We start from the raw sequence: 47,289 nt of genomic DNA, 5'->3' as shown, positions 1-47,289 counted from the left end.
CCGTCCCCCCGCGACACCCGGTGGCGCCGGGTCGCCGTCAGGTCCTGACCATCAGGCCTTGAGGATCTTGTCGCCGTCGACCGTGATCGCGACGGTGGCCAGCGCGGCCGTCGCCGGCCCCTGGGCCACCTCGCCGGTCGCGGCGTCGTACTCGCTGCCGTGGTTGGCGCAGACGATGGTGCCGTCCTCGACCGACGTCACGAGCAGCTGCTGGTGCGTGCACACGGCCGTGTAGGCGCGGTACTCGCCCTCGGTCGGCTGCGTGACCACGACCCGCTGGTCGGTCAGCACGATCCCGCCGCCGACGGGCACCTGGTCGGTGGTGGTCAGCTCGGCGCCCGACTCGACCTCGTCGGCGTCGCTGCCTTCGTCACCACCACCGGCACAGCCGGCGAGAGCGACCGCGACCCCGAGAGCGCCCAGACCGTTGAAGACGATCCGGCGGGACGCCCGGACCTCCCCGAGCCCGCTCATGCGAGCGTGATCCGGTCGCCGGTGACCTCGAAGTCCGCTTCCGCGAGCGGCGACGGAGCAGGTCCGCCCACCACCGAGCCGTCCTCGATGGAGAAGCGGCTGCTGTGGCAGTCGCACTCGATCTCGGTCGACACCCGCGCGACCAGGCAGCCGGCATGGGTGCAGACTGCGGTGAAGGCGCGGAAGTCACCCGCGGTCGGCTGGGTGATCACGACCTGCTCGTCGCTGAGCACCAGGCCGCCGCCGACCGGTACCTCCGACGTCGCGATGCCCTCACCGGCCGGGGCCGACGAGGCCGCGGACGACTCGGGCTCCGCCGCACCGGACGTCCTCGGAGCGCTGGACGGGGTGCTCGACGACGTTGCGGACTCCGTGGGGTCGGTCCCGGTGGCGGCGGTGTCGTCGTCACCACACGCGGCGAGCAGGGGGACGCCGATCCCGACCGCCGCCGCGCCCGACAGCGCCCGACGCCGACTGAGGATGGTTGATCTTTTGACCGTCATACCCGGAGAACGTACCGGGCGGCCGTCTGGTTCAGCGCGCCGCGGATTCTTGGGTTTTGTTCAGCGTCGCGCCGTGCTCCGCGCCTTCGTGGGGCGGGCGGCTGCCGCCGCGGCCGCACGCTTGCGCTTCGGCTGAGCGGCCTCGCGGCCGTCGAGCAACGGCTTGAGGAACTCCCCGGTGAAGCTGCCCGGCGTCGCGGCGATCTGCTCCGGGGTGCCCTCGGCGACGACGGTGCCACCGCGCGAACCGCCCTCGGGGCCCATGTCGATGATCCAGTCGGCGGTCTTGACGACGTCGAGGTTGTGCTCGATCACGAGCACGGTGTTGCCCTTGTCGACGAGCGACGACAGCACGCCCAGCAGCTTGCGGATGTCCTCGAAGTGGAGGCCCGTGGTGGGCTCGTCGAGGACGTAGACGGTGCGGCCGGTGGACCGCTTCTGGAGCTCGGTCGAGAGCTTCACCCGCTGGGCCTCGCCGCCGGACAGCGTGGTCGCGGGCTGGCCGAGCCGGACGTAGCCGAGGCCGACCTCGACCAGGGTCTTCATGTGGCGCGCGATCGCGGGCACCGCGCCGAAGAACTCGAGCGCCTCCTCGATCGGCATGTCGAGGACCTCGGCGATGGTCTTGCCCTTGTAGTGGACCTCGAGCGTCTCGCGGTTGTAGCGGGCGCCGTGGCAGACCTCGCACGGGACGTAGACGTCGGGCAGGAAGTTCATCTCGATCTTGATCGTGCCGTCGCCGGCGCAGGCCTCGCAGCGCCCGCCCTTGACGTTGAACGAGAACCGCCCCTGCTGGTAGCCGCGGATCTTCGCCTCGGGGGTGGACGCGAACAGCTTGCGGATGTGGTCGAACACTCCGGTGTACGTCGCCGGGTTGGACCGCGGCGTCCGGCCGATCGGGCCCTGGTCGACGTGGATCACCTTGTCGACGTCGTCGATGCCGGTGATCTTCTGGTGGCGCCCCGGGATGGTGCGGGCGCGGTGGAGCTCCTTGGCCAGGGAGGTGTAGAGGATGTCGTTGACGAGGGTGGACTTGCCCGAGCCGGACACTCCGGTGACCGCGACGAACAGGCCGAGCGGGAAGCTGACGTCGATGTTGGCGAGGTTGTGCTCGCGGGCGCCGTGGACCCGGAGCTCGCGTCCGACGGTGCGCGGGCGACGGATCGAGGGCACCGGGATCTCGCGGCGACCGGAGAGGTACTCACCCGTCATCGAGTCGGGGTGCTCGAGCAGCCCCTTGACCGTGCCGGAGTGGACGACCTGTCCACCGTGCTCGCCGGCACCCGGACCGATGTCGACCACCCAGTCGGCGACCCGGATGGTCTCCTCGTCGTGCTCGACGACGATCAGGGTGTTGCCGAGGTCCTTGAGCCGCAGCAGGGTCTCGATCAGCTTCTGGTTGTCGCGCTGGTGCAGCCCGATCGACGGCTCGTCGAGGACGTAGAGCACGCCCACGAGCCCGGCGCCGATCTGGGTCGCGAGCCGGATCCGCTGTGCCTCGCCGCCGGAGAGCGAGCCGGAGGGTCGGTCGAGACTGAGGTAGTCGAGGCCGACGTCGAGCAGGAACTGCAGCCGCTCCTCGATCTCCTTGAGCACCCGCTCACCGATCTGGCGCTCGCGGGTGGAGAGGTCGAGGTTGCGGAGGTAGTCGGCGGCCTCGTTGATCGGGAGCTCGCAGACCTGCGCGATGTTCTTGCCGCCCGCGGCCCGCGACCCGAGCGTCACCGACATCGACACCGGCTTGAGCCGCGAGCCCTCGCACACCGGGCACGGGACCTCGCGCATGAAGCCCTCGAACCGCTCGCGGCTGACGTCGCTCTCGGCCTCGCGGTGGCGACGCTCGACGTAGGACCGGACGCCCTCGAACTCGGCGTAGTAGGAGCGCTCGCGCCCGTAGCGGTTGCGGGTGACGACGTGGACCTTGGTCGGGTGGCCGTCGAGGATCGACTTCTGGGCCTTCGCCGGGAGCTGCTCCCACGGCGTGTCCATGTCGAACCCGAGCTCCTGGCCCAGCGCCTGCACCAGCTTGCCGAAGTAGTCGGCGACGTGGGCGTGGCTCCACGGCTGGAGCGCGTTCTCGGCCAGGGTCGCGGTCGGGTCGGGGACGACCAGCTCGGGGTCGACCTCCATCCGGGTGCCGAGCCCCGTGCAGGACGGGCACGCCCCGAAGGGCGAGTTGAACGAGAACGACCGCGGCTCGAGCTCGTCGGTGTCGATCGGGTGCTCGTTGGGGCACGCCATCTTCTCGCTGAACCGCATCTCGCGGTGCGGGTCGCCGTCGGGCAGGTCGACGAAGTCGAGGACGACGAGGCCGCTCGCGAGGCTGAGCGCGGTCTCGACGGAGTCGGTGAGCCGGCGCTTGGCCGACGCCTTGACCGCCAGCCGGTCGACGACGACCTCGATCGTGTGCTTGATCTTCTTGTCGAGCTTGGGCGGGGTGTCGAGGGTGTGGATCGTCCCGTCGACCCGGGCCCGGCTGAAGCCCTGGGTCTGCAGCTGCCGGAAGAGGTCGACGTACTCCCCCTTGCGGCCGCGGATCACCGGGGCGAGCACCTGGAACCGGCGGCCCTCCTCGAGGGCGAGCACCCGGTCGACGATCTGCTGGGGCGTCTGGCGCTCGATCGGAGCGCCGCAGGTCGGGCAGTGCGGGCGGCCGGCGCGTGCGTAGAGCAGGCGGAGGTAGTCGTAGACCTCGGTGATCGTGCCGACGGTCGAGCGCGGGTTCTTCGACGTGGACTTCTGGTCGATGGAGACCGCCGGCGACAACCCCTCGATGAAGTCGACGTCGGGCTTGTCCATCTGACCGAGGAACTGACGGGCGTAGGCCGACAACGACTCGACGTAGCGACGCTGGCCCTCGGCGAAGATCGTGTCGAACGCCAGGCTCGACTTCCCGGAGCCCGAGAGCCCGGTGAAGACGATGAGGGAGTCGCGGGGCAGGTCGAGCGAGACGTCCTTGAGGTTGTGCTCGCGGGCACCGCGAATGATCAGCTGGTCGGCCACGTCGCCAGACTCTCACGCGCCGCCGACAGCGGAAATTTCTCGGGGGATGATGGGGGTGTGACCGACCTCATCTCGCTCGCCACCGACCGGCTCCTGACCACCGTCGACGGCCTCCCCGACAGCGACTGGGGTGCTCCCAGCGTCTGCGTCGGGTGGAGCCGGGCCCACGTGATCGCGCACCTCGCGCTCAACGCGGAGGGGCTCGGCGGCGCCGTACGCGGACTGCTCGAGGGTCGCCCCACCCCCATGTACGCCTCGAACGAGAGCCGCGACGCCGACATCGCCGCGCTCGCGGCCAGGCCCCCGGCCGAGGTCCGCGAGCGGCTGCGGTCCGCGGCCGACTTCTTCGCCGACGTCGTCGGGGGCGTGCCCGACCTCCCTCCCGACGCGACCTTCGACCGCACCCCCGGCGGGATCGTGATGCCGGCCGCGCTGGTCCCGACGCTGCGCCTGCGCGAGGTCGAGATCCACCACGCCGACCTCGACGCCGGCTACGGCTACGCGTCCTGGCCCACGGAGACCGCCGCGGCGTTCCTCGACCGCGACGCCCCGAGGTACGACGGCGCCGGCTTCACCGCACACGCCACCGACCTCGACCGCGACTGGGCCTTCGGCTCCCCCACCGGCGACGCGCCGGTCGTGTCCGGGCCCGCCTCGGCACTTGCCTGGTGGGCATCGGGCCGCGACCCTGGCGACCACCTGACCAGCTCGACCGGCACACTGCCCACCATGGAGGGACGATGACCTACACCGGAGCCGTGACACCCGGCGGCGCCCCCGACGTCCGGACGCTCGAGAGCCTCACCATCACCAAGGTGGCGGTCGACGAGCAGATGTCCAACAACGCCTACCTCCTCCGCTGCGCCGAGACCGGCGCCCAGGTGCTGATCGACGCTGCCGCGGAGCCCGACACGCTGCTCCCCCTCATCGGCGACGCCGGCCTCACCACGGTCGTGACGACCCACCAGCACTGGGACCACCACCGCGCGCTGGCCGACGTCGTCGCCGCGACCGGAGCCGACGTCGTCGCCGGTGAGCCCGATGCCGACGCGATCACCGAGCAGACCGGGGTGGAGGTCTCCCGGCGGGTGACCGACGGGGACACGGTCGCCGTCGGCTCGTGCGAGCTGGAGGTCATCCGGATCACCGGCCACACCCCCGGCTCGATCTGCCTGCTCTACCGCGACCCGGCGGGCCACCCCCACCTCTTCACCGGCGACTCCCTCTTCCCGGGAGGCGTGGGCAACACCTTCGGCGACTCGGCCGCCTTCGCCACCCTCATCGACGACGTCGAGACCAAGCTGTTCGGCACCCTCCCCGACGACACCTGGTTCTACCCCGGCCACGGCAACGACTCGACCCTCGGCGCCGAGCGCCCGAGCCTCGCGGAGTGGCGGGAGCGGGGTTGGTGAGCGACGGTACTGCGGAAGACGAACAGAGATGGAGCCCCGGAACGATCATCGCCCGAGGATTGCTCTACGTCGTACTGGGAGGCGCCATCGCCTGGTGGGCCTGGCCCGAGCCAACCGACAGCGCCGCGATGGCGCTCTTCGTGTACGCCGGGCTCCTCATGGCGCTGGGAGGTCTCGTCATGTCCGTCTACGGGGTTGTCCGAGGGCTGACTCGCGTCCGCGAACAATAGGGGCCGCACCTGCGAACCGCGTGCGGCGGACATCCCACCTTCGAGGCACCTGATGAGCGGCTGGCGAGCGGTCGGAGCGGTCCCCGAGTTCGACCCGATCGACGTCGGGGGCATCAATCCCTGGGACCACTACTTCGACTGGACGCGGGTCGGGCAGATCACCATCCAGGACCCGCTCTACGCCTGGCAGCAGGACCAGCTGACGGTGTGGGAGATCCCGACCGCCGACGGTCCGCGACGGTTCGCCGCCGACGAGGTCTCGAACGGGATCTGGCTCTTCGCGGTCGAGGACCTGTGAGCACGCGACCTGTGGAAAAAGACGAACGGCCCCACCCGAGGGTGGGGCCGTGCGTTTGCGTGGATCGCTCAGATCGCGCGGACGTTCTCCGCCTGCAGGCCCTTCGGGCCACGGGTCACGTCGAACTCGACCTTCTGGTCCTCGGCGAGGGTCTTGAAGCCCGTGCCGCTGATGCCGGTGTGGTGGACGAACACGTCGCCGTCACCGCCGTCCTGCGCAATGAAGCCGAAGCCCTTGGTCTCGTTGAACCACTTGACGGTTCCGGTTGCCATTGTTTTCTCCTTGATGGTTACTGCTGTCGAGACGCGCAGACGGTGGTGCCTGCCGCGCGGATGAACACACCTGCACTGACCTCGACGGCAGCCCATGAGAGAAGGCCGCAAGGAACAAAGTAGATGAACCGACGCCCTGCAGTCCGGCGCCGGGGGGGCCAGTGCGTGACTGGCTCCTTCAACTGAGCACCAATCTACCAGTGCGACGGCAAGTTGCCCTCTTCCTCGCACCGCGATTCCGACTAGCCTCACCGCATGACGTTCAGCGCCCGCGAGCGCGAGGCGATGCGCCTCATCTGCGACACCTTCGCTCCGGCTGCTGCCGGCGTCCCGTCCGCGAGCGAGGTGGGGGCCGTCGACCTCGCCCTCGAGATCGCCGCCGCCAACCCCCGGGCGGCCGAGGTCACCCAGCTGCGGGTGCTGCTGCGCGGCTGGAACACCCGGGCGGTCGGGTTGGCGCTGACCGGTCGGGCCCAGCGCTTCTCGCAGCTCGACCAGGCCGGACGCGAACGGTTCCTCCTGGCGATGTCCGACTCGCCTGCCGCGCCGAAGCGAGCCCTCTTCGCGGCGCTCAAGGGGGCGGCGCTCCTCCCCTACTACGCGAAGGGCGGGCCGGCGGTCTGGGACGCGATGGGCTACTCGGGGCCGCTCGGCCACCGCGCCGACGTACCTCCCCCGGCGCTNCCGCTGCGTGCGACGCCCGACTCCGACCTGACCTGCGACGTGGTCGTGGTCGGCTCCGGCGCCGGCGGCGGCACCGCGGCCGGCGTGCTCGCGGCCGCCGGGCTCGACGTCATCGTGCTCGAGGCGGGAGACCACCACGACGAGCGCGACTTCGACGGCGGCGAGGAGTCCGGCTTCGTCAACCTTTACGCGCTCGCTCCGCAGACCACGGCCGAGGGGCGGATCGGCCTGCTCGCCGGGCGCGGCCTCGGCGGCGGCACCGTCGTGAACTACACGACGTCGTTCCGCACGCCCGAGCACGTGCGGCAGGAGTGGGCCGACCTCGGCGCGAAGCAGTTCGTGACCGAGGAGTACGACGACGCGCTCGACGCCGTCTGCACCCGCCTCGGCGTCAACACCGACCACGACCGGGCCGCGCCGCGGGACGCGGTCCTCGAGCGGGGCGCCACCGCCCTCGGCTGGAACGCCGCGGCGATGCCGCGCAACGTGATCGGCTGCGACCAGGGCGTCGGGTGCGGCCGCTGCGGCATGGGCTGCCGGATCGGCGCCAAGCAGTCGGTGACGAAGACCTGGCTGGAGGACGCCGCGGCTGCCGGCGCCCGGATCTACACCGGCGTCACCGCACGCCGGGTGTCGCAGGCGGGCGGCCGGGCGACCGGTGTCGAGGCGGTCTCGGCGGACGGGCACCGGGTCACGGTCCGCGCCCGCGCGGTCGTCGCGGCTGCCGGGGCGATCCAGACGCCGGCGCTCCTCCAGCGCAGCGGGCTGGGCAACCCGAACGTCGGTCGACACCTCCGCCTCCATCCGGCGACGGCCATCTGGGGCCTGATGGACGAGCCGGTCGAGCCGTGGGTCGGCGCGATGCAGAGCAGGTACGTCGACGCGCTGACCGATCTCGACGGCGACGGCTACGGCGTGCTCTACGAGACCGCTCCGATCACTCCCGGGTTCGGCACCGGGTTCATCGGCTGGCGCGGCGCCGTCGACTTCCGGCAGCGGATGATCGAGCTCCGGCAGAGCCTCGCGGTGGCGTTGATCGTGCGCGACCGGGACTCGGTCGGCACCGTCCGCGCCCGCGGCCGCGCCGGCGAGCCGGTCGTGCGCTACGAGCTCTCGGCCCACGACACGGAGCACCTCGTCCAGGGGATCGTCGGCGGCGCCCGGATCGCCGAGGCTGCGGGAGCGCGACGGGTCAGCACGACCCACCACCGCCCGGTCTCCTACGAGCCGGGCGTGCGCGGCTCGCTCGCCACCTTCGAGGCCGACCTGCGGGCCGAGGGCACCGACCCCGGACGGCTCGCCCTGGCGGCCCTGCACATCATGGGATCGGCCCGGATGGGCGGTTCCCCCGCCACGTCGGCCACCGACCCCGACGGCCAGGCCTGGGACCTGCCCGGCCTGTTCGTCGCGGACGCGTCCTGCTTCCCGACCTCGTCCGGCGTCAACCCGATGATCTCGATCGAGTCGATCGCCTACATGAACGCGACCCGGCTCGCCGCCAGCCTCTCCTCCTGACCTCCGCTCCACCGAAGGGACATCGATCCACATGAACATCGACGGCCAGGTCATCCTCGTCACCGGCGGCGCGCGCGGTATCGGCGCCGAGACCGCCAAGGCGCTCGCCTCGAAGGGGGCCCGGCTGGTGCTGATCGACCTCGACCAGGCTGCCCTGGACGAGACCGCGGCCGCGATCGGCGACGACGCGTGCCTGGCGGTCGCCGCCGACGTCTGCGACCTGGCGTCGATGGAGGCCGCTGCGACCGCGGCCGTCGAGCGGTTCGGCCGCCTCGACGTCGCCATCGCGAACGCCGGCATCGCGTCGTACGGCTCGGTCATGAACACCGACCCGGCCGCGTTCAAGCGGGTGCTCGACATCAACGTCCTGGGCGTCTTCCACACCGCCCGGGCGACGCTGCCGGCGCTGGTCGACTCGAAGGGCTACTTCCTCGTGGTCTCCTCGCTGGCGGCGTTCGCGGCCGCGCCCGGACTGGCGGCCTACAACGCCAGCAAGGCGGGCGCCGAGCACTTCGCCAACGCGCTGCGGTTGGAGGTTCACCACCAGGGCGTGCGGGTCGGCTGCGCGCACATGTCGTGGATCGACACCCCGCTCGTGCAGGACGCGAAGCGGGACCTAGTGGCGTTCAACGACCTGCTGGCGAAGCTGCCCTACCCGCTCAGCAGGACCACCTCGGTCGATGCGTGCGTCAAGGCGTTCGTCAAGGGCGTCGAGAAGCGGTCCCGCCACGTCTACTGCCCCGGCTGGGTCCGCGGCGTGGGCCTCAACCGCAACGTGGTGAACTCCGCCGCCGGCTCCCGGGCGCTGCTCCCCCACATCCCCGACCTGCTGCCGCGGATGGACGCCGAGGTCGCCGCGCTCGGCCGCTCGACCAGCGCCCGCAACATCGCCAACGCCGAGAGCCCGGCCGCGGCCGTCGACCCCCACGAGTGACGGTGGCGGCCGCTCGACCGGTCAGCTGTAGGTGACCCGCACCGTGTCCGTCATCGGGAGCGACTGGCAGCCGAGGCGGATGCCGTCGGCGAGGTCCTCGGAGTCCAGCACGTCGTTGTGGAGCATCCGGACCTCGCCCTCGAGCAGCCGGATGGCGCACGCCGAGCACTCGCCCTCGCGGCAGGAGTACGGCGCCTTCACGCCCTTGCTCTCCAGGAAGTCGAGCAGCTTGACCTTCGGGTCCCAGTCGTCGAACGTGTGCTCGTCCCCGTCGAGCTCGACCTCGACCTTCACCGGACCCGCCGGCCCGGCAGGCACGTCGGCGGCGCCGTCGGCCTCGTCGGACTCGGCCTCCGCGATCTCGCGCTCGGCCTCCTGCATCTCCTCGATGTCGCCGAACGGGTTGCCGCCGAGCGAGACGAACTTCTCCTGGTGGCGGCGGTCGCGCGGGAACTCGAGCTCACGCAGCACGGTGGTGACCATCTTCATGTACGGCGCGGGGCCGCAGACGAACGCGTCGTACGACAGGTACGGCGCGACGAACGCCTTGATCTGCTCCGGCGACGGGATGCCCTGGACCGACTCGAGCCAGTGGATGACCTGCAGCCGGTCGGGGTTCTCGGACGCGAGCCGGGTGAACTCCTCGGCGAAGATCACCGAGCTCTCGTCGCGGTTGGCGTAGAAGACGACGATCCTGCCGCTGCCCTGGTCGAGGGCGGTGCGGGTGATCGACATGATCGGGGTGACGCCGCTGCCGCCGGCGAAGAGCAGCAGGTCGGCGTCGAGCGATGCCGGGGTGAAGATGCCCGAGGGCGGGAGCGCCCGCATCGTGTCGCCGACCTTGAGGTTGTCGCAGATCCAGTTCGAGGCGTAGCCGTCGACCGTCCGCTTCACCGTGACGGTCAGCGGGCCGCCGTCGTGCGGGCTGCTCGACAGCGAGTAGCAGCGGGCCGCGATGCCGGTCTGGTCGCTCGGCACGGCGACGGTGAGGAACTGACCCGGCTTGTAGACGAACTTCTCCGGCGCCTCGGCCGGCACCGCGAAGCTGATCGAGCGCGCGTCGGCGGTCTCGTCGACGACGTCGACGACCTGGAGCAGGAAGGACTCGATGTCCACGAAGGGGGTTCTCGCTTCGCTGGGAGGGAAGGTTCGGGTGCCGGCGGGAGCGTCGTTGCTCAGTAGCCGTCTTCGGCGCCGACCGGGAGGTTTCCGTCCCGAACGGCCGCATCGATGCTAGCCAGCAGCCGCGGGCAGCCCCGGTGGCCGTCCCGACTGTCGGATGACCCGTCGCGCCGACCCAGCTCGGGGCAGGCGGCGACCGCGTCGGCGTTCCACTGGATCGACGTGTGGTGCTCGCTGTTCTTCTTCGCCCGGACGCGGGCGAGGCAGTCGAGGCACTGCACGTCGACCATGCGCGCGCTCGTGTAGAGCCGCTGCTCCTCGAGCGTGTCGGCGCTGGTCGGGACGAAGGAGGCCATCAGTGGCTCACGGACTCCTCGGCCGCGCGCTTGGCCAGGTTCTCGGCGACCTCGGCGTGCCAGTACTCGTTGGCCTTGGTCGTGTCGACCTCGAACTCGAAGCGGTCGGTCATCTCCGGCTTGACCTCGGCGGCGTCGGTGTAGAACTGCTCGTACCAACGGCGCAGCTGGTAGACCGGTCCGTCCTCCTCGCAGAGCAGCGGGTTCTGGACCGCGACCTTGTTCTCCCAGATGTGCACGTCCTGGAGGAACCCGTCGCCGAACGACTCCGTGTAGCGCTCGGCGATGTAGTCGACGGTCTTCTGGTCGAGGCCCTCGGGCTTCTGGACGCTGATGCCGTACTGGAGCGTGAACGAGTTCGGGCCCGTCGGGATGTGGCAGTTGATGAGGATGACCTCGGTGACGAATCCCTTGTAGTCCACCGTCAGCCAGTTGATCATGTACGCCGGTCCGTAGTACGTGGCCTCCGACTTTAGCGTCGAGCTGGCGTCGCTGTAGCCGCCGCTCTTGTCGGGACGCCCGGTCGACTCCATGAACTGGGTCGCGGTGTGCCCCTCGAAGATGTTGCGGAAGCTCGTCGGGAACGCGAAGTGCACGTAGTAGAAGTGCGCCATGTCGGCGACGTTGTCGATCAGCTCACGACAGTGCGAGCCGTTGATCTCCCTGGTGTGCCACGACCACGGGGTGTACTTGTCGGTGAGCACGTCGGGCAGCTCCGGCGGCAGGATGTCGCGGTCCGCGGCGGACCCCTCCGGGTCGTTCCAGATCATCAGCTGACCGTTGACGATCGCCGTCTCGTAGCGCTGCGTGCGGGCGCGCAGCGGCACCCGCCGGGCGTAGGGGATCTCCTTGCACTTGCCGTCGCCGCCCCAGCGCCAGTCGTGGAACGGGCAGGCGATGTGGTCGCCCTTGACCTCGCCCTGGGTGAGGTCGCCGCCCATGTGCCGGCAGAAGCCGTCGAGGACGTTCAGCTCTCCCTTGGAGTCCTGCCAGACCACGAGCTTGGTGCCGAACCCGTGGATCGCGTGCGGCTTGCCGTCCGCGAACGTCGAGGCGAGTCCGAGGCAGTGCCAACCGCGGGCGAAGCGGATCGGTGTCGTCCCCTGGTCGAGCATGCGGGTGTCACTCATGTAGAACACGTTACAGTTTTGCGGGTAGTCTGACAACGAACCCCCCTGTTGGGACCGTCACTTTGGAGGCCGCGTGCACGTCGAACTGGAACCGCAGCAGGTCGCGCTGCGCGAGGAGCTGCGCGAGTACTTCGCCAACCTGGTGACCCCCGAGATCCGCGCTGGCCTGTCCGCGGCCACCAACGAGTTCGGCTCGGGCGGGGAGTTCGGCGACGCCACCGTCTACAAGAGCGTCATCCAGCAGATCGGCAAGGACGGCTGGCTCGGCATCGGCTGGCCGAAGGAGTACGGCGGCCAGGACCGCTCGATGATCGAGCAGCTGATCTTCACCGACGTCGCAGCCGTCGCCGGCGTACCGATCCCCTACCTGACGCTCAACACCGTCGGGCCGACGATCATGCGCTACGGCACGGACGAGCAGAAGGAGTACTTCCTCCCGAAGATCCTCGCCGGCGAGCTCCACTTCTCCATCGGCTACTCCGAGCCGGGGTCGGGCACCGACCTCGCGTCGCTGCAGACCAAGGCCGTGCTCGAGGGCGACGAGTGGGTGATCAACGGCCAGAAGATGTGGACCTCGCTGATCCAGTACGCCGACTGGATCTGGCTGGCGTGCCGCACCGAACCCGACCAGCCGCGCCACAAGGGCCTGTCGATGATCCTGGTGCCCGCGAACGCCGACGGCGTCACCTACACCCCGGTGCACACCGTCGCCGGCGTCGGCACGAGCGCCACCTACTACTCCGACGTCCGGGTGCCGGCGAGCAACCTGATCAGCGAGCGCGGCGGCGGCTGGGCGCTGATGACCAACCAGCTCAACCACGAGCGGGTGGCCCTCACCTCGGCCGCGCCGCTCGTCCACTCGCTGCAGGTCGTCCGCCAGTGGGCGGTCGAGACGATCAACCCCGACGGCCGTCGCGTGATCGACTCCGAGCTGGTCCAGGCCGCGCTCGGCCGGGCGCACGCGCGGGTCGAGGCGCTCTCGCTGATCAACTGGAAGCTCGCGGCCGACGCGGACCACGGCGTCGCGCTGTCGCCCGCCGAGGCGTCCGCCACGAAGGTCTACGGCTCCGAACTCGCCACCGAGGTCTACCGGACCCTGATGGAGATCGTCGGCCCGCACGCCGGAGTCACCGCGGACTCCCCCGGGGCCGCGGTCGCCGGCCGGCTCGAGCGGTTCTACCGCTCGTCACTGGTGATGACCTTCGGCGGCGGCACCAACGAGATCCAGCGCGACATCATCGGCTACGTGGGCCTCGGCCTGCCCGCGGCGAAGAGGTAAGGGAACCGACATGGACTTTCTGTTCACCCCCGAGCAGGACGAAGCGGCCGACCTCGCCGCCCGGATCATCGGCGACCTCGCGACCAACGAGCGCCTCAAGACGATCGAGCGCGGCGACGGCGACCGGTTCGACGCCGAGCTGTGGCAGGAGCTGGCCTCCGCCGGCCTGCTGTCACTCGCGGTGCCGGAGGAGTACGGCGGCGCCGGGCTCGGGCTGGTCGAGCTCGCCCGGATCCTGGTCGAGATCGGCCGGAAGGTCGCCGCCGTCCCGCTGGCGGTGCACGGAGCGGCCGCCGTCCTGATCGCCGACGCCGGCACCGAGGCGCAGCGGAAGGCCTGGCTCCCGGCTGCCGCGTCGGGCGAGAAGCTGCTCACCGCCGCGGTCGCGGAGGAGCGCTCCCACCTCCCTGCGCTCCCGACCGTCGCCGCATCCGAGACCGGGGCCGGTTGGAGCCTCAGCGGCACCAAGACCCTGGTCCGCGCCGGCCTGCGCGCCGACGCGCTGCTCGTCACCGCGACAACCCCCGACGGAGTCGGGGTCTTCCTCGTGGACCCGACCGAGCGCGGTGTCGACCGGGCGGCGCAGCGCACCAGCGACGCCGACCAGGCCGCGCTGATCACGTTCGTGGCCGCTCCGGCCGAGCTGGTCGGATCGGCCGACGGCAGCACCGCCGCCCATCTCGCCGACCTGCTCGTGGCGTGCGCCGCTGCCGAGCAGCTCGGCGTTACGGAGGGGGCGCTCGCGCTGACCGCGGCGTACGCCAAGACCCGTGAGCAGTTCGGCCGCCCGATCGGCACCTTCCAGGCGGTGTCGCAACGGCTCGCCGACGGGTTCATCGACGTCCTCAGCCAGCGGCTCACGCTGTGGCAGGCGGTCTGGCGCCTCCAGGAGGGTCTCGAGGCGCGCACCGAGGTCGCCGTCGCGAAGCTGTGGGCGGCCGACTCCGGCCACCGGATCGCGCACACCACGGTCCACGTGCACGGCGGGGTCGGCATCGACCTCGACGGCGACGCGCACCGCTACTTCACGGCGGCCAAGCGCTTCGAGTTCCTCTTCGGCGGCGCCAACGACCAGTCACTGGCGATCGGTCGCTCCTTCGCCGGCTGACCACCACGATCGGTCCGGCTACCGCAGCAGCCGACCGACGCCGTTGGTCAGGCGCACCGCGTAGAAGCCGGTGTGCACGTCGGTGTACCAGACCTGCCGGTTCTCGACGTCCCAGGTCGGTCGTGACATCGCGTAGGAGCCGACCTCCGGCGTGAGCGCCAGGCCGGGAAGCTTCGGCCGGTTGAAGTAGGCGACCTCGCGCGGGTGCTCGGGGTCCCGGATGTCGAACACCCGGAGCCCGGACAGGATCATCGAGCAGGCAGCCAGGCCCGGGTCCCGGCGGCGCGGCACGGAGCAGTAGTGCGCGGCGTATCCCTGTGCGGGTGACACGTTGCCCGGGTCGTCGAGGACCTCGTCGGTCCGCCGCGCCGGCTGGTGCACCTGGAGCCGGATGTCCGACACGATCTCGGGGTTCCGCGGGTCGTCGACGTCGATGATCCGGGCGGCACCCACCGGCGCGGTCCGGAACCGTCCCAGCGACTCGAACGTGAAGAGGTCGATGAACTCGTCGACCTCGAGGACGTACTGGTGCCCGTCGACGGTGAACGGCTCCGCCGACTGCGGGATCGACACCTCGGGCCAGGTGAGCTCGGACAGCTTCCGCACCTTCGGTTCGGGCGCGCGCTCATGGACCTCGGACACGTCGTAGATGTGGAGCCCGCCGCCGCTCAGGATCCCCTCCGCGCCGGGGGTGCCGATGTTCGCGACGTACATCGTGCGGCCGTCGGCGGAGAACCGCAGGCCGTGGTAGACGACGCCGGTCTTGTTGAAGACGATCCGGGGCCGTCGCGGGTCGGAGATGTCGAGGGCGGTGAGGTTGCCCCCGGCCGCGCCCGCCGCCCAGAACGTCCGGCCGTCCGGCGACAGCCCGCTCTCGTGCCCGAACAGCACGGAGGGGAACGTCGACAGCAGCTTCGGGTGGCGGCAGTCGTCCTTGACGTCGTAGACGTCGACGAAGCCGGGGGCGGTGGCGGCCGTGCCCATCACGGCCACCAGGAGGCCGCGCCGCTGGTGGACCAGGAGCGACTCGTGCGGTGCGATCATCGCCGGCGTCATCAGGTTGGCCGTGCGACGCGGTCGCGACGGGTCGCTCATGTCGAGGGCGACGACGCCGAGCCCGTCCGCGAGCACGCCGCCGAGGATGTCGTGCGGGGCGATCGGGTCGGAGTCGTAGTAGGCGCAGACCCGCCCCTGCCGGTCGACGTATCGCAGCGTCTTGAAGCCACCGGACTTCCCGTAGTGGCCCACCTGCCGGGTGTTGCAGAGGTAGCCCCGCGCGGCGCGACCGGACCGGTAGTCGGCCTTCGGCACCCGTCCCTGGATGTCGGTCTCGGGACGCGATCCCGGTCCGCACTGCGCCTCCGGGACCGGCCGGGCCGTGCGGGACTCCTCGTCGAGCGCTGCAGCCGCGAAGGCGCCCGCGCAGACGAGGCTCGCGACGATGAGTCCGAGCGTCAGCCGCCGCCAGGCGCCTCCCAGGTCCGAGTTCGGTGGTGGCGTCACCCGGGCATCAGACCAGATGTCGGGACCGCGGTCGAGGCCTTCCTACGGAGCGAGCAGCCCGCGGGCCGCCGCCCGCAGCCGTACGACGTAGAACCCGCTGCTGGCGTCGGTGAACCAGACCGATCGGTTGGCCACGTCCCAGGCGGGCTGGGAGAGCGCGTTGCTGCCGTTCGGGCCGGGCTTGTTGAAGTAGCCGACCTCGCGCGGGTGCTCGAGGTCGCTGATGTCGAACAGCCGGAGCCCGGAGGCGATCATCGAGCAGCCGACGATCCGCGGGTTCACGCGCGTGGGCACCGAGCAGTAGTGCGCTGAGTAGCCGCCGACCGGACTGCTGGCGCCGGGGTCGTCGAAGAGCTCGTCGTCGCGGAACTCGGGCTGGTGGACCTGGAGCCTCAGCCCGGAGACGACGAACGGGTTGCGCGGGTCGTCGACGTTGATGATCCGCGCCGCGCCGACCGGGCCGTCGGTGCGGAAGCCGGGGATCCCGTCACCGAACAGGTCGCTGAACTCGTCGACCTCGAGCACGTAGCGGTGGCCGTCGCGGACGAACGGCTCCGCGGCCTGCGGGATCGAGGCCTCGGGCCACAGCAGCTCGCTCAGCAGGTGGATCTTCGGGTTCGGTTCGCGGTCCTGGACCTCCGACACGTCGTAGATCCGCAGACCTGGCTCGTCGAGGACGCTGTTCTGGTTGAAGGTCCCCATGTTCGCGACGTACATGGTGTCGCCGTCGGAAGAGAACCGGAGGCCGTGGTAGATCACGCCGGACTTGCTGAACGCGATCCGCGGCGCGCGGGGGTTGGTGAGGTCGACGGCCGTCAGCGTGAACCCGGCGGCTCCGGCCGACCAGAACGTCCGGCCGTCCGGCGAGAAGCCGCTCTCGTGGCCGAGCAGGCCGGACGGCGTCGAGGACAACAGCCTCGGGTGCCGGCAGTCCTGGCTGATGTCGTAGACGTCGAGGATCCCGGGCGCGGTCGCGAGGTTGCCCATGACCGCGGCCAGCAGGCCGCGGCGGGGGTTGACCAGGAGCGACTCATGGGGACTCAGCATCGCCGGGGTGACGAGGTTGGCGGTCTTGCGCGGCTTCGCCGGGTCGGTCATGTCGAGCACGACGACGCCGAGGCCGGTGCCGTTCAGCAGGTTGGTCACGAGGTCGAGCGGGAACATCCGCGTCGAGTCGTAGTAGGCGCAGGTGTGGCCCTGGGCGTCGGTGTAGCGCAACGCCTTGAAGCCACCCGTCCGGCCGTGGTGGCCGACCTGCCGGGTGTTGCAGGTGTAGCCCTGGGCGGCCCGACCCGACTCGTGGTCGGACGCCGGCACCCGGCCCTGGATCGAGGTCTCCGGCAGCGACCCGGCGTCGCACCGGGCGGCAGGAGCCGCCGGAGCGAGCTCCTCCCCGTCGCCGACGGCCGCGACGACACCGCCGCCGATGACGGCGACCGACGCAACGGCCGCGATCGCGACCTGCCGCCAGCGGGCGGCCGAGGACCGGACCACGTCAGATCTGGGCGATGCCGTCGAGCTTCTTGACCGTTGCCTCGAACTCCGCAACCAGGTCGGCCATCACCTCGGCCACCGGGCGGACCTCGTTCATCCGGCCGACGATCTGGCCGATCGGCATCGAGATCACGTCGGGGTCGCCGGAGGCGTTGATCCGGTTGTGCGCGTCGGCGACGAGCAGGTTCTGCAGCGGCATCGGCAGCGGCGCGGGCGCGTCCTCCTCCGCCCAGGCCTCGGTCCACTTGGTCTTGAGCAGCCGGGCCGGCTTGCCGGTGTAGATCCGGGTGCGCACGGTGTCGGACGACGTGGCCCGCAGGAACGCGGTCTCCCAGCCCTTGTTGCCGGCGAGGTTGCGGTACTCCTCGGTGCCGAGCCAGATCGAGCCGGTCCAGACGCCCTGGGCGCCGAGCGCGAGCGAGGCCGCGATCTGCCGGCCCGAGCCGATGCCACCGGCGCCGAGCACGGGCACGTCGGGTCCGACCGCGTCGACGATGTCCGGCGTGAGCACCATCGAGGCGATCTCGCCGGTGTGGCCGCCTGCCTCGTAGCCCTGGGCGACGATGATGTCGACCCCGTTGGCGACGTGGCTCACGGCGTGCTTCGGCGCTCCGGCCAGTGCGGCGACCTTGAGGCCGGCCGCGTGGCACTGCTCGATCACGTCGTTCGGCGGGGTGCCGAGCGCGTTGGCGATCAGCACCGGCCGGTGCTGCAGCGCGACGTCGACGTGCGATCGCGCCATCGAGTGCAGCCAGCCGAGGACTCCCTCCCGGCCCTCGCCCTCCGGCAACGGCGGCACGCCGAGCTTGAGCAGGGTCTCGTCGACCCACTTCTTGTGCTCACCGGGGATGTACGTCGACAGGTCGGTCGAGGTGCCTTCGGTGGGGATCTTCATCGGCATGACCACGTCGACGCCGTACGGCTTGCCGTCGGTGTTCTCGTCCATCCACGTCAGCGTCTTCTCGAGCTCGTCCACGTCGTTGAAGCGGACGCACCCGAGGACGCCGAGCCCGCCGGCGCGGGACACCGCGGCGGCGACGTGCTCGGACGGGGTGAAGGCGAAGATGGGGTACTCGATGCCGAAGGCATCGCACAGGGCGGTGTGCATCAGGCGTTTGCTCCGTTGCTCGCGGTTTGGGCGGTGCCGGCGGACTGGGCGCTGATCGCCATCTCCTTGGCAGCGGGGTACTGCGCCTTGCCGGTGGCGTTGCGCGGGATCTCGTCGACGAGGGTGAGGACGCGCGGCAGCTTGTAGCCGGACAGGTGCGCCCGGAGGAAGGTCCGCAGGTCCTCGAGCTCGACCTTCTGGCCCTCCCGGGGCTGGACGACGGCGGCCACGGTCTGGCCGTACTTCTCGTCCGGCAGACCGACGACCAGGACGTCGTAGACGGCCGGGTGTCCCTTGATGGCCATCTCGACCTCCTCGGGGTAGACCTTCTCGCCACCGGTGTTGACGCAGTTCGAGCCGCGGCCGAGCAGCGTGATCCGGTTGCCCTCCTCGATCCGGGCGAAGTCGCCCGGCACCGAGTAGCGCACGCCGTCGATCTCGTAGAACGTCTTCGCCGACTTCTCGGGGTCCTTGTAGTAGCCGACCGGGACGTTGCCCGAGCGCGCCGTGCGTCCCACCTTGCCGACGTCGGCCACCGGGTCGAGGACGTGGCCCTCGTCGGAGATGACCGCGGTGTTCGGTCCGATCGACACGACCGGGCCGTCGGTGGACAGGGCGCTCGCGTCCTGCATGCCGGTGCCCTGGAAGCCGGTCTCGGAGGAGCCGACCGAGTCGGTGAAGATCGCGTTGGGGAACTGCGCCATCCAGCGCTCCTTGACCGCCTTGCTGAAGACGGCGGCGCTGCTGGCGATCGCGAAGAGGGACTGTCCGCTGAAGCTGTGCTCGGTTCCTTGGCTGGCCTCGTAGGCCTCGATCAGCGGCCGCGCCATCGCGTCGCCGGTCATGAACATCATGTGCGCCTGCTCGCGATCGACGATCTCCCAGGTCCGCACCGGGTCGAACTTCGGCTCGAGGATGGTGAGCTGGCCGGCGAAGAGGTGCATCAGGAGGCTGGCCTGCGCTCCGCCGTGCATGAGCGGGCTGAGCGGGAAGGTGATCAGTCCCGGCTCGGCGGCCTTCTTGGACTGGTCGAACTCGGTGAGCGGCTCGCCGGTGGTGAAGTCGATCCCGCCGCCCAGCACCCGCCAGAAGTCCTCGTGCCGCCACATGACGCCCTTCGGGTAGCCGGTGGTGCCCCCGGTGTAGATGATGTGGATGTCGTCCGCGCTGCGCTCACCGAAGTCACGGGCGTCGCTCTGGCCGGCGATCGCGTCGTCGAGCAGCACGCCGCCGTACGACGAGAAGTCGCTCGCGTCGTCGGGCTCGATCGGGTCCGGCAGCACCACGAAGGTCGTCAGCAGCTCGTGCTTCGGAGCCACCTCGGCCACGAGGTCGCTGTAGACCCGGTCGTGCACCAGACCCTTGAGGTCGGCGTTGTCGAAGATGTAGTCGAGCTCGCCGGCGACGTAGCGGTAGTTCACGTTGATCGCTACTGCCCGCACCTTGAGGATCGCCAGCAGGGCGATCACGTGCTCGATGCTGTTCTTGGCGTAGAGACCGACGTGGTCACCCGTGCCGATCCCGCGCGAGGCAAGGAAGTGCGCGAGCTTGTTGCTCTCGGATTCCAGCTCTGCGTAGGTGATCGTGCGCTCACCCACCTTGACGGCGGGTCGGTCCGAGGGGGCGACGTCGACGGCGTGTTCGAAGAGGTCGGCGATGTTCAAGGCCACAACCCCGAGACTAGAACACGTTTCACTTTTTCGCTAGCGTGGTTCGTATGACGACCACCGATTCCCCGGCAACCGACACCGCACCGCACTGTCTCGTCGAGCTGGTCGGCCACACCCTGGTGGTCACCATGAACCGCCCGGAGGTCCGCAACGCGCTCTCGGGCGAGATGCTCGCGATCATGGAAGAGGCCTGGGACCGGGTGAACTCCGACCCCGAGGTGCGGGTCTGCATCCTGACCGGCGCGGGCGGCGCGTTCTGCGCCGGCGCCGACCTCAAGTCCATGAACAAGAAGCCGCCCACGGAGAGCTTCGAGTCCGGCGAGTACGACCCGTCGGTGATCAAGGGGCTGCTCAAGGGCTTCCGGCTCATCAAGCCGCTGATCGCCGCGGTCGAGGGGCCGGCCATCGCGGGCGGCACCGAGATCCTCCAGGGCACCGACATCCGGGTCGCCGGCGAGTCGGCCAAGTTCGGGGTGTCCGAGGCGCGCTGGAGCCTCTACCCGATGGGTGGCTCCGCCGTACGGCTCCCCCGCCAGATCCCCTACACCGTCGCCGCCGAGCTGCTGCTGACCGGCCGCCGGGTCACCGCCCCCGAGGCCAAGGAGCTCGGCCTGATCGGTCACGTCGTGCCGGACGGCCAGGCGCTGGCGAAGGCGCACGAGATCGCCGACATGATCGCGGCCAACGGGCCGCTCGCCGTGCAGGCGATCCTCAAGACGATGCGCGACTCCGAGGGCAAGCACGAGGACGACTGCTGGGCCGACGACGCCAAGGTCGGCGCCGCCGTGTTCGCCTCCGAGGACGCCAAGGAGGGCCCGCGGGCGTTCATGGAGAAGCGCGAGCCGCAGTTCAAGGGCCGCTAGCCGCGGTACGTTCCCCAGCGTGGTCACCCTGATCGCGCTGGGAGCGTTCTTCTCCCTGACCGTCACCGCCCTCCTGGTGATGCGCCGCCGCGCGGCGGTGGCCCAGCGGGAGCTCGAGGAGCGCCGCGCGTCGGTCGCTGCCGGCGCCGCGCAGCGGGAGTGGTCCTTCGCGACCAGCGACCCCGCCCTCGTGACACGGTTCCCGGGAGCGCCGTTCGGGCTGGGCGACGACCGAAGCGCGACCAACGTGGTGCGCGGCCGGCACGACGGCCGGGACTTCGTGGCGTTCGACTACGACTACACGACGCCGGCGAACAACAAGAGCATCACCAGCGCGACCCATCACCCGTACTCGGTGCTCGCGGTCGACCTCGGGCTGACGACGCCAGGGCTGGCGGTCGGGCCGACCGACCTCTTCGGCACGCTGGTCAACGCGATCACGGGCCGCGACGTCCGGGTCGGCAACGACGGGTTCGACAAGGCGTTCACGGTCACCTCGCCCTCGCGGGAGTTCGCGCTCGACCTGCTCGGCCCCGGCGTGGTGGAGGTGCTGATGCACCACCGCGACCTCGCCTGGCGGCTCGAGGGCGACTCGATGCTGATCATCCGCGCCGGCCAGCACTCGATCCCCGAGGTCGAGGCCAAGCTCCACTTCATCGACGCGGTGCTCGACCGGATCCCCGACGACGTGCGGTCCCGGCTGCTGGGCGAGGAGCCGCGTTAGCGCCCGGGGCCATCCCGTCCTACCTCCGCGCCCTCCGCACCTGCCCGGCGGTCTGGCCGTCGAAGGACAGTTCCTCCGTTCCCGTGCGCACCGCGCCGCTCCGTGAGAGCGTGCCGCGGTGGGCGACGTTCTTGGGTTCCTGGCGAGTGCAGCGGTGGTGTGCGCGGGACTGGTGTGGGTGTACCTCTTCATCCGCCCGTGGCTCCAGCAGCGGTCCTCGACCGGCGACCTGGCCGCGCTGGCGCAGGCCCGCGGCCTTGCCTTCCGCGCGCGGGACCGCCGGCTCGGGTCGATGCTCGACCACCCGCCGTTCGACCGGGCAGGCTCCCGCTGGTACCGGAACGTCGTGCGTGGGAGCCACCGCGGACGGACCCTGCTGCTCTTCACGTTCCACGCGCTCGACTCCAGCACCGACGACGAGGCGTTCTTCACCGTGCTGGGCCTCAGCCCGGTGGGCGCAGTCCTGCCCGCAACCCGGGTGCTACCGGTCGAGGGGCGCCAGCTCCTGCTCGACTGGAAGCGACGGCGGCGGCTCCCGCGTGGGGAGCCGGTGGTCGAGTGCCTCCCGGTCGACCCCGGCTACCGGGTCGTGTCGAGCGCGCCCGCCTTCGCCGACCGGCTCCAGCGTCAGGTCGTCGACCTGCTGCGCCCGTGGCCGGGACTGGCCTTCGCCATCGATGGTGACGTCCTCCTGCTCATCGATCAGCGCCACGACGTGCGGCACTGGCTCGCGAACCTGGAGCACGTCCTCCCCCTGCTCGATGCGCTCGTCGACACCGTGCTCCGCGAGGTCGCAGCCGGGCCGGCTACAGGCTGACCGGCGCCGTCAGCCGACGGTGCGGCCCTGGCCCTCCCAGTACTGCGCCCGCAGCGCCTTCTTGTCCGGCTTGCCGAGTGCAGTGAGGGGCAGCGCGTCGGCGACGATGACGTCCTTCGGGACGTGCACCGACCCCTTGCGCTCCTTGACCGAGGTCTTGATCTCGTCGGTCATCCGCGCGATCGACTCCTCGTCGCGCGCCGCGTCGGGACGCAGTACGACGATCGCGGTGACCGCCTCGCCGAACTTCTCGTGCGGCGTGCCGATGACGCCGACCTGCGCGACCATCGGGTGCTCGGCGACGACGTCCTCGACCTCACGCGGGAACACGTTGAAGCCGCCGGTGACGATCATGTCCTTGGTGCGGTCGACGATGTACCAGAAGCCGTCCTCGTCCTCGCGGGCCACGTCGCCGGTGTGCATCCAGCCGTCGCGGAACGTCTCGGCGGTCTGCTCGGGCAGCTGCCAGTAGCCACCCGCGAGCAGCGGGCCGGCCACGCAGATCTCGCCCGGCTCGCCCTGCGGCACCGGCTGGCCGTCCTCGCCGAGGAGGGCTGCGCGCAGGAACGCGGCGGGTCGACCGCACGAGGTCAGCCGCTTCTCGTACGGCTTCCCGTCGGCGTCGACGTGGTCGCCCTTCGGGAAGTAGGTGATCGCCATCGGCGCCTCGGACTGGCCGTAGTACTGGGCGAAGATCGGGCCGAACCGCTCGATCGCCTCCTTGAGCCGGACCGGGTTGATCGCGGACGCGCCGTAGTAGACGGTCTCGAGCGAGGACAGGTCGCGGGTGTGCGAGTCCGGGTGGTCCATCAGCGCGTACAGCATCGTCGGGACGACCATGAGCGAGTTGATCTTCTTCTCCTCGATCGTCGCCAGCACCTCGGCCGGGTCGAACCGGGCGGAGACGAAGAGGGTGCCGCCCTTGATCACGGTGGGCACGAAGAACGCCGCCCCGGCGTGCGACAGCGGCGTGCACATGAGGAAGCGCGGGTTCTCCGGCCACTCCCACTCGGCCAGCTGGATCTGGCTCATCGTGTTCATCGCCTGCACGGTGCCGATGACGCCCTTGGGCTTGCCGGTCGTGCCGCCGGTGTAGACGAGCGACACGATGTGGTCGGGCGGCAGGGTGCGGGCGTGCAACGGCTGCGGGTCGAAGGTCGCCGCCACCGCGGTGAGGTCCGAGCCCACGGCAGCCAGCGACTCCGGCACGGGGCCGATCGTCAGCACCTGCTTGAGGCCGGGGCACTTGCCGAGCAGCTCGACCGCCCGGTCGGCGAAGTACGGGTCGATGATCAGCGTCGTGATGCCTGCGTCGTTGATGACGTAGGCGTGGTCGTCGGCCGAGCCGAGCGGGTGCAGCGACGTGCGCTGGTAGCCCTGGGTCTGGCCGGCGCCGAGGATGAAGAGCACCTCCGGCCGGTTCAGTGCCAGCAGCGCTCCGGGCGCACCGGTACCGGCCCCGAGCGACTCGAACCCCTGCACGTACTGGCTGATCCGCTCCGCGACCTGGCCACCGGTCAGGGTCACGTCGCCCAGGTGGATCACCGGCCGGTCCTTGTGCCGTTTGAGGGCAGCCACCATCAGGTGACCGTTGTGGGCGCCGATCCGCAGGGTGTCGTCCATCTCCGTCTTTCGGTTATCGAGGAACACGCGAGGGAACGAGCGTGTGCCACGAAATATAGAACTTGTTCTAGTTCTGAGCAACCGTCACCCCGTTGCTTCCAGCGGCACCTGCAGCGGCGGGACTCCCCCGAGGCGCCGCTGGTAGCGCACGTGGGCGCCGTGGGCCTCGAGCGCGCGCCAGAGGGTCTGGTGGGCCGTCCACGGCAGCGGCTCGGCGCCGTCGTACCAGCTCTCACCGAAGCTGATCCACACCGGCGTCCACCCAGCGGCGAGGTCCCACGCCCCGCGCTGGCGCATGAGGAGGGTGCGCCGGACCTGGAACGCCTGGCGCGGCCCGTCGGCGCTGATCGGTGCGGTGGCGACCGGCCACACCCGCAGGTCGAGCTCCATCAGCTCGAGCTCGAGGTCCTCGAGCACCCTCGGGTCCACCAGCACCGTGGCGACGTTCTCATGCGGCGGCCGCATCATCCCCACAAGGTAGACGCTGCCGCCGACGCCGTCAGCCGAGCAGCTCGGCCACCTGCCGGACCTCGTCGGCGCTGCGGCAGCTCAGGAGCAGCGTGGTCACGCCGGTCTCCTCCCACGCCGCGACCCGGTCCTTGACGTACGCCGCGTCGCCGATGATGTGCATCTCCTCGACCAGCTCGTCAGGGATGAGCGCCGTCGCCTCCTCGCGCTTCTGCGCCAGGAACAGCTCCTGAACCTGGTCGGTGATGGCGGCGTACCCCATCCGCTCGAAGACGTTCTTGTGGAAGTTCTGGTCCTTCGCGCCCATGCCGCCCATGTAGAGCGCGATGACGGGCTTGAGGGCCTCGATGACTCCGCGCCGCTCGTCCTCGCTCGTGGTGACCTGCAGGTGACAGGTGGCGGCGATCTCGAAGTCGGCGCGGGTACGGCGCGCACCCTCCCGCGCGAAGCCCTCGTCCAGCCACGGTTGGTACATGCCGGCGCTCTTCGGCGTGTAGAAGATCGGGATCCAGCCGTCGGCGATCTCTGCGGTCTGGGCGACGTTCTTCGGGCCCTCGGCCCCGAGCCAGATCGGCAGGTCGGCGCGCAGCGGGTGGACGATCGGCTTCAGCGGCTTGCCGAGGCCGACCGAGCCCGGGCCGTGGTACGGCAGCGGGTAGTGCGGGCCGTCGTTGGTCACGGCGCCCTCGCGGGCCAGCACCTTGCGGATGATCTCGACCACCTCGCGGGTGCGGGCGAGCGGCTTGGAGAACGGCTGGCCGTACCACCCCTCGACGACCTGCGGTCCGCTCACGCCCATGCCGAGGATGACGCGCCCACCGCTGAGGTGGTCGAGGGTCAGCGCGTGCATCGCGATCGAGGTCGGCGTACGGCCGGACATCTGCACGATCGAGGTCCCGAGCCGTAGTCGGGACGTCTCGCGCCCCCACCAGGCCAGCGGCGTGAACGCGTCACTCCCCCACGCCTCGGCGGTGAACACGGCGTCGAACCCGGCGTCCTCCGCGGCCGCCACCAGCTCCGCAACGCCCTGCGGCGGCTGCGCTCCCCAATAGCCCAACTGCAGTCCCAGCTTCATGAGACACATCATGCCGTACTTGAAGCCGAAACTAGAACGTGTTTCACTTTCGCCCATGAGTCGGACCCTGCAGGCGCCCGTGACGGTCGCCTTCGATTACACCCGTTCCACCGGACCCGTCATCGGTCGGTTCCTCACCGGTCTGCGCGACGGCCACGTCGTCGGCGGCCGGACGTCCGCCGGTGCGGTCGTGGTGCCGCCCCTCGAGTTCGACCCGGTGACCCACGAGCCGACCACCGACTTCGTCGAGGTCTCCTCCGTCGGGACCGTCACGTCGTGGACCTGGGTGCCCGAGCCGGTCAAGGACCAGCCGTTCGACCGGCCGTTCGCGTTCGCACTCGTCACCCTCGACGGCGCCGACGTCCCGTTCCTCCACGCGCTCGACGTGTCGTCGCCCGACGAGGTCACCACCGGCATGCGGGTCCGCGTCCGGTGGGCCGCCGAACGCACGGGCCACATCAACGACATCGCCTGCTTTGAGCCCGTCGCCGCACTCGACGAAGTCGAGGGCGGCGCTGGCGGGCCAGATCGAGCGCGACCGCAGCCGAGGAACGAGGCTGCGACGGAGCAGTCGAGATCCGGTGACGTGCCTGCGGCCCCCGTCACCGGCGTGGTCACCCGGGTATCGCTCGACTACGACTACGCCGCTTCCCCGGAGGAGTCGCTCTTCTACCGCGGACTCAACGAGGGTCGCATCATGGGCCAGCGCTGCCCGACCTGCCAGAAGGTCTACATCCCGCCGCGGAGCGCCTGCCCCGCCGACGGCACTCCCACCGAGGAGGAGGTCGAGCTGTCGCAGACCGGCACGGTGACGACCTTCTGCATCGTGAACGTGCCGTTCCTCGGGCAGAAGATCACTCCGCCGTACGTCTCGGCCTACGTGCTCCTCGACGGGGCCGACATCGCGGTCCTGCACCTGATCCTCGGCGTCCCCGCCGACGAGGTCCGGATGGGCATGCGGGTCAAGGCCGTCTGGAAGCCGAGGGACGAGTGGACGTTCTCGCTGGAGAACATCGACCACTTCGCGCCCACCGGCGAGCCGGACGCCGAGTTCGACACCTACAAGCAACACCTCTGAGACGGGAGCACAAGTCAGATGCGTGACGTCGCCGTCGTCGGGTTCGCCCAGCGACAGATGCCTGAGTTCGACGGGTCGCCGACCTGCGTCGAGCTGCTCGTCCCGGTGTTCAAGGAGCTCTACGAGCAGACGGGGTGGACCCGCAAGGACGTCGGGTTCTGGTGCTCCGGCTCGTCCGACTACCTCGCCGGCCGCTCGTTCTCGTTCGTCCAGGCGGTGGACGCGATCGGCGTCATCCCGCCGGTCAACGAGTCGCACGTCGAGATGGACCTCGCCTGGGCCATGTACGAGGCCTGGATCAAGATCCAGACCGGCGAGGTCGACACGGCCCTGGTGTACGCCTTCGGCAAGAGCTCGGCCGGCGTGCTCCGTCGTACCCTCGCGCTCCAGCTGGAGCCCTACACGATGACGCCGCTGTGGCCCGACACCGTGTCCCTGGCCGGTCTCCAGGCCCGCACCGGCATCGACGCCGGCCTGTGGGACGAGCGCGCGATGGCCGAGGTGGCCAACCGGTCGCTGACCGACGCCGAGAAGAACGAGTACGCCATCCGGAAGGGCGGCTCCTCCGTCGACGAGCTGCTCGCCCGCCCGATGTACGCCGACCCGCTCCGCAAGCACGACTGCGCGCCGGTGACGGACGGGGTGGCCGCCCTCGTGCTCGCCGCAGGCGACCGCGCTCGCGAGGTACGCGACCGCCCCGCCTGGCTGACCGGGATCGCCCACAACGTCGACCCGATGGGCATGGGAGTCCGCGACCTGACCAGGTCGCCCTCCGCGCAGCGGGCCGGCGCGGCGCTCGACCTCGACGGGGTCGAGGTCGCCGAGCTGCACGCACCGTTCAGCCACCAGGAGCTGATCCTGCGCCGCGAGCTCGGGCTGGCGGACGACGTCGCGGTCAACCCGTCCGGCGGGGCGCTGACCAGCAACCCGATGTTCTCCGCCGGCGGCATCCGGGTCGGCGAGGCCGCCACCCGGATCTGGTCGGGCGAGGCCAGCAAGGTGCTGGCTCACGCCACCTCCGGGCCGGCGCTGCAGCAGAACCTGGTGTGCACACTCGACGCCGCTACCGAAGGAGCAGGGAACTGATGGGCAAGCAACCTGCCGCGATCGTCGGCATCGGCCAGACGCACCACCGCGCCAAGCGCGAGGACGTCTCGATGGCGGGCCTCTGCCGGGAGGCGATCGATCGCGCCCTCGCCGACGCGAACATGACGCTCGACGACATCGACGCGATCGTGGTCGGCAAGGCCCCGGACCTGTTCGAGGGCGTGATGATGCCCGAGCTGTTCCTGGCCGAAGCGCTCGGCGCAGCGGGCAAGCCGTTGCTGCGGGTGCACACCGCCGGCTCGGTGGGCGGTTCGACCGCGATCGTCGCGTCCTCCCTGGTGCAGGCAGGCGTCCACAAGCGCGTGCTCACCGTCGCCTACGAGAAGCAGTCCGAGTCGAACGCGATGTGGGCGCTGTCGGTGCCGCTGCCGTTCAACATGCCGGTGCACGCCGGCGCCGGCGGCTACTTCGCGCCCCACGTCCGCTCCTACATCCGCCGCTCCGGCGCCCCGACGCACATCGGCGCGATCGTGGCGGCCAAGGACCGCAACAACGCGCTGAAGAACCCCTACGCCCATCTGCACAACGAGGGCACGACCGTCGAGTCGGTGCTGGCGTCCCAGATGCTGTGGGACCCGATCCGGTACGACGAGACCTGCCCGTCGAGCGACGGCGCGTGCGCCCTGGTGATCGTGGACGAGCAGACCGCCGCGTCGTCCCCCAACCCGGCATGGATCCACGGCACGGTCATGCGCTCGGAGGCGACGACCGCCGCCGAGCGCGACCAGGTCAACCCGCAGGCCGGCCGCGACGCGGCGGCCGCGCTCTGGAAGCAGGCCGGCATCACCAACCCGCTCGAGGAGATCGACTGCGCGGAGATCTACGTGCCCTTCTCGTGGTTCGAGCCGATGTGGATCGAGAACCTCGGGTTCATGCCCGAGGGCGAGGGCTGGAAGCTCACCGAGGCGGGCGAGACGGCGATCGGCGGCAAGCTGCCGATCAACATGAGCGGCGGCGTGCTGTCGTCCAACCCGATCGGCGCCTCCGGGATGCTGCGGTTCGGCGAGGCGGCGCTCCAGGTCCGCGGCGCGGCGGGTGAGCACCAGGTGGAGGGTGCCCGACGGGCGCTGGGCCACGCGTACGGCGGCGGGTCGCAGTTCTTCGCGATGTGGGTGGTCGGCTCCGAGAAGCCGTCCAACTGATGACGGGCGAGCGCGACGACTTCGTCACGGTCGAGCGACGCGACGACGTCGCGGTCGTCACGCTCAACCGGCCGGAGCGGATGAACTCCATGTCGTTCGACGTCATGGTGCCGTTCCGCGACGAGCTGCGCCGGCTGAGTGACGACAACGAGGTACGCGTGGTCGTGCTGACCGGCGCCGGACGCGGGTTCTGCTCCGGAGCGGACCAGAGCGGCGAGAAGGGCCGGATGCCGAACATCGACGGCCTCACCGGCGTGACCATCGCGCTGCGCGCGATGGAGCTGCTCGACGACATCATCGTGACGCTCCGACGCCTGCACCAGCCGGTCATCGCGGCGGTCAACGGACCGGCCATCGGCGGCGGGCTGTGCCTCGCGCTCGCCTGTGACGTGCGGGTCGCGGCCGAGTCGGCGTACTTCCGCGCGGCGGGCATCAACAACGGCCTGACCGCCAGCGAGCTCGGCCTGAGCTACCTGCTCCCCCGCGCCATCGGCTCGTCGCGGGCCGCGGAGATCATGCTGACCGGGCGCGACGTCGATGCCTCGGAGGCCGCGACCATCGGACTGGTCTCGCGGGTGGTCCCGGACGACCAGCTCCTCGACAGCGCGCTCGAGACGGCGGCGTCGATCACCCGGTGGAGCCGACCGGGCGTGGAGCTCACGAAGCGCACCCTGCAGGACAGCCTCGACGCCGCCAGCCTCGAGCAGCACATGCACGCCGAGGGCGTGGGTCAGCTGCTCGTGCGCCTGCTCACGAAGAACTTCGAGGAAGCCATCGACGCGCGCAAGGAGAAGCGCGACCCACGGTTCAAGGACTGACCCCCGACCGCCGTACCCTTGACCCCGTGATCGAGCTCCGCACCCCGACCCAGATCGAGCAGATGCGTCCCGCGGGACGTTTCGTGGCCTCGGTGATCACCGCTCTCGCCGAGAAGGCCGACGTCGGGGTCAACCTGCTCGAGCTCGACGAGCTGGCGCACCGGATGATCAAGGACGCCGGTGCGACCTCGTGCTACATCGACTACCACCCGTCGTTCGGTGCGATGCCGTTCGGCAAGGTGCTCTGCACGTCGGTCAACGACGCGGTGCTGCACGGGCTGCCGTTCGACTACACGCTGCAGGACGGCGACCTGCTCTCGGTCGACTTCGCGGCCTCGGTCGACGGCTGGGTCTCGGACTCCGCCCTCTCGGTGGTCGTCGGCACGCCGCGACCCGAGGACCTCCGCCTCATCGACGTCGCACAGCGGGCGCTGGACGCCGGCATCGCGGCCGCCCGGTCCGGCAACCGGCTCGGCGACATCTCCCACGCGATCGGCTCGGTGGCGCACGAGGCCGGGCTCAAGGTCAACCTGCAGTTCGGCGGGCACGGCGTCGGCCGCACCATGCACGGCGACCCGCACGTGCCGAACGACGGCCAGGCCGGACGTGGCCTCAAGCTCCGCGCCGGCCTCGTGATCGCGATCGAGCCCTGGTTCCTCCACGGCACCGACGAGATCCGGTTCGACCCGGACGGCTGGACGATCCGCAGCGCCGACGGCTCCCGCGGCGCCCACGTCGAGCACACCGTCGCCATCACCGACGGCGACCCGATCGTGCTCACCGCCCGCGACTGACTGTCCCCGGTCCCGACACCCACGTTGGGCGCGCTCCAACGCGCCCACTGAGACGCGGTCGACCACCTCGGTGCTGCGGCCGCGGTAACTCAGTGTTCGTGGCGCTCCATCGGGACTGCGCGCGCTCCCACGGTGCTATGACCAGTCACGGCGCCGAGGGAGCGGGCGCAATACCGCGGTAGCGGACGGCGCCGCCCACTCACGGCATCGCATCGCCGCCGGTCAGCGCCGGTCGAAGCACCCCTAGTGCCGCGTTGCGTGTAGACCGTCGGAGACTCGCGAAGTCCCGCTGTCGGCCCCGAAAGCGGTTCCGGCAGCGAGAACCGCGCCCACCACGGCGAACACGAGTGCGACCAGGAATCCGAGGCCCACGGAGAAGATTGCGATCAGCCCAAGCGGCCCGAGAACAAGCCCGGCGAACCCCAGGAGCAGGAGGCGCATCCGGGCCGGGACGACGGCTGCCAGGGCCAATGCGAGAACCGGCACTGACATCAGCGCAGCCCATCCATAGGGTTGACCGTCAGACTGACCAAGCCCGCCTGGCTCGCTGTTGATCACCGCCACGTACGCGAGGACGGTCGCCCCCGCAACGAGGCAGGCACACGCCGCCGCAAGGCGGGACAGTGCGCTGATCAGCGTCATGGTTGGCTCCCTGAAGATTCGCCTCCGCCCAGGATAGATCCCGAGCCACGCCGCCTGAGCCGAACACCGCTACCGTGAGCCCCGTCGGTCATCTCAGCGGTAACGGAGGCTGAGGGGCTCCGTGGTTTCGCCTCGGAGAAGGGCTGAGTGAAGTCCCCCGCCTCGGTCCGAAAGGGCGCCTCCTCGGGAGGCACCGACGCGCGCTCACTGCTGCCCGTTACCAGCGTGATCCGTGCGCTGGCCGGAGCGGCGTCATAGCGCCGCGTCTGGGACGGCCGCGTGGATGGCAGCCTTTGGCTTGTGCCTCTAGTCTCCCGGAATGTCGTTCTCCGCAGGTCCGGCCGCCGCGCCCTCGGCGGATGACCACTCGCCCCAGCTGTCCGATGTTGGGCGTTACGGCCGGTATGTCATCCAGCGGTTCGTCTCGAAGGCACGCACCGTCGACCAGCCGACCTTTCGCTCGCTACTCGTCGAGTACCTCGGGCACGAAGTGCACGATCTGCCGATCACCGTTGAACAGTGGCCCGCATATGAGCACGTCAACGTGCAGGGCGCCCTCGACGTCGTGCTCACAGAGCACGGCGACCACGCCCGGATCATCGGAGTAGCTGGACATCGCCATCACGGGCCGTTCGGAATCGCCGACCTGCTCGGCGACGACAGGTTCGCAATGCACGGACCGCGACCCGGCAATGTCACCAGGATCAGCTTGCCCAGCGGTCCGGGCGGCGATACTCGAGAGTGTCTCCGGGTCGCCCTGCTTCTACTGGGAGACGGCGACGACCGAATTGCCGTTCTCTTCCGTGGCCCCGACCCCGAGAGCGGGTCCTCGGAACTGACCCTTGAGATTGTCGCTCAGCACCCCGCACAGGCCGAGTCGTTCGGACGCCGCCTGCGGGAGCTCGCGCTCAAGCACAACGTCTACCGCGGGCAGGTCGTCTCCTTTGGCCGCAGCATGTTCGGTGAGCGCGGATCGCTGCTCCGATTCCGTGAAAGGCCCACCATGTCGCGGGAGGACCTGATCCTTCCCACGGCGACGTTCGACGACCTCCGCCGCCAGGTCGTGGGAGTCGCGCGCAACAGCGCTCGACTGCGAGCCGCCGGCCAACACCTCAAGCGCGGCATCCTCCTTTACGGACCTCCAGGGGTAGGCAAGACGCACTCCGTGCGCTACCTCATCAGCGAACTGGTCGGCACGACCGTCGTAGAACTGACCGGCGAAACGCTGCACGGCATTCGCGAAGCATGCTCGGTCGCCCGCACGCTCCAACCGGCAATGATCGTGGTCGAGGACGTCGACCTGATCGCCGAGGAGCGCAGCCACTACGGCGGCGAGACACCACTCCTGTTCACCCTGCTCAACGAGATGGACGGCCTCGACGAGGACGCCGACGTCATATTCCTCCTGACCACCAACCGGGCCGACCTCCTCGAGCCAGCGCTCGCCTCTCGGCCTGGACGAGTCGACCAGGCTGTTCACATCGAACTGCCCAACCGCGATTCACGGCGCCGACTCATCGAGCTCTACAGAGGAAACCTCGACCTGGAGACCAGTCGCCTCGACACCGTTCTCGACAGGACCGAAGGCGTGACTGCCTCATTCCTGAAGGAGTTGCTCCGGCGCTCCGCCGTCGTCGCGGCCGACAGGGACAAGCAGCCAGAGGCGAACACACTGGTCGTCACCGCGGCCGACCTGGACACCGCGCTCGACGACCTCCTGGACACCCGCAACCAGATGACCCGCGCTGTGCTCGGCTACCGCGACGAACCGATGGATGACGAAGCCTCATTTTGATTAGAAGCGCCATCACATCGCCGCGACAGCGCCAGCATCACGCCGCGGCCCGGATACGACTCGTGGCTCTGGGGGCACGAGCACCGAGGCCCTGATCCCGTAGCCGCCGGCAGAAGGGGTTCGCCCAGGTCTGGTTCGCGGGTAGCCAGACCGCCTCGGTCTCGGTGATGGTGGTGCCGGCGTCGGTCTGCCAGGCCAGGGTGCGCAGTCCGGGGTGCGCAGTCCGGGGTGCGCAGTCCGGGATCAGTCAAGGAACGGGTCGGTGATCTCCCGCAGGTCGACGAGCACCTCTCGCAGCTGCCGCGTCCGCTCGGGCCCCAGGTGTTCAGTCCACGCACGCTCCATCTCCTCGACGACCGGCAGGCTGAGGTCGACGAGCTCCTGGCCGCGGCGGGTGATGGTGACGACGCGAGCCCGACCGTCGGCGGGATCGGGGGTGCGGGCGACGTAGCCGGCCTTCTCGAGCTGGTCGAGGATCGAGCCGAGGGTCTGCTTGGTGAGCTGAGTGGCCTCGGCGAGCTCGGAAGGGCGGATCCCGTCGGGACCGATGCGCTGGAAGACGCGAGCCTGGGCGATGGAGAGGTGGTGGCCGTGGCGAGCGAGGTCGGCGACGACAGCGGTCTCCATCGCCCGATAGGGGATGAAGAGGAGCAGACCGAGGTTGAGTTCCGGCACGTCGGACAATATAGTCCGAACTTCGGACTATCGTGACGAGGAGGTGCCGCCATGGACGAGGACTACTGGGCGGCAGTGGCGGGGATGCGGGTCGCCCTCGCGGATCTGCTCGAGCAGCTCACCGAGGCGGAGTGGGAGCACGAGTCGCTGTGCGCGGGGTGGCGGGTGCGCGACGTGGCGGGCCACGTCTCGCTGGTGCCGACGATCACGACGTGGGAGCTGGTGCGGGCGGCGCCACGCGGCGGGTTCAACCCGAACCGGATCAACACCGTCCTCGCCAAGAGGTACGGCGAGCTGGCGCCGGAGGCGATCGTGGCTCGGATCCGCCAGCACGCGCAGGACCGCACCACCGCGAGAGCCCTGGACACCAAGAACTCCCTCTTCGACGTCATCGTGCACAGCCAGGACGTCGCGCGGCCACTGGGGCGCCGCGTCGACGTACGGCCGGAGTTCGCGAGTCTCGGCCTGGACCGGGTGTGGGAGATGGGCTGGCCGTTCAAGGCCCGGCAGCGGTACGCCGACGTGCGGCTCCGGGCGACCGACACCGACTGGGCGCGGGGCGAGAGCGGCCGCCTGGTCGAGGGCCCGGCCCTGGAGCTGCTGCTCCTGCTGACCGGTCGCGAGCGGGCGGCGGTGCTGGGCAGTACCGGGTAGACCAGGATCGAAGGTCAGCCGGTCCTACTCCTTGACGCGCCTGGTCTCGTACGCCCACATCGCGACCTCGACGCGGTTGCGGGCGCCGAGCTTGTTCATCAGCGCGGCAACATGGGTCTTCACCGTGCTCAGCGTGATGTGCAGCTCGTCGGCGATCTCTGCGTTGGTGCGGCCGCGGGCGACGGTGAGCAGCACCTCCTCCTCGCGTTCGGTGAGCGGCTCGATCGGCTGGGCCGGCGGGGAGGCTCGCTCCAGGCCGGCCAGCGTGGTGAGCAGGCGGCGGGTGATGTTGGGCGAGATGAGCGCGTCGCCGTTCGCGGCTGCGTGGATCGCCTGGACCAGCAGCTCGGGCCCGGCGTCCTTGAGGAGGAACCCCCGGGCGCCGGCCTTGAGGGCGCCGTGGACGTACTCGTCGAGGTCGAAGGTCGTGATGACCACGATGGCCATCGGGTTCTCGACGCCTGGGCCAGCGAGCTGGCGGGTGGCCTCGACGCCGTCGATGCCGGGCATCCGGATGTCGAAGAGGCAGACGTCGGGACGCAGCTCGCGTGCCACGGCCACCGCCTCGTGACCGTCCGCTGCCTCGCCGACGACCTCGATCCCGGGCTGCGCGTTGAGGATCATGGTGAGGCCGGTGCGGACCAGGACCTGGTCGTCCGCGACCACCACCCGGATGGTCGCTCGATCACTCACTGCGGCACCCCGCGCGGCATCTCTCGTGGCAGCGTCGCCTCGACGGTCCAGCCGCCGTCGGGGTCCGGCCCGGCCTGACAGGCGCCGCCGAGCAGCTTGGCTCGCTCCGCCATCCCGAGCAGGCCGTAGCCCACGCCTGCTCCGGGGCGGGCTGCATCTCCGTCGTCATGCACACGCAACCGTACGACGCCGACGTCGCCGGTGACCTCCACGCTGACCGTCGCGGCGTTGCGCGCATGCCGGATCGCGTTGGTGACCGACTCCTGACAGATCCGGTACACCGCCACTTCCACCGGTCGCGGCAGGCCGGCGAGATCGCCGGCGCAGTGCACCTGCACCAAGGGGCTCATCCGGGTCAGCTCTTGAAGATCGCTGATGCCCCGCTGCGGCCCGTACTCGGGCTCGGCATCAGGCGCGTCGCCGTCACGGAGCACGCCGACCATCGTGCGCATCTCGTGCAGCGTCCGGGATGCCTCTGCCTCGATCACGGCCAGCGCCTCGAGGGCCGCAGCCGGGTCCGCCGCCGCGACGGCTCGTCCTGCCTGCGCCTGGATCGCGATGGCAGAAACGTGGTGCGCGACGGTGTCGTGCAGCTCGCGGGCGAGCCCACCGCGTTCGTGCGTCCGGACCTGCTGCACCTCGCGCTGGCGGGCAACCGCGCGGTAGCGCATCGCCGCCCCGAGCGCGAACACGGCGACGAGCAGGATGGTGCCGCCGATCACGTCCCCGAGGGTGGCGCTGGCCGCGAAGCCGAAGCCGGCCGGCACGGCGACGATCGCCGTCCCGACCAGCGCCTCGGGTCCGGAAGCCCAGCGGTACAACGCGTACGGCAGCAGCACGATGCCGGCCATGGAGTACAGCCCCACATCGGGGTTGCCGTCGACGACGGTGGGGAGGTGCAGCACCATCGCACCGCCCCAGCCGACCGCGGTCGCCAGCAGTGGATGGGTACGTCGCCAGAGCAGGACCGGGATCACCACGAGCGCGACCACGGTGGCCAGGGGCCGCGCCGGTACGTCGGGGCGGAAGATCGCCTCGGCCACGGCCGTGACCAGCAGGGCGCCGACCAAAGCCCAGTCCCGCCACACCCGCGCCGGCGGGTCCGGTGCACGGGGCTCGGCAAGGACCGAGCGGACGAAGGCGGCTATCACCGCTCCAGCCTAGAGATCGGACAGCCTCGTCGTACGGGGCACAAGGACGAGCCGCGCGTCGTACTTTCGGCGGAGGAGCCGACCACTCCTTGGCCCGATGTGGATCGCTCGCCGCCCGGCCACGGTGGACGCATGTCGAATCTCCTCTACCGGCTCGGCCGGTCTGCCGCCACCCGGCCCTGGGTCGCCATCGGCGCGTGGGTCGTGCTCGCTGTTGTCGTCATCGCCTCCTCCAGTGCCTTCGGGCGCGAGCTCGACGAGAGCTTCGAGGCGCCCGGCCTCGACTCCTACCGCGCTGCGGAGCTGCTCGCCGAGACGCAGACCGACGAGGGCGGGATCACCGCCCACGTGGTCCTCGAGGCTCCGGACGCTGCGGCGCAGCTCGCACCGGTGGAGGGCGCTCTCGCGGAGCTCCCCCACGTGCTGGGTACGACGAGCAGCGTGTCGCCGGAGGGGGACATCGCCCTCGTGCGCGTGCAGTACCCCGCGATCGAGCACCTGGATGCCTCTGACCTGGAGAACCTCAAGGACGCCGTCGCCGACCTGCGTGACGAGTCGTCGCTGACGGTGGAGACCGGAGGCGACCTGTTCTTCGCGTTCGAGGAGGCACCCACCGGGCTCGGCGAGGTCGCGGGGATCGTCGTCGCGATGATCGTCCTGCTGATCGCCTTCGGCTCCTTCGTCGCGATGGGGCTGCCGATCGGGATGGCGCTGTTCGGTCTGGTCGTCGGCGTGACCTCGATGAAGCTGGTGACCTACCTGGTCGACATCCCGGCGTGGGCGCCGGAGCTTGCGGCCATGGTCGGGCTCGGCGTCGGCATCGACTACGCGCTCTTCCTGGTCACCCGGCACCGCGAGCACCTGGCCCAGGGGATGGCGGTCGCCGAAGCGGCCGGCCGAGCCCTGGCGACAGCGGGACAGGCGGTGATCTTCGCCGGCGGCACGGTCGTCGTGGCGATCCTCGGTTTGCTCTTCGCGGGGATCCCGTTCGTGACCGGCGGTGGGGTCGCCATCTCCGCGATGGTGCTGGTGATGGTGCTCGCCTCGGTCACCTTGCTGCCCGCGCTGCTCGGGCTGGCAGGGCACCGGATCAACGGACGCCGGCGGCGGGGCGACGAGGGGCCGCACCGGCCCAGCACCGGCTGGCACCGGTGGGGCGCTCACGTGACCCGCAACGCGACGGCGTACCTGCTCGGCGGTGCGGCTCTCATGCTGGCGCTGGCCGCGCCCGTGCTCGCGCTCGACCTGGGCTTCCCCGACGACGGGACCAAGCCCGAGTCGCGCACCGAACGCCGGGCCTACGACCTCATCGCCGAGGGCTTCGGTCCCGGGGCCAACGGGCCGCTGGTGATCGCGGTCGACGTCGCGCAGGACAGGTCCGTCGTGGCGCCGCTGGCCGAGGCCGTGAACGCCGACCCGGGGATCGCCTCGGTCGCCGAACCGACCGTCGACCTCGACGCAGGGGTGGCGACCCTGGTGGCGCAGCCGACCACGTCGCCCCAGGACGTCGCCACCCAGGAGACCATCGCGAGGCTCCGGAGCGACGTCTTCCCGACCGTGCTGGACGGGACCTCTGCAACCGCCCATGTGGGTGGACAGACCGCGACCTTCGCCGACCTCGGTGACCGGGTGCAGGAGCGGATGCCGCGCTTCGTAGCGGCGGTGCTGGTGCTGTCCTTCCTCCTGCTCACGTTGCTGTTCCGGTCGGTCCTGGTGCCGCTGAAGGCGGTCGTGCTGAACCTGCTGAGCGTCGGCGCGGCGTACGGCGTGCTCGTGATGGTCTTCCAGTGGGGCTGGGCGGCTGGCCTCATCGGGGTGGAGTCGACGGTGCCGATCGTGTCGTTCATCCCGCTGTTCATGTTCGCGATCCTGTTCGGGCTCTCCATGGACTACGAGGTCTTCCTGCTGTCGCGGGTGCGCGAGGAGTACCGCCGCCACGGCGACAACACCCGCGCGGTCATCGAGGGGATCGCAGGCACCGGCCGCACCATCACCGCGGCTGCGCTGATCATGGTCGCGGTCTTCTCGGGCTTCGTCCTGGGCAGTGACCCGGTCGTGAAGATGATGGGAGTGGGACTGGCCACGGCCATCTTCCTCGACGCCACCGTCGTACGGCTGGTGCTCGTCCCGGCCACCATGAAGCTCCTGGGCGAGGCGAACTGGTGGCTGCCAGGGTGGCTGGATCGGCTGCTGCCGGAGCTGGACCCTGCGTCGGCGGAGGAGCCGGTGGAGGTGGCGGTCGGCCCACGGCCGCTGGGTTCCTAGGACCGACGGTGTCTGGGCTGCGCCGCGCGTTCAGCTCCAAGATGCCGGGCGCGGGAGGTCCGGCAGGTCCTGGACACCCGCTCGAGCCGGCCTCGGGGCCTCCCCCGCGCTGCGGCGGCGCGTGGTGCGGCGACGACCGAGTGACCCCGCCTGATCGCGATGGTTCATACTACGAACGTGTCAGCCTCACCGGCTGGCTTCGCGGACGTGGTGTAGTTGCAGCACGCTTCCCTTCCAGGGAAGGAGTCGAGGTTCAAATCCTCGCGTCCGCTCCACGTCGGCCAAGCCGGACCCCCTCAGCCGCCGCGATCTCCTCGACGCACCTTCACACGTCGTAGTCGACCGCGACGGAGGGGGTGGTCGGGTGCGATTGGCAGGTGAGCACGTAGCCGGCCTCGACGACGGCGGGCGCGAGGGCGAAGTTCTGCTCCATGGAGACCGAGCCCAGCAGCACCTTCGCCTTGCAGGTGCCGCAGGCTCCGCCGAGGCAGGCGTACGGCGCCTCCAGCCCGGCCTTGAGCGCGGACTCCAGGACGGTGTCGCCGGCTGCCAGCGCGACCTCGTGCTGACGGCCACGCAGGCTGACCGCGACCGTCGCCGGGGAGAAGCCGTCGGCGACCCTGGGCTTCTGGTAGCCGTGGAAGAGCTCCACATGGACGCGGTCGGGCTCGGCGCCGCGCTCGACGAGCAGGTCGCGCAGGTCGGTCACCATGGCGACGGGCCCGCAGAGGAACCAACGGTCCACCGACGTCGCGGGCAGGTCTGAGCCGAGGAGCTCTTCGAGCCGCGGGCGGTCGACCCGCCCGCGGAGGTGTGCCGGATGTCGCGGATCGCGGGAGCGCACGTGGATGATCCGGAGCCGGTCGGCGTAACGCGCCTCCAGCTCGTCGAGCTCGTCGCGGAACATGGTGCTGTCCGCGTCCCGGTTGCCGTAGATGAGGGTGAAGCGGCTCTCGGTCTCGACGGCGAGGGTCGTCTGCAGGATCGAGAGCACGGGAGTGATGCCGCTGCCGGCGGCGATCGCCACGTAGTTCTTCGTGGCCAGCGGATCGAGCGGCGTGCCGAACGAACCGGTCGGTGTCATCAGGTCGAGGGTGTGGCCGGGCCTGAGCTGTTCCATCGCGAAGGTGGAGAAGGCGCCGCCAGGGATGTGCTTGACGGCGATCGCGAGCGTGTCAGAGGTGGCCGGGGCGCAGATGGAGTAGTTGCGTCGTACGCCCTCGCCGCCCAGGTCGGTGCGGAGGGTGAGGTGCTGACCGGGCTCGAAGGAGAACTGGTCGCGTAGGTCGTCGGGCACGTCGAATCGGATCAGCACGCTGTCGTCCGTCAGCCGATCGACGCCGGCGACCCGGACGGGGTGGAACACCGCGGCACGGGCGGAGGATTGCCTCGGCATCCGCACCGGGAGGAGCCGGGCCATCTTGCCGTTCAGCCGCTTCCACTCGCGGTACTCGTCGGTGTCGAGCTGCTGGCCGAAGACGGTGCCGATCGCGGCGTCGCGCTCGAGGTACGCCTCCTCGTTGCGTCGCCACGCCGCGATGTAGCGGTAGAACGGGATCGAGGGGTGCAGGTGGTGGACCAGGTGGTAGTTCTGCGAGAGAAGCAGCGGGGTGAGGATCCACTCGGAGCCGACCCGGTTGCGGGTCGCGCGATAGCGGTTCTCCTGCTGGGTGTCCTCGAGGTCGTGGTGCGGCAGCCAGTCGAACCACCACGCCAGGACGAACACGGCGATCCGCTCGGGGATCAGGTAGAGCACCGCCAGCGTCCAGAGGTGCCCGGTGGACGCAGCGGTGACGATCACGGCGACAACCGTCACCAGCAGGAACGACGTCTCCAGCACCTCTGCCCGGGGACGGCGCTTCACGTTGCGCACCAGGAAGGCCAGGTACGGCAGGTCCATCAGCCCGAACCGGACGGGGACCTGCCACAGCGGAGCGCCGCTGACGAAGTGGTCGGGATCGTTCTCGCCGTCGTTGGTGTTGCGGTGGTGCTCGATGTGGATGAACGCGAACGACTTGAACGAGATCAGCGGCGAGACGAACAGCATCGCGACCCGGCCGAACGCCACGTTGACCCAGCGACGGGTGCTGATCGAGTAGTGCGCGGCGTCGTGCAGCACGGTGAACAGCACGAAGATGGCGGTCGCGCTGAGCGCGATCGTCGCCGGAGCAGGAAGCCTGTCCCCCAGTGCCGCCCACGTCGAGAACGCGAAGACCGCGATCGCACCGGAGAAGATGGCGACGATGGGCCACGAGATCGACGGGACTGCAACGCCTGGGTCAGGGAGCGCGTGGCGCGGGGCGGCGGGCGCGGGCGACGCTGTGGTGGCTGACATGCCCCGCAAACTACGAACCGCGCGGTATCGGCACCAGTGGTTCCGAGCCCACGCTCGTGTGCGCGCAGCACATGCCGGTCAGGTGTGACCGGGGGGCGAGGTGAGCACGACCGGGCCGAGCACGTGGACCAGCCGCAGCGCGGCATGCAGCTCGACGACACGGTCCGTCGCGGGACGACCTCGACGTTCCTCCGCCCGGCGCACGCGCTGCAGCACGGTGTTGCGGTGGATCCCCAGGCCCTCGGCGGCGGCGGCCAGCCCTCCCTGTGCGTCGAGAACGGCCAGCAGTGCCCGTCTTTCCTCTTCCTCCCGGCGCCCCCTGAGCGCCAGGTCACCGAGCTCGGCCGCGACGAAGGCACGAGCGACATCGAGGTCGCCGCTCATCGCGTCCACGAGCGCGACCTCCGCGTACGACGTCGCCGGAGCTCCCCTGCCGGAGAGCTCGATGATCCGTCGGCCGCGCTGGGCCTGGGCGTGGGAGTCCCGGAAACCACCAGGGCCCTGCGCCGGCGTACCGATCGAGACCCGGACCTTCGCGGGGATCTGGTCGGCCAGTGGCGCCAGGTCCGCGGGTGACACGTCGGGCGCGCCCGTGGTGGAGACCCAACCCCACAGCGCTTGGGCGCCGTCCGGGACGAGCAGGGGATGCAGGGAGCCGAAGTGCGCACCGACTGCAGCGCCGACGCGCGCCAGGTCGGTGTCGTCGCGATCGGTCCAGCAGACGAACCCGGTCTGCCATCCGGTGAGCCGGTGGGACAAGGTGCGCTCGGCACGCCCGAGGTCGATCCGGTCGCCGGCGATCAACCCGCGGACCGCGTCGGTCCGGGCTGCGCGGACCCGGTTCTGCATGCGATCGAGCTCCGCGACGTACTCGGCCGCGACCTCGCTGGAGATGCGGTCGACGTACGCGAACGCGTAGCGCTCCAGGTCGGCCACCACCGCAAGGGCGAGGCCGGGGTCGGGCACCACGTGGGTGATCCCGGCCACGATGCGCTCGCTGAAGTAGGCGTGACCGATCCGGTAGAAGCGCAGCATCACGTCGACGCTGTAGCCGCGGGCCGCCATGGCCCGCGCGTGCTCGAGCGCAGTGACCGGTGCGGTCGCGGCAGCCACGTCGATGCCGTGCCGCACCATCGACAGCGCTGCCTCCAGGTTCGACGAGCACGACCCGAGCGTCAGCCCGCGGAGGTCGTCGTCGGCGCCGGCCTCCGGGATGCGTTCGAGGATGTAGGCGAGCATGTCGTCGGCGTACGACGACACGTTCTCCAACAGCTCGGCGGCCGTGCGGCGCAGCTCGGTCGCTACCGGCTCGGGGAGGTCCGCCGACTCCCCCGCGCTCACACCCATGCCGGGAGACTATCGAGGAGCACCGCGACGAGGGCCTCCCGACCGACCGCGCGCGCCTAGTCCAGGCCGACGACGAACCCGTAGATCCCGAACGCCACGCCGATGCCGACGATCAACCAGAGGGAGATCCAGGCAAGCGTGTGCATGGTGTGCTGGTAGTGGTTCTCTGAGTAGCCCGAGAACCTCTCGGTGTCGGTGTCGCTCATGACTGCACGTTAGCGCGAGTAGCGGACCTGGAGCTGCTTGATGCCGTTGATCCAGCCGTGTCGGAGCCGCTTCGGCTCCTCCAGCTTGGTGATGTCCGGGGCGTGGTCGGCCAGGGCGTCGAAGATCACCCGGATCTCCTGGCGGGCCAGGTTGGCGCCGAGGCAGTAGTGCGCGCCGTGGCCGCCGAAACCGACGTGCGGGTTGGGGTCGCGCAGGATGTCGAACCGGAACGGGTCGTCGAAGACCGCTTCGTCGAAGTTCGCCGAGGCGTAGAAGAGGCCGACGCGCTGGCCCTTCTTCACCGCGACTCCCCCGACCTCCACGTCCTCGAGCGCGGTGCGCTGGAAGACGGTGACCGGCGTGGCCCAGCGGACGACCTCGTCGACCATCGTCTCGGGGCGCTCCCGCTTCCACAGCTCCCACTGGTCCGGGTTGTCGAGGAAGGCGTTCATCCCGTGGCTGATGGCGTTGCGGGTGGTCTCGTTGCCGGCGACGGCGAGGATGATGACGAAGTAGCCGAACTCGTCGTCGGTCAGCCCGCGACCGTCCTTGTCCGCCTCCAGCAGCCTGGTCACGATGTCGTCACGCGGCGAGGCCTTGCGGTCGGCGGCCATCGCCATCGCGTACATCAGCACCTCGGCCGCGGCCTCCTGACCGTCGACCTCGGCGTAGTCGGGGTCCTCGTTGGCCAGCATCTGGTTCGACCAGTGGAAGAGCTTCTTGCGGTCCTCCTGAGGTACGCCGAGCAGGTCGGCGATCGCCTGCAGCGGCAGCTCCGCCGCCACCTCCTCGACGAAGTCGCCCGAGCCGCGCGCCACGGCGTCGGTCACGATCCGGCGGCCCCGGTCGCGCATGATCTGCTCCAGCTGCGCGATCGAGCGCGGGGTGAACGCGCGCGAGACGATGTGGCGCATCATCGTGTGCTCGGGCGGGTCCTGGTTGAGGATCATCACCCGCTGCATCTCGACCATCTCGCGCTCCATCCCCTCCGGGAAGCGGATGATCGCGCCGTTCTCGGCGGACGAGAAGCGCTTGCTGTCCTTGGACACGGCCGCGACGTCGGGGTGGCTGGTCACCGCCCAGTAGCCCGTGCCCGACTCGGGCGCGAATCCGTCGTACGCCCCCGGCTGCTGCTGGATCCAGCTGACCGGAGCGGTACGCCGGAGCTCGCGGAACCGCTCGTGCGGCACCGCCGACCAGTTGACGTCAGGGTCGGTGAAGTCGAAGTCCGGCACGGAGCCGGCTGACTGGTCGGCGGTCATCGCACGTCCTGTTCCGGCCTACTTGTAGTTGACCTGGAGTTCCTTGATGGCGTTGAGCCAGCCCGATCGTAGGCGCACCGGCTCGCCTGCCTGGCTGATACCGGGGACCAGGTCTGCGAGGGCATCGAAGATCAGCTTGACCTCCATCCGCGCCAGGTTCGCGCCGATGCAGTAGTGCGCGCCGTGGCCGCCGAACGCGACGTGCGGGTTCGGGTCGCGGGTGATGTCGAAGGTAAAGGGGTCGTCGAACACCTCTTCGTCGAAGTTCGCCGACGCGTAGAACAGCCCGACCCGGGCGCCCTTCTTGACCTCCTGACCGGCGAGGACGGTGTCCTTGATCGCCGTGCGCTGGAAGACCGTGACGGGGGTCGCCCACCGGATGACCTCGTCCACCATGGTCTCGGGGCGCTCCGCCTTCCACAGCTCCCACTGGTCGGGGTTCTGGAAGAACGCGTGCATGCCGTGGCTGATGGCGTTGCGCGTGGTCTCGTTGCCGGCGACCGCGAGCAGGATCACGAAGAACCCGAACTCGTCGTTGGTCAGCGAGCCGTGGCCGTCCTCACCGGCGTGGATCAGCTTGGTGACGATGTCGTCCTGCGGGTTCTCGCGACGCTCGTTCGCGAGCCCGTCGAAGTAGGCGAGCAGCTCCATCGAGGCGACCGCCGGGTCCACGTCGAAGTCGGGGTCGTCGTAGGCCATCATCTGGTTCGACCACTCGAAGAGCTTCTTGCGGTCCTCCTGCGGCACGCCGAGGAAGTCGGCGATCGCCTGCAGCGGCAGCTCGGCGGCCAGGTCCTCGACGAAGTCGCCGGATCCCTTGGCAGCGGCCTCCGCGACGATCTTGTAGGCCCGGTCCTTGAGGTTCTCCTTCAGCGAGGCGATCGCTCGCGGGGTGAACCCGCGGGACACGATGCCGCGCATCTTGGTGTGGTCCGGCGGGTCGTGGTGGATCAGCAGCGCACGCTGGACCTCGACCTGGTCGCGGGTCATGTCCGGGGCGAACCGGATGATGACGCCGTTCTCCGCGGTCGACCAGTGCTCGTTGTCCTTGGAGACCTCGCGCACCTCCTGGTGGCGGGTGCAGGCCCAGTAGCCGGTGTCGAGGAAGCCGGCGCGGTTCTCCGGTGGCTGCTCGACCCAGTGGATCGGCGCGGTGGCACGGAGAGCCTTGAACTGCTCGTGCGGCAGCGCCACGGCGTTGATGTCCGGGTTCGTGGGGTCGAATCCGGGCGGAATGAGGTCGACAGCGGTCACGTCAGTGGGAACCTTTCGATCGCTCGGGCGGGCCTGTGCGGCCCACCCAGCTGGAACATGTTCTAGCAAGAGACTACAGAGCATCGGTCAAATACGAAAGCGTTTCGTGTCGCGATTCTTGGCAGAAACGAGAACGTGTTCTACTTTGGTCCCATGGGCAACCCCGTGATCATCGACGCCGTCCGCACTCCTCTCGGCAAGCGCAAGGGATGGCTCGCCGGCCTGCACCCCGCGCAGCTGCTCGGCTTCATGCAGGAAGAGGTGCTTCGCCGCGGCGGCGTGGACGCCGACCTGGTCGAGCAGGTCATCGGCGGGTGCGTGACCCAGGCCGGAGAGCAGTCCAACGACATGGTGCGGCGCGCCTGGCTCTACCAGGGCCTCCCCCAGCACACCGGGGGCACGGTCATCGACGCCCAGTGCGGCTCGGGCCAGCAGGCGGCACACCTGGTCAACGACCTGGTCGCCTCGGGGAGCATCGACGTCGGCATCGCCTGCGGCGTCGAGGCCATGTCGCGGATCCCGCTGGGCGGCAACGTGCCTCCGGGCCTCGGCGACCCGCGTCCCGACGACTGGTCGATCGACATGCCCAACCAGTTCGAGGGCGCCGACCGGATCGCCAAGAACCGCGGCATCACCCGCGCCGACCTCGAGGCGTTCGGGCTGGCCTCGCAGCAGAAGGCCCGGGTCGCGGTCGACGAGGGCCGCTTCAAGCGCGAGATCGCGGCGATCGAGGCGCCCGTCCTCGACGAGGAGGGCAAGCCGACCGGCGAGACCCGCATCGTCGACACCGACCAGGGCTTGCGCGAGACCACGCTCGAGGGCCTGGCCGGGCTGAAGTCCGTGCTGCCCGACGGCCTGCACACCGCCGGCACCTCCTCGCAGATCTCCGACGGCTCGGCCGCGCTGCTGATCATGGACGAGGACCGGGCCAAGGCCCTCGGCCTCAAGCCCCGCGCCCGGATCAAGTACCACTGCCTGGTCGGCTCCGACCCCTACTTCCACCTCGACGGCCCCGTCGACGCCACCCAGCGGGTGCTCGACAAGACCGGGATGGCGATCAGCGACTTCGACCTGTTCGAGGTCAACGAGGCGTTCGCCTCCGTCGTGCTCTCGTGGGCGGGCGTCCACGGCGTCGACATGGACCTGGTCAACGTCAACGGCGGCGCGATCGCGCTCGGGCACCCGGTCGGCGCCACCGGCGTCCGGCTCATCACGACCGCGCTCCACGAGCTCGAGCGGCGCGACCAGTCGACCGCCCTGATCTCGATGTGCGCCGGCGGCGCGATGGCCACCGGCACCGTCATCGAGCGCATCTGACCGCAGAGCCGTCCGCGTCGACCCGGGTCAGCGCGGCCGGCGTACCGCCTCGGTGACCACCCGGGCGGCGTCCCGGACGTCGTAGTCGCCCTCGCCGGGCACGCCGAGCCGGACCACGACGGTCTCGGAGCGCGGGTCGACCAGCAGCACCTGGCCGCCGAAGCCGATCGCCGCGAAGACGTCGCGGGGTGCGCCGGGGACCAGCGAGCCGTCGTGGTTGAGCCACCACAGCAGCCCGTAGTCCGGGTTGAGCCGCTGCGAGGGCCTACCCACCGCCTCGTCCACCCACGATCGGGGCACGACCTGCGCTCCCTCCCAGGCACCGCCCCGGCTGAACAGCAGGCCGAACCGACCCAGGTCGCGACAGGTGGTCTCAAGCCCGAACGCCGTGCTCGTCGAGCGGCCGCTCGCGTCGCCGGTCATCCGGGTGTCGGTCATGCCCAGGGGCTCGAAGAGGCGCTCCTCGGCGTAGTCCGCGGTGGGGACGCCGGTGGCACGGCGCAGCACCTCGTCGAGGGTCTGGATGGCTGCGTTGTTGTAGGCCCACACGGAGCCGGGCGGCTTCTCCTGGCCGAGGCCCACGGCGTACGACGTGCGGTCCTCCGCCATGATCAGGCCGACGTAGTCGGTGACCCGCGACCACGTCCGGCCGCTGTCGTTGCTCAGCAGGTCGCGCACGGTCACGGCCGCCGCCGGCGTGCCCCGCCACGCGCGGACGTACCTGGACGCACGGTCGTCGATGTCGAGGTGGCCCTCGGACTCGGCGATGCCGACCAGGGTGCTGGTCACCGACTTGGTGACCGAGAAGCCCGCCACCGCGGCGTCGGCGGCGCCGTCGCGCCAGTACCACTCGCCCGCGATCCGGCCGTCGCGCACGACGAGCAGGCAGGTGCTTCCGGCGCGCCGAGCGTCGCGTGCGATGGTGCGCAGGGCGACCGGGTCGAGCCCTGCCCGACCCGGGCCGACCGACTGCCAGACGAACTCCTCAGGAGCGCGCTGCGTCGCGACCGGCGCAGTTCCGGAACCGCCGGCTCCGGCGCCGGAGCACCCCGCGGCGAGCACCGTCGCCGCGGCGGCGGGGAAGGCGG

The 47,289-nt window shown here is 70.4% G+C and carries 43 protein-coding genes and 1 tRNA gene; 20 read left to right on the top strand and 24 right to left on the bottom strand.

Annotation, left to right across the window (positions count from 1 at the left end; genetic code table 11):
* Nucleotides 1-51: 51 nt before the first annotated feature.
* The 3 genes from H0488_RS04840 to uvrA are packed head-to-tail and all read right to left on the bottom strand — an operon-like array spanning nt 52 to nt 3,980.
* Complete coding sequence (locus H0488_RS04840) at nt 52-474, bottom strand: Rieske (2Fe-2S) protein (RefSeq protein WP_183098157.1); 423 nt, start codon at nt 472-474, stop codon at nt 52-54.
* Nucleotides 471-977, bottom strand: coding sequence for a Rieske (2Fe-2S) protein (locus tag H0488_RS04835; protein WP_183098156.1), 507 nt, complete (start codon nt 975-977; stop codon nt 471-473). The genes H0488_RS04840 and H0488_RS04835 overlap by 4 nt, the downstream gene beginning before the upstream one ends.
* Before the next feature lie 60 nt (nt 978-1,037).
* Nucleotides 1,038-3,980: an excinuclease ABC subunit UvrA gene (gene uvrA, locus H0488_RS04830; RefSeq protein ID WP_183098155.1), complete on the bottom strand. Its 2,943-nt coding sequence runs from the start codon at nt 3,978-3,980 to the stop codon at nt 1,038-1,040.
* A gap of 57 nt (nt 3,981-4,037) precedes the next feature.
* Here uvrA and H0488_RS04825 point away from each other — a divergent pair, with 57 nt between their 5' ends.
* The 3 genes from H0488_RS04825 to H0488_RS04815 all read left to right on the top strand — a co-directional run bounded on the left by H0488_RS04825 (nt 4,038) and on the right by H0488_RS04815 (nt 5,920).
* Complete coding sequence (locus tag H0488_RS04825; RefSeq protein WP_183098154.1) at nt 4,038-4,724, top strand: maleylpyruvate isomerase family mycothiol-dependent enzyme; 687 nt, start codon at nt 4,038-4,040, stop codon at nt 4,722-4,724.
* Nucleotides 4,721-5,392: an MBL fold metallo-hydrolase gene (locus H0488_RS04820; protein WP_183098153.1), complete on the top strand. Its 672-nt coding sequence runs from the start codon at nt 4,721-4,723 to the stop codon at nt 5,390-5,392. The genes H0488_RS04825 and H0488_RS04820 overlap by 4 nt, the downstream gene beginning before the upstream one ends.
* A 282-nt stretch (nt 5,393-5,674) precedes the next feature.
* Nucleotides 5,675-5,920, top strand: coding sequence for a hypothetical protein (locus H0488_RS04815; RefSeq protein ID WP_183098152.1), 246 nt, complete (start codon nt 5,675-5,677; stop codon nt 5,918-5,920).
* A 68-nt stretch (nt 5,921-5,988) separates the two neighbouring features.
* Here the strand turns inward: H0488_RS04815 and H0488_RS04810 are convergent, their stop codons facing one another.
* A complete protein-coding gene (locus H0488_RS04810) occupies nt 5,989-6,192 on the bottom strand; it encodes a cold-shock protein (protein WP_183098151.1) in 204 nt (67 codons plus the stop codon).
* 255 nt (nt 6,193-6,447) lie between these two features.
* Between H0488_RS04810 and H0488_RS04805 the strand changes: the two genes are divergently transcribed.
* Nucleotides 6,448-8,391 (top strand): GMC family oxidoreductase N-terminal domain-containing protein, encoded by a 1,944-nt coding sequence (locus tag H0488_RS04805; RefSeq protein ID WP_183098150.1) that lies wholly within the window; start codon nt 6,448-6,450, stop codon nt 8,389-8,391.
* Nucleotides 8,392-8,422: 31 nt separating this feature from the next.
* Entirely contained in the window at nt 8,423-9,325 is a 903-nt protein-coding gene (locus H0488_RS04800) for an SDR family oxidoreductase (protein ID WP_183098149.1), read from the top strand.
* A gap of 21 nt (nt 9,326-9,346) precedes the next feature.
* Here the strand turns inward: H0488_RS04800 and H0488_RS04795 are convergent, their stop codons facing one another.
* Genes H0488_RS04795 through H0488_RS04785 form a run of 3 tightly spaced genes read right to left on the bottom strand, consistent with a single transcriptional unit; the run spans nt 9,347 to nt 11,933 of the window.
* Nucleotides 9,347-10,441, bottom strand: coding sequence for a ferredoxin--NADP reductase (locus H0488_RS04795; RefSeq protein ID WP_183098148.1), 1,095 nt, complete (start codon nt 10,439-10,441; stop codon nt 9,347-9,349).
* Nucleotides 10,442-10,500: 59 nt separating this feature from the next.
* Nucleotides 10,501-10,803 carry a hypothetical protein gene (locus H0488_RS04790; protein WP_183098147.1) on the bottom strand — a complete coding sequence of 101 codons (303 nt, stop codon included), beginning with the start codon at nt 10,801-10,803 and terminating at the stop codon, nt 10,501-10,503.
* Nucleotides 10,803-11,933 (bottom strand): 3-ketosteroid-9-alpha-monooxygenase, oxygenase component, encoded by a 1,131-nt coding sequence (locus H0488_RS04785; protein ID WP_183098146.1) that lies wholly within the window; start codon nt 11,931-11,933, stop codon nt 10,803-10,805. Before H0488_RS04785 ends, H0488_RS04790 begins: the two co-directional genes overlap by 1 nt.
* A 73-nt stretch (nt 11,934-12,006) precedes the next feature.
* Here H0488_RS04785 and H0488_RS04780 point away from each other — a divergent pair, with 73 nt between their 5' ends.
* Together H0488_RS04780 and H0488_RS04775 are read left to right on the top strand one after the other, a co-directional pair.
* The gene (locus H0488_RS04780) at nt 12,007-13,212 is read left to right on the top strand and encodes an acyl-CoA dehydrogenase family protein (protein WP_183098145.1); all 1,206 of its coding nucleotides are present in this window, start codon (nt 12,007-12,009) and stop codon (nt 13,210-13,212) included.
* 10 nt (nt 13,213-13,222) lie between these two features.
* Nucleotides 13,223-14,320, top strand: coding sequence for an acyl-CoA dehydrogenase family protein (locus H0488_RS04775; protein ID WP_183098144.1), 1,098 nt, complete (start codon nt 13,223-13,225; stop codon nt 14,318-14,320).
* Nucleotides 14,321-14,338: 18 nt separating this feature from the next.
* Here the strand turns inward: H0488_RS04775 and H0488_RS04770 are convergent, their stop codons facing one another.
* From H0488_RS04770 to H0488_RS04755, 4 genes are read right to left on the bottom strand one after another with little or no spacing between them, the layout of a single operon-like run.
* Nucleotides 14,339-15,823 carry an LVIVD repeat-containing protein gene (locus tag H0488_RS04770; protein ID WP_183098143.1) on the bottom strand — a complete coding sequence of 495 codons (1,485 nt, stop codon included), beginning with the start codon at nt 15,821-15,823 and terminating at the stop codon, nt 14,339-14,341.
* 42 nt (nt 15,824-15,865) lie between these two features.
* On the bottom strand, nt 15,866-17,317 hold the full coding sequence (locus H0488_RS04765; RefSeq protein ID WP_183098142.1) for an LVIVD repeat-containing protein: 1,452 nt from the start codon (nt 17,315-17,317) through the stop codon (nt 15,866-15,868).
* A 1-nt stretch (nt 17,318) separates the two neighbouring features.
* Entirely contained in the window at nt 17,319-18,425 is a 1,107-nt protein-coding gene (locus H0488_RS04760) for an NAD(P)H-dependent flavin oxidoreductase (RefSeq protein WP_183098141.1), read from the bottom strand.
* Complete coding sequence (locus tag H0488_RS04755) at nt 18,425-20,095, bottom strand: acyl-CoA synthetase (protein ID WP_183098140.1); 1,671 nt, start codon at nt 20,093-20,095, stop codon at nt 18,425-18,427. Before H0488_RS04755 ends, H0488_RS04760 begins: the two co-directional genes overlap by 1 nt.
* A gap of 47 nt (nt 20,096-20,142) precedes the next feature.
* Between H0488_RS04755 and H0488_RS04750 the strand changes: the two genes are divergently transcribed.
* The 3 genes from H0488_RS04750 to H0488_RS04740 all read left to right on the top strand — a co-directional run bounded on the left by H0488_RS04750 (nt 20,143) and on the right by H0488_RS04740 (nt 22,499).
* A complete protein-coding gene (locus H0488_RS04750; protein ID WP_183098139.1) occupies nt 20,143-20,958 on the top strand; it encodes a crotonase/enoyl-CoA hydratase family protein in 816 nt (271 codons plus the stop codon).
* 19 nt (nt 20,959-20,977) lie between these two features.
* Nucleotides 20,978-21,682 (top strand): type III secretion system chaperone family protein, encoded by a 705-nt coding sequence (locus tag H0488_RS04745; protein ID WP_183098138.1) that lies wholly within the window; start codon nt 20,978-20,980, stop codon nt 21,680-21,682.
* Between the two features lie 118 nt (nt 21,683-21,800).
* Nucleotides 21,801-22,499: a hypothetical protein gene (locus H0488_RS04740; RefSeq protein ID WP_183098137.1), complete on the top strand. Its 699-nt coding sequence runs from the start codon at nt 21,801-21,803 to the stop codon at nt 22,497-22,499.
* Nucleotides 22,500-22,508: 9 nt separating this feature from the next.
* Here H0488_RS04740 and fadD8 read toward each other — a convergent pair whose 3' ends face one another.
* The 3 genes from fadD8 to H0488_RS04725 all read right to left on the bottom strand — a co-directional run bounded on the left by fadD8 (nt 22,509) and on the right by H0488_RS04725 (nt 25,674).
* Nucleotides 22,509-24,122: a fatty-acid--CoA ligase FadD8 gene (gene fadD8, locus H0488_RS04735; RefSeq protein ID WP_183098136.1), complete on the bottom strand. Its 1,614-nt coding sequence runs from the start codon at nt 24,120-24,122 to the stop codon at nt 22,509-22,511.
* Nucleotides 24,123-24,206: 84 nt separating this feature from the next.
* Nucleotides 24,207-24,590 carry a hypothetical protein gene (locus H0488_RS04730; protein ID WP_183098135.1) on the bottom strand — a complete coding sequence of 128 codons (384 nt, stop codon included), beginning with the start codon at nt 24,588-24,590 and terminating at the stop codon, nt 24,207-24,209.
* Between the two features lie 31 nt (nt 24,591-24,621).
* Entirely contained in the window at nt 24,622-25,674 is a 1,053-nt protein-coding gene (locus H0488_RS04725) for an LLM class F420-dependent oxidoreductase (RefSeq protein ID WP_376768452.1), read from the bottom strand.
* Nucleotides 25,675-25,720: 46 nt separating this feature from the next.
* Between H0488_RS04725 and H0488_RS04720 the strand changes: the two genes are divergently transcribed.
* Genes H0488_RS04720 through map form a run of 5 tightly spaced genes read left to right on the top strand, consistent with a single transcriptional unit; the run spans nt 25,721 to nt 30,604 of the window.
* Nucleotides 25,721-26,743 carry a Zn-ribbon domain-containing OB-fold protein gene (locus H0488_RS04720; RefSeq protein WP_183098133.1) on the top strand — a complete coding sequence of 341 codons (1,023 nt, stop codon included), beginning with the start codon at nt 25,721-25,723 and terminating at the stop codon, nt 26,741-26,743.
* Nucleotides 26,744-26,761: 18 nt separating this feature from the next.
* Complete coding sequence (locus H0488_RS04715; RefSeq protein ID WP_183098132.1) at nt 26,762-27,829, top strand: thiolase family protein; 1,068 nt, start codon at nt 26,762-26,764, stop codon at nt 27,827-27,829.
* A complete protein-coding gene (locus H0488_RS04710) occupies nt 27,829-28,992 on the top strand; it encodes a thiolase family protein (protein ID WP_183098131.1) in 1,164 nt (387 codons plus the stop codon). Before H0488_RS04715 ends, H0488_RS04710 begins: the two co-directional genes overlap by 1 nt.
* Nucleotides 28,992-29,810, top strand: a complete 819-nt coding sequence (locus tag H0488_RS04705; protein WP_183098130.1) for an enoyl-CoA hydratase — start codon at nt 28,992-28,994, stop codon at nt 29,808-29,810. The genes H0488_RS04710 and H0488_RS04705 overlap by 1 nt, the downstream gene beginning before the upstream one ends.
* A gap of 26 nt (nt 29,811-29,836) precedes the next feature.
* Nucleotides 29,837-30,604 (top strand): type I methionyl aminopeptidase, encoded by a 768-nt coding sequence (gene map, locus H0488_RS04700; RefSeq protein ID WP_183098129.1) that lies wholly within the window; start codon nt 29,837-29,839, stop codon nt 30,602-30,604.
* A 243-nt stretch (nt 30,605-30,847) separates the two neighbouring features.
* Here map and H0488_RS04695 read toward each other — a convergent pair whose 3' ends face one another.
* Entirely contained in the window at nt 30,848-31,246 is a 399-nt protein-coding gene (locus H0488_RS04695; RefSeq protein ID WP_183098128.1) for a hypothetical protein, read from the bottom strand.
* Nucleotides 31,247-31,565: 319 nt separating this feature from the next.
* Between H0488_RS04695 and H0488_RS04690 the strand changes: the two genes are divergently transcribed.
* Nucleotides 31,566-33,041: an AAA family ATPase gene (locus H0488_RS04690; protein ID WP_183098127.1), complete on the top strand. Its 1,476-nt coding sequence runs from the start codon at nt 31,566-31,568 to the stop codon at nt 33,039-33,041.
* Between the two features lie 243 nt (nt 33,042-33,284).
* Here H0488_RS04690 and H0488_RS04685 read toward each other — a convergent pair whose 3' ends face one another.
* A complete protein-coding gene (locus tag H0488_RS04685) occupies nt 33,285-33,716 on the bottom strand; it encodes a MarR family winged helix-turn-helix transcriptional regulator (protein ID WP_312856219.1) in 432 nt (143 codons plus the stop codon).
* A 51-nt stretch (nt 33,717-33,767) separates the two neighbouring features.
* Between H0488_RS04685 and H0488_RS04680 the strand changes: the two genes are divergently transcribed.
* Nucleotides 33,768-34,370: a maleylpyruvate isomerase family mycothiol-dependent enzyme gene (locus H0488_RS04680; protein WP_183098126.1), complete on the top strand. Its 603-nt coding sequence runs from the start codon at nt 33,768-33,770 to the stop codon at nt 34,368-34,370.
* A gap of 24 nt (nt 34,371-34,394) precedes the next feature.
* Here the strand turns inward: H0488_RS04680 and H0488_RS04675 are convergent, their stop codons facing one another.
* Together H0488_RS04675 and H0488_RS04670 are read right to left on the bottom strand one after the other, a co-directional pair.
* On the bottom strand, nt 34,395-35,063 hold the full coding sequence (locus H0488_RS04675; RefSeq protein ID WP_183098125.1) for a response regulator: 669 nt from the start codon (nt 35,061-35,063) through the stop codon (nt 34,395-34,397).
* Nucleotides 35,060-36,214: a sensor histidine kinase gene (locus tag H0488_RS04670; protein ID WP_183098124.1), complete on the bottom strand. Its 1,155-nt coding sequence runs from the start codon at nt 36,212-36,214 to the stop codon at nt 35,060-35,062. Before H0488_RS04670 ends, H0488_RS04675 begins: the two co-directional genes overlap by 4 nt.
* Before the next feature lie 132 nt (nt 36,215-36,346).
* Here H0488_RS04670 and H0488_RS04665 point away from each other — a divergent pair, with 132 nt between their 5' ends.
* Both H0488_RS04665 and H0488_RS04660 read left to right on the top strand, forming a co-directional pair.
* Nucleotides 36,347-38,479 (top strand): MMPL family transporter, encoded by a 2,133-nt coding sequence (locus H0488_RS04665; RefSeq protein ID WP_183098123.1) that lies wholly within the window; start codon nt 36,347-36,349, stop codon nt 38,477-38,479.
* A gap of 201 nt (nt 38,480-38,680) precedes the next feature.
* Nucleotides 38,681-38,754: transfer RNA gene (locus tag H0488_RS04660), tRNA-Gly, on the top strand.
* Between the two features lie 50 nt (nt 38,755-38,804).
* Here the strand turns inward: H0488_RS04660 and H0488_RS04655 are convergent.
* From H0488_RS04655 to H0488_RS04635, 5 genes are all read right to left on the bottom strand, one after another.
* A complete protein-coding gene (locus H0488_RS04655; RefSeq protein WP_183098122.1) occupies nt 38,805-40,814 on the bottom strand; it encodes a fatty acid desaturase in 2,010 nt (669 codons plus the stop codon).
* A gap of 78 nt (nt 40,815-40,892) precedes the next feature.
* On the bottom strand, nt 40,893-42,161 hold the full coding sequence (locus H0488_RS04650) for an RsbRD N-terminal domain-containing protein (protein ID WP_183098121.1): 1,269 nt from the start codon (nt 42,159-42,161) through the stop codon (nt 40,893-40,895).
* 56 nt (nt 42,162-42,217) lie between these two features.
* Nucleotides 42,218-42,367 (bottom strand): hypothetical protein, encoded by a 150-nt coding sequence (locus tag H0488_RS04645; protein WP_183098120.1) that lies wholly within the window; start codon nt 42,365-42,367, stop codon nt 42,218-42,220.
* Nucleotides 42,368-42,376: 9 nt separating this feature from the next.
* Nucleotides 42,377-43,630 (bottom strand): cytochrome P450, encoded by a 1,254-nt coding sequence (locus H0488_RS04640; RefSeq protein ID WP_183098119.1) that lies wholly within the window; start codon nt 43,628-43,630, stop codon nt 42,377-42,379.
* Nucleotides 43,631-43,648: 18 nt separating this feature from the next.
* Nucleotides 43,649-44,884, bottom strand: coding sequence for a cytochrome P450 (locus H0488_RS04635; protein ID WP_312856218.1), 1,236 nt, complete (start codon nt 44,882-44,884; stop codon nt 43,649-43,651).
* A 153-nt stretch (nt 44,885-45,037) separates the two neighbouring features.
* Between H0488_RS04635 and H0488_RS04630 the strand changes: the two genes are divergently transcribed.
* Complete coding sequence (locus H0488_RS04630; RefSeq protein WP_183098117.1) at nt 45,038-46,201, top strand: steroid 3-ketoacyl-CoA thiolase; 1,164 nt, start codon at nt 45,038-45,040, stop codon at nt 46,199-46,201.
* Between the two features lie 27 nt (nt 46,202-46,228).
* On the opposite strand, the gene H0488_RS04625 is transcribed toward H0488_RS04630, so the two are convergent.
* Nucleotides 46,229-47,289, bottom strand: a 1,061-nt coding sequence (locus tag H0488_RS04625; RefSeq protein WP_183098116.1) for a serine hydrolase domain-containing protein, incomplete at its 5' end; no start/stop codon positions are given.

The organism is Nocardioides pelophilus, from assembly GCF_014180685.1.
GTDB classification, from domain to species: domain Bacteria; phylum Actinomycetota; class Actinomycetes; order Propionibacteriales; family Nocardioidaceae; genus Nocardioides; species Nocardioides pelophilus.
Note: the sequence above shows the minus strand (reverse complement) of the source record. Positions and strands in the feature narration are given on the sequence as shown.

Coding starts and splice junctions, on each gene's coding strand:
- H0488_RS04840 (WP_183098157.1), bottom strand. CDS start 474: ATGAGCGGGCTCGGGGAGGTCCGGGCGTCCCGCCGGATCGTCTTCAAC.
- H0488_RS04835 (WP_183098156.1), bottom strand. CDS start 977: ATGACGGTCAAAAGATCAACCATCCTCAGTCGGCGTCGGGCGCTGTCG.
- H0488_RS04820 (WP_183098153.1), top strand. CDS start 4,721: ATGACCTACACCGGAGCCGTGACACCCGGCGGCGCCCCCGACGTCCGG.
- H0488_RS04815 (WP_183098152.1), top strand. CDS start 5,675: ATGAGCGGCTGGCGAGCGGTCGGAGCGGTCCCCGAGTTCGACCCGATC.
- H0488_RS04810 (WP_183098151.1), bottom strand. CDS start 6,192: ATGGCAACCGGAACCGTCAAGTGGTTCAACGAGACCAAGGGCTTCGGC.
- H0488_RS04800 (WP_183098149.1), top strand. CDS start 8,423: ATGAACATCGACGGCCAGGTCATCCTCGTCACCGGCGGCGCGCGCGGT.
- H0488_RS04790 (WP_183098147.1), bottom strand. CDS start 10,803: ATGGCCTCCTTCGTCCCGACCAGCGCCGACACGCTCGAGGAGCAGCGG.
- H0488_RS04785 (WP_183098146.1), bottom strand. CDS start 11,933: ATGAGTGACACCCGCATGCTCGACCAGGGGACGACACCGATCCGCTTC.
- H0488_RS04775 (WP_183098144.1), top strand. CDS start 13,223: ATGGACTTTCTGTTCACCCCCGAGCAGGACGAAGCGGCCGACCTCGCC.
- H0488_RS04760 (WP_183098141.1), bottom strand. CDS start 18,425: ATGCACACCGCCCTGTGCGATGCCTTCGGCATCGAGTACCCCATCTTC.
- H0488_RS04750 (WP_183098139.1), top strand. CDS start 20,143: ATGACGACCACCGATTCCCCGGCAACCGACACCGCACCGCACTGTCTC.
- fadD8 (WP_183098136.1), bottom strand. CDS start 24,122: ATGGACGACACCCTGCGGATCGGCGCCCACAACGGTCACCTGATGGTG.
- H0488_RS04730 (WP_183098135.1), bottom strand. CDS start 24,590: ATGATGCGGCCGCCGCATGAGAACGTCGCCACGGTGCTGGTGGACCCG.
- H0488_RS04725 (WP_376768452.1), bottom strand. CDS start 25,674: ATGTGTCTCATGAAGCTGGGACTGCAGTTGGGCTATTGGGGAGCGCAG.
- H0488_RS04720 (WP_183098133.1), top strand. CDS start 25,721: ATGAGTCGGACCCTGCAGGCGCCCGTGACGGTCGCCTTCGATTACACC.
- H0488_RS04715 (WP_183098132.1), top strand. CDS start 26,762: ATGCGTGACGTCGCCGTCGTCGGGTTCGCCCAGCGACAGATGCCTGAG.
- H0488_RS04710 (WP_183098131.1), top strand. CDS start 27,829: ATGGGCAAGCAACCTGCCGCGATCGTCGGCATCGGCCAGACGCACCAC.
- H0488_RS04705 (WP_183098130.1), top strand. CDS start 28,992: ATGACGGGCGAGCGCGACGACTTCGTCACGGTCGAGCGACGCGACGAC.
- H0488_RS04695 (WP_183098128.1), bottom strand. CDS start 31,246: ATGACGCTGATCAGCGCACTGTCCCGCCTTGCGGCGGCGTGTGCCTGC.
- H0488_RS04690 (WP_183098127.1), top strand. CDS start 31,566: ATGTCGTTCTCCGCAGGTCCGGCCGCCGCGCCCTCGGCGGATGACCAC.
- H0488_RS04680 (WP_183098126.1), top strand. CDS start 33,768: ATGGACGAGGACTACTGGGCGGCAGTGGCGGGGATGCGGGTCGCCCTC.
- H0488_RS04665 (WP_183098123.1), top strand. CDS start 36,347: ATGTCGAATCTCCTCTACCGGCTCGGCCGGTCTGCCGCCACCCGGCCC.
- H0488_RS04655 (WP_183098122.1), bottom strand. CDS start 40,814: ATGTCAGCCACCACAGCGTCGCCCGCGCCCGCCGCCCCGCGCCACGCG.
- H0488_RS04650 (WP_183098121.1), bottom strand. CDS start 42,161: ATGGGTGTGAGCGCGGGGGAGTCGGCGGACCTCCCCGAGCCGGTAGCG.
- H0488_RS04645 (WP_183098120.1), bottom strand. CDS start 42,367: ATGAGCGACACCGACACCGAGAGGTTCTCGGGCTACTCAGAGAACCAC.
- H0488_RS04640 (WP_183098119.1), bottom strand. CDS start 43,630: ATGACCGCCGACCAGTCAGCCGGCTCCGTGCCGGACTTCGACTTCACC.
- H0488_RS04630 (WP_183098117.1), top strand. CDS start 45,038: ATGGGCAACCCCGTGATCATCGACGCCGTCCGCACTCCTCTCGGCAAG.